The organism is Paenibacillus sp. JGP012, assembly GCF_014203995.1.
GTDB classification, from domain to species: Bacteria; Bacillota; Bacilli; order Paenibacillales; family Paenibacillaceae; genus Paenibacillus; species Paenibacillus silvae.
This window is the reverse complement of the sequence record NZ_JACHKG010000002.1, coordinates 1-57671: the sequence shown is the minus strand read 5'-3', so window position 1 is coordinate 57671 and position 57671 is coordinate 1. Positions and strand designations below refer to the sequence as shown.

Genomic DNA, 57671 nt, shown 5'->3' with positions numbered 1-57671 from the left:
TAGGACGGCAGCCAGAAGATCAGAATCTGCCAGAAGGTCGTGTTAACGATTTGAAAATCAAACAGCGCAAACAAAATCGGAGACAAAATAAAGATCAGCCGATTAAAAAACGACCACCAATATAAAAAGCTACTCACATACGTTACTCTCGTCCAGAAAGGCAGCTTTCTGGAGAACGGTGCACGTGTGTTCTGCAAACTTTGAATAATGCCCCTTGCCCAGCGAATGCGCTGCTTGATCATGCTCGGAATCGTGGTTGTCGTCTGACCCGCAGCCTGCACCTCCTGCGTGGCGTATGTAATGTAACCTTCCTGCTGCAGACGTATGCTTGTCTCAAAATCCTCCGTGATCGTATTCAGCGGGAAACCTCCGATATCCACCATGCCTTGCCGGGAGATCACCGTATTGCTGCCCGTATACGCTACCGCATTGGACGCATTGCGCAAAATGTTAACCTCACGCGAGAAGAAATCCTGCTCATTCGGAATCCCCTGCTCCGCATACAGATTAAACTGGAACAGGTCCGGATTATAGAAGCTTTGCGGTGTCTGCACCAGTCCAAGCTTGAAGGTTGGGTCCATCTCGTGCTCACGCCGAAGCCGCCATTCTCCATTTTCTTCGATAAACGTGGAGAGCAGGAAATAAGGGACGGTTTTCATCAGAAACGTGTGCTGCGGGATCATGTCCGCATCAAAGGTGGCAATCAGCGGAGAAGACGTCTTGCTCAGCGCATTATTCAGGTTGCCCGATTTGGCATGCTTGTTGCCAGGGAACCCCAGATATCCTACGCCAAACTGCTTCGCCAGCTCCTCCACTTCAGGTCTGGCACCATCATCACACAGGTAAATGTGTACCTTGGATTTGTCCGGGTAATCCATAAAGGTGCAGGCATTCACCGTTTTATATAAAAGATCGACAGGTTCGTTATGTGTGGCAATAAACACATCGACATGCGGATAATATTCATCCGGGATGACCGGGAAATCGAGCTGCGCCCGTTTCTTCTGCATCTTTTGAAAAAATAATTCAAATGTCGTGCCTACCGTGACCGTCTCTGCAATAATGAGCAGCATGCCAAAAATAACATTCAACACCCCTTCTCCCCAAGGGAGAGTGAAGAATGTACGCCAGATCAGATAGATCGTCATGAGAATCATCGTAATGATGAAAAAAACATTTTGCCTTTTCTCGTTTTGCACTACAGCTGCTTCCTCCTTGCTGCAAATACCCACCTCCGCTGCAGTTGAAAGCTTAACAGGAACAGAAGAGCATCACAGAAAAACTTCGCTGCTTTCTCGTCAACCTGGAATAGGGTATGGAATAAATATACACCTGTGCTCGAAAGTATAATAATGAGACCACACAGCGTTAGATAGCGCCATAGGCTGCCCCTGCTGTCTTCCTTGCGAAACACAAAATGTCTGTTCAGTACATAGTTCACAACGATGGATATCACACGTGCAATTACGGTAGCGAGCAGAATTCGTAAATAATGCTGATCGCCCATCATCGGACGCAGCGAATCAATCAGAAACCAGGCAATGCCCAAATCGACCACCGAGCTGGCCACTGAGGATGAGATGAAGCGAAAGAAATTCGAGAACAGCACTCCCATCACCCGTGCACTATCCTGAATGGCTTTGAAATGCGTGCCTGCGTTACCGTTCTCATAGATGACCTGAATGGGTACGGTATGAATGGCGATACCTGACTGAATGCAGGAGATCAGCATTTGCAGCTCATATTCAAACCGCTTGCCGTGCACGTCCAGCATAAAGGACAGCAGCCCTGTGCCAAAGGCGCGAAGTCCCGTCTGAGTATCGGACAGTTTCTTCCCATACAGCAGGGCAAAAATAAAGGAAGTCATCCGATTTCCAAACAACGACTTGGGCGGAATATCGCCTGCACTGAAATCCCGCACACCGAGCAGTAGATCATTCGGACGTCGTTTGGCTTCCTGTGCAATGCGATACACATCCTCCGCAGCATGCTGTCCATCGGAATCCGCCGTAACGACATAGTGAGCATCACCGTAGTGCTGGGCAATATAACGGAAACCCGTCTTGAGCGCCTCACCCTTTCCCAGATTCTCTTCATGATACAAGAGAGAGCATCCAATATGTTCTAAATTTTCGAAGATGTGCTTGTAATTTTCCCCAGATCCGTCATCCACGATAACCAATTTTGTAAAACCATATTTTTGCAACTGACGTACGTAGGATAAAAGTCTATCATCTGGTTCCAGAGATGGAATAAAGATGATCGTTTCGTCCTTTTCTTCCGCTATAATCATCCAAAATTAGCCCCAATTCGCCATATTTTGATCCAACATTTGCTACATTTTTGTATCGCTATCTTCTATGAATATAGGAGAGTATACCACTGAAAAGGTAGAGCGTAAACGAGCAATTTTGTAATCTACTGGTAAAAAGGTTATTGCATTTTTATACATATATTCTAGTCATAAAGGACTATGCTGTTCTATTAAATCAATCTTTGAGACGCAAGCATAAAAAACCACCTGTCAATTAAGCAGGTGGTTCGGATTTTCAGGGTACAACGTATGTTTTCTGTCCTCCATCAAGCCATCACATTAGGATGTTTAATTGTCTTGTCATCCCGACGTTTAACAGCCCATTTGTATACAAATGTAAGAATGAATCCGGTCAGTCCACAGATGGCCGCAATAACAAAAGCTCTCTGGTAACTGCCATCCGCACTGTATACATTTCTCATAATCGATGGTCCGAAGTATCCAGCAAGTGCAAAGCCGATAAACATAATACCGTAATTCACACTGTTGTTTTTGGCCCCGAACTGATCGGCGGTAAAGCCTTGGGAATACACCCATGAGTGCCCCAAAGCTTAAACCAATGATAGAAATCCCCATATAAAATGTGACTACACTATTCTCTCCGGATAAATATAGCAGAATTAACCCGGCTACAGATAACAGAGACGTAATGGCGAGCGTATTGATGCGACCAATTTTGTCTGAGACATACCCTGCCAGAATCCGTCCACCTGTATTAAACAACGCCAGAACAGAAACGACGGTTGTTGCAGCTGCAGCCGATAAACCCACCATCTTCTGTGCGATCGGCGAGGCTTGAGAGACACACATCAGTCCGGCAAACGCCCCGCTAATGAGCAGCAAAATCATTACGTAGAAGATCGGGCTTGCCAACATGCCTCTCCAGTTCTTATCTTCTCTAAGCGCTTGGCTGACATGAGCAGTTTTTGGTGTCCAGCCTGTTGGAACAAAATCAGCCGGGCATTTCTCAATAAAGAACGAGGCCACACAGATAATGATTAGAAAGGCAGTTCCAATAATAAAGAAGGCCGAGGTTACACCTGAACTGCTGATAAGCATATTAGCAATCGGAGGAATGATGACTGAGCTTAAACCATAAGCAGCTGTAGTCACGCCCCCAACCAATCCACGTTTGTCCGGGAAAAACTTGATAGAATTGCTGATGGTGCAGCCATAGATCATACCTGTTCCGAGTCCAAGCACGATTCCGTAAGCAAATACCAGAAAGCCTACAGACGTTGCGAAGCCGGATAGAATCATACCGCCCCCAAATAAAATTCCGCCAACGAGAATGACTTTTTTGGGCCCAAATCGGTCATTAATCCATCCACCCGAGATCATCGTAATTGGCCCGACTGAATTACAAATGGTGAACACAATTGCCAAATCCCCCGGTGTTAAGTTACGCCCGATAAGACCACTTAAATAAGCTGCCATTGGAGCAGCAAAGCGATTTTGGTAAGGGATAGACGTGCACAAGGCATAAAAAGTGTGTTTGTCCAACAACAAAAAACCTCTCCGCATTATGGAGAGGCTTCCTGTCGATGATATCATATTCTTCTCTATTTTCACCTTAGAATTAGTTGATTAATATTTTTGGCTGTTCATTGGCAGGCCCTACGATCGTGTTTCCGCCGAAACTGAGATGCTGTCCATTCTTCTCTACGATAAAGCTGTTAAACGATCCATCTGCATTCATTGTCGCTATGACTGTAGGAGCCCCTTTTTTGCTGAACGTCATTTGATCCTTATCCCATGCATTGGTTCCTCTTGCTCCCTTATATCCCTTCAAATCAAAATTGATCATCGCTTTTGCATCTTTCACTGCGTTCTTCATTAATGTATCTAACGTCAGCTTCTTGAGCTTTGCATCTTTTGCTTTTTCTTTCTTCTGGAATTCGTTATAATTATCTATTCCTTCACCATTACTTTGAACACTTGCCTGGAGTAGTTCCAGCGTTTGATCTTCAATGGAAAAGCTCACATTGATCGTTTTTGATTTATACTTATATTGATACACATTCGGTTTGCCATCAAGGACAAACACACGATCCAACTTTTCTCCTTTCTTGACCTTACCATTGGTAAGCTTGGATAATACCTGGACAGCCTGCTTCTGCACGCTTGCCGGGGCATCGTCAGGTGCATAATTTACGCCATGTACACTCCCATCATCTTCCGTATAAACTTGTTTATTTTGTTTGGCATTCGATGAGATTGTACCCACACGGTAGATAGACTCGGAGATACTCACGTATTTGGGTTCTTCCCCCGGGAACAACGTTTCCCATGTTTCCTTCAGTTTGCTTTGATATTTCCCACCGTTTAAATCTTCATAATTGATTGTGATACCGATATCATCTAGCTTTCCATTCTTTTTGTAGGAAATAGTATCGTATTTGAAATTCTCTCTTTTAAAACTCACAAAATCTTTCATGGCCTTTCCCTGAATTAACTTATAGGTATTACCTGTTAGCTCTTTCAGTTTATCCTGAGCCTGCTGCATAAGCTTCTGTTCCGCCGTAACATTCTGTGAAGCGTTGATATTTACCTTGTTAGCCGAATCTGCTTGAACAGGTGCCTGGCATCCCAGCAAACTTCCTGATAATAAAGCAACCCAGATCATAGGGAAAATTTTCTTTTTGTTTTTCATGGTTATAAACCCCTTTTCAGTCAATTAACAATTTGAGTTCTTCATTTGGGGGACCTTGGATGGTCATTCCGTAAAACTCGATTTCCTGATCATATTTATGAAGGGTAAAGCTGTTAAATGATCCGTCTTTGTTAAATCTGGCACTAACTGAAGGCGCCCCTTCTTTGGTGAACGTCATATAATCCTCATCCCATGCATTTGTGCTTCTTTCTCCCTTATATCCTTTCAAATCCAGATCCAGCATCGTTTTTGCGTCTTTCACTGCGTTCTTCATTAACGTGTCCAATGACAACTTCTTCATCTCTGCACTCTTTTCATTTTCTCGCTTCTGGAATTCTTCGTAACTGTCTACACCTTTACCATCCTTGTGATATACATCGGCTTGGAGCAGCTCCAGCGTCTGATCTTCAATGGCAAAGATGACATCCATCGTTTTGGATTTATACTTATATTGATACACATCCGGTTTACCATCGCGGACATACATCCGATCCAACTCAGCACCTTGCTTGACTTTTCCATCGGTGAGCTTGGAGAATACCTCAGCAGCCTTCTTCTGTACGCTTGCCGGGGCTTCGTCAGGGGCATAATTCACGCCATAAATATTTCCATTCTCCCGCATATAAATTTGCTTGTTTTGCGCAGCATTCGATGAGATTGTACCCTCATAGTAGATTGATTCTGAGATACTCACATATTTCGGCTCTTCCCCTGGGAACAACGTTTCCCATGTTTCCTTCAATTTGGTTTGATATTTCCCGCCATTTAAATCTTCATAATTGACTGCAACACCTATATTATCCAGTTCACCATTCTTTTTATAAGTAATGATGTCATATTTGAAATTCTCTCTTTTAAAACCCACAAAACCTTCCATGGCCGTTCCCTGAATTAATGTATACGTATTTCCTGTCAATTCTTTAAGCTTATCCTGAGCCTTTTGCATAGGGGTTTGCTCTGATTTAACACCCTGCTCAATGTTTGAAATTACGTTGTTATATGCATTAGATTGATTCGATGTATCAAATCCAAGCAAACTCCCTGATAATAAGGCTGCTCCGACGATAGGAAAAATTATTTTTTTGTTCATATGAATAAACTCCTTTATTTTTTTATTTACTTACCCACAGTTTTTAACGGAACGCTTCAGCCACATTGAAATAATTCTATGAAATCAGCAGTCATCACCCCCTCTCATTGCATGAATTAGTCCGTTCCTTTCTCAGATAACTGCCTTAGATCAATTTTAATAGAATAGATCGTTCCTTTAGAGGTGTACACCGCCGTCACGTCTGGAGAACCCGCTTTGGTGAACGTTAAGGTATCGAACCGGTATTCAAGTTTGGATACGTTATAATCAGCCAAGTCCAGATTCATCCACACTTTAGCTTGTTTCACGGCTTCTTCACGAATCTTGCTCAGCTCAATCGCTTTTGTTTTCCCAACCAAGTCACGATATTTATTTTTATTATCCTGCAATTTATTGAGTTGATCCGACAACGGAAAAGCTACAATGCTTGTGATCTGATTCGTATTTTTTTGTACATCAATGAGGATTGAACCCTTGTCGGTGTTGTACACGAACTTATATACCGGGTTTTGATTGGGTCTTAGGATCATTCGACTCACTGACCGTTTACTCTGTTTAAAATCTCCCATTTTATTGAAAATGTGATCCGCTGCATCTTTTGCAGCATCTGGAACCTCGTTCTCTCCAATCGGTTGTGCCGCATAATACCAGTTACCTTTGTCAAATTGGATGGATCGGTTTTCGTTTCGCGCCTCTATGTGAAATTTGTCCTTCTCATATTCGTACATAACCACATCATCAATTGCTTCTCCCTGGGGAAAAATCTCATTCCAAACCCTCTGCAGCTGGCTTTTGAACGCTTGATCCTCAATGTCATCAAAGCGAATCATCCCCGAATGGAATTTTTTATTCCCATCCAAGCCTTTTACATAAAGTGTATCCGCCTTCTCATTTGGATTTACTTTCATTTCTTTGGCAAACGGATTAATATATTCAAGCAAGGACAGCCGCTCTATGGCTTGAGCCATGACAGGAGTTAGAGACACACAAAACGCAATCGATGCCGCTGCGATGATACCCACTCTTCTTGTGAAGAATGGCTTTTGCCTTGACGCTCTTTTGGATTCAAGTTTTTCTACAATCTGTTGACTCATGCTTTGCTCTGGCGTCTCCGTATCTCGAATCATCTGCTCCAATTGGTGAACACTTAATTTTTTAGACGGATTTGGTGATCGACGCATTCACTGTCCCTCCTTCATTAACTTCCTTCGTCTGTATTTTCTTGCGAAGGCGTTCATACTTTTTGCGCACAGTAGCGGGTTTCATATTCATAATTTCGCTAATCTCGTTAAAGTTATATCGATGAATCGCACGGAGAACGATTATATGTCTCTCTTCGGTAGTCAGTAAGTTCAGAAAATCCTTCATTGTCGTTTGGCTATCTATTTGCTGAGGTGAAGGTTCAGGCTGATCATATTTATACCGATCGAGAAAACGAAACCACCTTTTTCTGCTCCTGATTTGATTCAGACTGTAATTGTAGGCAATTTTGTACAGCCAGGCCGAGAAAGTCATATTGGGGCGATACTTATGTATCTGTTCATACACTTTGATAAATATTTCTTGCAGCGCATCCTCGGCTTCTTCCTTGTTTTTGAGAATATGATAACAATAGATATACATTGGTTTTTCAAAGTTTCTTATAATTGAAGCAAAAGCTTCCTTATCACCAAGTTTAGTTCTTTCAACCAGCATCTCAATTTCTTCTGAGTTTGATTTATGTTCTCTATAGTCTCTTTCCAAAAATCTTACCCCCTCCCGCCTACACTCTTAAAACACCAAAGCAGCTTATTTTGTGACAACAGCGTTAAAAATAATATTTGGTAAAATCATCATCCTCGAAATGAGAAAACAAAAAAACACAACCTATAAAGAAAACAGCACTCTTCCAGATAAACCTTTCATAGCTCAAATAATGAGAGGTTTACATGAGTAGAGTGCTTATTCCCCATAAAGTTGTGTACCCTGTCTTACAATAAAATATAAGTACGTTCTAGATTATGAAGCTTTCGCTGCAACTGCTTTCTCAATTAACGCTTTAGCATCATTCGTAGAAAGACTTTGCTTAGGCTCCAGCATTTTTTTGTCTGTTGCCGTGAAGATGCCTTTATCAATCAGTTTAGCCATCGGTTTGACTGCATAGGAAGATACCGCTTTGTTATCTTCAAAAGCTGCCATAATCGTTGCCGCATTGGCCTCGGAAGCCGGGCTGTTCACCAATTTTGCCAAAATGGTAGCTGCCTCTTCCCGAGTGATATTACGCTCAGGATAGAAGTTGCCGCCGTACCCTTGAATAAATCCGGCTTTGGAAGCTTCTGCAATGGCATCGGCATATGCAGCATTAGCAGCAACATCTTTGAATGCAGGTGCTGTAGATACAGCGTCAAGCTTCAACATATCCACGAGTGCAGTTACAAATTCAGCACGAGAAATAGGCTCATTGTTTACTGGTGCTGGTGTTTCTGTTGGCTCTGTAGCTGCTGCGAGGTTTGTGATACGGCCTTCATTTTTGGCTTGAATCTCGCCGCCTTTAAATGTATCTACCATGTACTTGTAGAACACATCCAGATCAATCGGGCCTGCCAGGGATGACTTTGCATCCAGCAGCACTTTGTAGTTATCTCCACCTGCAGCCATAAAGTTGTTGACTACAGCCGTATATGATTTGTTCGGATCAACAGGAGTGCCATCTTCGAGGCTCAGGCTCGTTACACGTTCAGCCACCGGTTTGCTGAAATCAGCTGTATATTTCAAACCGGCAATTTGCAATGTTTTAGTGTTCGGTGTGCCGTCTGCATTCGTACCCCATTGCTGTTGCAGCAACGTTTTCACTTGTGCACCCGTCAGTTCCAGCTTCACCAGTGTGTTCCCGAAAGGCTGGATTTTAGCCAGGTCTGCAAAGGTCACATCCCCTTTTGGCAGGTCTGCACGGATACCGCCTGGATTCATAAAGGCAAAGTCAGCCTTGCCTGCTTGATCTCCAAAGTCCGCTTGACGCATCGCATCTGCAATCAGATTGCCCAGTGGAGCTTCGTTATTGTAAGCATCTGTTCGCAGTACAGAGCCATCTGTTGTACCTACTGGCTTGGTCAGCTCCGGATGCTTGTCCAAAGATTTTTTAATAATAGCGAGTGTCTCAGGATCTTCTTTAACACCCTCTTGGAAGGTTGTAGTCACGGTGGCCGATTTCTCGGTTACATCCCCGGTGGCAGGGTCAATCATCAGTTTGATATCTTCAAAGGCTGTACCATAGGAGTACGCTTGCACGATCAATTTTCCATTCACTTCACCGTTCGCCAGAGCGTGGTTATCACCAGCAACGATGACATCAACAGGAGAGTCTGCTGGCAAAGCTTTTGCCAGATCAGCAGCTTCCCCGGTCGTTACACCTTCTTTGGTGGAAGCTGGGTCATGCGCCAGAACGATGATCGTCTCTACACCTTGATCCTGCAATTCTTTTGCATATTTATTAACGGCAGCAACCTCTTCTTCAGCACTCAGGAAACGCACGCCTGCAGTACCTGATGGAGAAACTTTATTTGGCGTGGATTTGGTTACAAGTCCGATGAATCCGATTTTAACGCCGCCGACTTCTTTAATGACATACGGTTTGATCAGGGGTTTGCCTGTGGACGTTTCAATTACGTTTGCATTCACATAATCGAATTTAGCCCCGGCATGGGTTACTTTACCTTCTTTGGGATCAAGACCGCCGAAGATTTGTGCCTTCAATGCTGCGATCCCTTGGTCGAATTCGTGGTTACCCAGCGATCCCACATCAAAGCCCATCATATTCATCCATTCCATCGTAGGCTCATCGCGGTCAAGGGATGAGACTGGAGCAGATGCGCCAACAGAGTCTCCGTTGTGGAACAGGATAGAGTGCTCATATTTCGCACGAGCTTCTTTGAGATAGGTTGCTAGAATTGGAGCCGATCCTGCCTTTTTGTCACCAACGATAGACGTTGTATCCAGCTGGCCGTGAAAGTCATTGATTCCAATCAAGTGTACTTCTACATCTTTGCCTGCGGCAGAAACCGAACCTGCTCCGCCAAATATTTGTGTGAGTAATAATGCAGTAGCAGCCACACGAATGGTGCTTTTCCCCAGAACTTTTTTCCAAGACATGAGTAACATAACCCCTCTCCAATTTCGAATCCTGAGATATTTTACCATAGTTCAATTGCCAAAAGTCATAGATTCTATAAAATTGGTGTAAAAATTTCAAAAAAAATGATAGAGAACATTGTCCGCATTCTTTAGAAAGCTTTATGCTAAGAGAGTTTGTTATGTAAGCTCTGCCATGCACATGTAATAAGGCAATTAAAGACACCCTCAAAGGGTGCCTTTACCTAACAACTGTACAATTCTGATGGATACATCTCGTTTATTTGCTAATCTGGTCTGCCTGTCCCAGCATGTTCATTATTAAAACAATGACTTCTGCGCGAGTTGTCTGTGCACTCGGTTTAAATTCGTTTGCACCCATCCCTTTTACAATGCCTCGTTCCTTCAGGACCATTGCTGAAGCTTTTGCCCAAGAGGGAATCGTTGTCTCATCTGCAAAAGGCATAGCATCATGAATTTCTGTAGATACATCAAGGGCGTTTGCAACCATCTTGGCCATCTCGGCACGTGTTAGATATGCATTCGGCCGGAAGCTGCCGTCCTGATAACCGCTAATAATGCCTGATTGTACTGCTTGTGAAACAGCCGTTTTGGCCCGTGCTCCAATCTCTGTTGTATCGGTAAACGGCAGCTCGGCTCCGACTTGCTTTGATTTCAATGCGCTCATCAGCATGACCATGAATTCAGCACGCGTCACGTTTTTCTCCGGTCTGAACGTTCCATCTGGATAACCTGTGATGATGCCATACTCTGAGGCCTGTTTAATTTCTGTCTCCGCCCAATGCCCCTGAATATCATTGTAACTACGCTCTGCTGTCGGCGGAGTAGGCTTGCTTAGAACGGGTTCACCGCTAGTCTGATCTACCGCAAGGACTGCAAATTTCGTAAAATGACTAACCTCCACTGAAATTTGATCCCCTTTTACAATCCCACCGTTTACCTTGATCCAGGCCTTGTTCATCTCATCATAATAAAATACAGCAGTCATTTGGTCACTTTCAAGACCTGTCGATTGGAATGCAAATGTAATTTTTACAGGCTTAAGAAAGTTCTGTGGAGAGTTCTTCAAAAGCTCGAAAACCGGGCTGATCAGAATCTCACCATTCGCAAGCAACGTTTCAGTGCCGGGCACTTTATCAATGGATAGGGTCAGCTCTTGTGATGATACCCCTGCTGGAATCGAGATTTGAACCTCCTTGCCCAAGCTAACCCTTCCTGCCTTCCCAGGCGGAACGGTGATTTTACCCGTTGTAGAAATAACGGTATGATCTTCAGGCGAAGTTGAAATAGAAGGCACAGCTTGCGATCCCGTTGAAGGGTTCAGTTCGGATCCTGACTGTACTGTAAACACAGAATACGGATTGGAATTCGTTGTACCTTGTCCCGCATTACCATCCGCGTTGCTTACACCGTCATTTTGAAGAGTGATGTAGTTGACCGTTTTATTGACATTAACCTGTGGAGTTAGCATTGCTGTCCATGTCACACCATTATCAGCTGATTGAACAGAGCTCAGTGTGCCATTCGAAACCATCAAATCCCCATTGGTAAAACCCGTAACCGCCTCCGAGAATGTGATTATCACCAATGATGTTTTACCGATCGTAAGTGAGGTGTCGGCTACAACAATTGTTGCCGTTGGTCGAATCGTAGTGATTGCATACGTATTGGAAGATGTTGTGCCTATACCCGGATTGCCTGCAATATCACTGATGGCTGTATTATCAAGTGTGATGTAATTGTCCGCTTTTTTGATCCCTGCCGCCGGGGTCAGCGTTGCGATCCATGTAAGACCTCCATCGGACGAACGGACATCCGTCAATGTACCATTCGATACCGTCAGAGCTGTATTGGTCAGGCCTGTCACGGCTTCGGAAAACGTGATCGTAACCTGTGATGTTTCTCCTGCAGCAAGTGTCGTATCAGACACCAAAATGGATGCGGTTGGCGGGACTGTATCAATAGCATAGGTATTGGAAGGTGTTGTACCCATTCCTACATTGCCTGCACTATCCATCACACCTGTATTAACGAGCGTAACCACGTTCGTTGCAGCAGTTATGTTAGCAGCAGGAGTCAATGTGGCGGTATACGTAATGTTATCAGAGGTGACTAAATTGCTAAGCGTCCCATTCGAAACCAACAGATCTGCCAAGGTAAAACCCACTACAGCCTCGGAGAATGTAATGGTGACTTGTGAGGGTTTCCCTGCACCGATGACCCGATCGCTCACTGCAATCGTTGCCGTTGGCCGAACAGTGTCTATTGCATAGTTATTGGACGTAGTGGTGCCCATGCCTGGTTCTTGGGCCCCGTTCATTATGCCCGAGTTGTCAAGCGTAATGAGATTGATCGCGTCCTGTACACCTTCATTCGGTGTAAATGTTGCTTTCCAGGTAACGCCTCCATCAGAAGATACAGGTGAAGTCAAAGTACCATTTTCAACGGTTAAATCCCCAGTATCCAGCCCTTGTACCGCTTCGGAAAACGTGAATGTAACCTGTGATGTTGTCCCGATCTTCAGTGATGCATTATCCATGACAATGGTTGCGGTTGGAGCCGCTGCAGATACCTTATCCAAAGGCTTAAAAAGCAACAGTCCTGTAATAAGGGATATAAGAGACAACATTAAGACCATACTCCCTATCTTTTTTCCAGACATAAGATCCTCCTCTTAACTTTCTCCTGACTATCAAGCGCCATAAACCCTACAATGATTCCTCTCTTTTACTTCAAATTCAAACTAAATGAATTCATTCGACATAAATCTCCAATTTCCTATATCCACAAAAAATAAAAATCCGACCACTCCAGGCTATTGCTATATTGAAATAAAATGTTATATATTTTCATTGTAGTCACTTTTCTCTTCTGTTAAATGAACAAACCTCTATCAATATACCTTCCTGCAACTTCTACGGTGCATGTTGAAGCACACACCATTTATACTCTAGCATTCTATTTTTCTGCTGATTCTTGCCTTTGCCGTACCTGCAACAGCTTCCGCAGGTTATCTTGGTGATAAACTCCTGATCGGTCAGAGTATGCAAAGAGGAGACTATCTGCTGTCTCAGGATGGTCGATTTAAAGCCATTTTCAGGATGACGGAAATTTTGTAATCTATAAGAACGGTTCTGCGATCTGGAGCAGTAATACCAATAAGAACGGAATCACCACATTTACCTTTGAACAAGAGCGCGGGAAACCTGTGATCCATGGATATGGATCAAAATGGCAGACGGTATATCAGTACGGCTATCGCTGGGGGCTCAATCCGGCCAACGGTAAATACGAATACTATTGGGGATACGGTTTTGATAACGTTCTCGTATTTGACGTCACTAAACAGGTAGATGCCTGGATTGCCAATACAGAAGCATGGATTCCAGGCCATCACGGAAGCACGCTGCCCGTAAATACATCAGGTGATACTCTCGTCATGCAAAGTGATGGTAACCTGGTGCTCTATAACAACACCCTGACCAACGAATATTATCCGAATAGCGGAATTCCAGTCTGGGCTTCTAATACGAACGGACGTTAAGTTAAGCGGACTAGTTATAACCAGATAACTACATGTCAGGCGGCAATGAACAACACAAAACGAGCCTTGGAATAAGCTGATAGCTTCCAAGGCTCGTTACATACATCACACAGATCAGACCTGCCCCTATTTTCCTGCTTTCTGTGCATTAGTGCAAGGGTGTTTCTATTTGTTACCTGCTTGCCCGCGAAGCTTCAGAAATACTTGATAGCTGCGCTCGGCACAGGACGAGATGGAAACGGGGTCAAACCCGACCAGATCGGCATAGAGCGTGTCATGCAGCGGAGCAGTCCAGGACTCTGGCAGCTGTGCTGCACCGAGACGTGCGCCCATGATGGAACCTACTGTAGCTCCATTACAGTCCGTATCCATACCGCCATAAACAGAGGTAACGACTGCTTTCTCAAAATCATTGCCTGCATACACCAGCGATGCTGCAACCAGCGCCGCATTGTTGTTCGTGTGCACGGCATCATAATGGCTGAACGCATCCCAGATGCGGCTCACCAGTTCCCGCTCACTGCGGGCCTGAAGGCCAATCTCCACACCTTGCAGCACATCTGCTGCCAGTCGGCTTGTTTGTGGAATTTCGCTCAGTCCAATTTCCACAATACGCTCGCTGCTATTTTCAACAAACGACGCTGCGATCATTGCAGCATTCAGCATCTCGCCATAAATGCCGTTCTTCACATGGGAGAAGGAGGCGTCCCGCCAACCGAGTTCAGCAGCCAGCTCAGGCCGCCCGGCTACACCGTAGGCCAAGCCATCAGCGCGAATGGCAGCGCCAATCCACTCACGGTATGGATTAAGGTGCATGCGTACATGCTCCTGACGCTGCGCCCAATCGACAGGTTTATCCGATTTCAGATGCGAGGTCTCCTGGGCAAAATTCATATAGCTCTGTGTCTCAGCCGTACACACCTGACTGTATGTCAGGCGGCGATGCCACAGCTTGCCAATATCCCACGTGTCCCAGTCCAGCCCCTTTTCCTCCAGCAGAAGAAGGCCCAGAAGGGTATAACGGATATCATCGTCACTCTCCATAAAACGGATTTTCTCTCTTACACTCAAAGGTCCCAGCTCCGTCAAGCTCAATCCATATTCCTGCTCTGCGCTTGAATGCTCAGGAGTATAACCTTGAATCGGCCAAGCACCCGCTCCCTTGAACCACAGCTCAATATTTTCCCAGCCCGGACGACCGTCCTTGCCATACAGATAATCCGGGTGCTCCAGCGGTTTGCCGAGTGCACAACCGACACTTCGCCCGAGCCATGCTCCGTAGAACTTGTCCCGCCATACCTGCTCGCTCCAGTTCGCCTCAAGCACACGTGGCCCATCCGGGCGTAAACGCCGAATATCCTCAAGACTTGAAGGTTCTACATAAGGAAAATCAGCCGACACCGGAAGCTCCATGAGTTCTTGGTACAATAACATTAGCTTGCTCTCGTCATGCGCGGCTGCTTCCCACTTTTGCATAAAACCCTGCGTATCACAGCCCTCTTCGCCACGTTGGATTACCTCCAGGCGCACCGTCTCACGCAGGTCTGTCCAGCCAGCCATCCTAAGATTCTCCTTGAGACGCTTGTTGTACATATCGGGCGTCTAGAATCGCGAGCGCATCAAAGAGAAGACGAATAAAGGCCTCACGGTCAACATCCATAAGCACGTTCACGTTAGGCTGCCGATCGGTCTTCATCCGCAGGTCGCCCACCGTCATACCGCGTGTATACGTTCCCTGTGTCTCAACCGTGACATCCAGCATTTTGCACTGGAACAGCTGCGGCTGCAGCAACCAGGCAATTGCGCACGGATCGTGCAGCGCATTGCCGTGATATCCCATCTTTTTGCCGAAAATAGAATAGAAGTCCAGCAGCTCTCCCACCAGAACTGAGACCGGGCCGCGTGTTTTCAACGCCTCAATCTCATCATCGAAAATAGCCGCTTTATCCGTCACATCAAGCCCACTCATCGTGATTGGAATACCCGATTCAAACACGATCTGAGCCGCTTCCGGGTCCACATAGATGTTAAACTCCGCAGTACGGGTCACATTCCCGTAGGCAATGCCTCCACCCATCATTGAAATGCCAGCAATACGGGACTTCAGCTCGGGATAGGCACGAATTAATGTTGCAATATTGGTCAGCGGTCCAATCGGCACAAGGGTAACGGGCTCATCCGATGCGAGCAGAATCTCGCGAATAAACTCAACCGCTCCCGTCTCTATGGGACGAAACCGGCTTGGCGGCAGCGCAGGGCCATCCATTCCGGATTCCCCATGAGCCTCCTCACCCGTCACCAATGTGCCAAGCAACGGCCCCTTTGCTCCCTTCGCTACCGGGATATCCGCGTCTACAAAGCTGAGAATTTTAAGCGCATTATTCGTAATTTTCTCTAACGTCTGATTCCCGCCTACGGTAGTAATGCCTTTGATCTCCAGCTGCTCCGGGTGAGCGAGCGCCAGCAGTATAGCGATAGCGTCGTCATGACCCGGATCACAGTCAATAATAATAGGTATCGTCATAAGTCTCTCCTCAGTTCGTTTTTTGGGCAAGCTTGCGCCGTTTTTTGCGTGTCTCGGCAATCGCATATACGATCAGGCCGATAATCGTAGCAGTATATGGCAGGGTGCCGATAAGCTCCGCCGGAATTTTAAGCACCTGCAGTGCATTGGCCAGTGCCTCCGCTCCCCCGAAGAGCAGTGAGGTCAAGGCTGTGCCTACCGTTGTACTGCGTCCCATAGACTCCGCTGCGATCGCAATCCAGCCTCGCCCCGCGATCATATCTCTGGTGAATAGAGACAGATATCCCATCGACATGTATGCCCCTCCCAGGCTGGCAAAGAATCCACTCAGCAGCAGCGCAGAGTACTGGATTTTCACAACACTGACACCAACGGATTGTGCTGCGTGCGGATTCTCACCGACTGAGCGAATCTGCAATCCGAGCGGTGTACGTTTTAACAGGTAATACACAGCAATGACAGCCAGTATGGATACATAAGTCAAAATATGATGTCCCGACAGGATCGGACCAAGCACCGGAATGTCCTGCAGCAGCGGAATATCTATGCTTGGCAGCACCTTGCTCGGCAATGACGTAGATGATCCTTTGTCACCACTGAGCAGGTAGAGCAGGAATACCGTTCCGCCTGATGCAAACATATTGATCGCCACACCGCCGAGAATAATATGGGTTTTGAATTTTAAAGTGAAAAAAGCAAGCATCCCGGCAATCGCCGTACCCGATAACACTGCACCAAGCAATCCGATCCAGGCATTAGCCGTGTATGAGCTGACAACAACCCCCGCCAGTGCGGATACCAGCATAATGCCCTCCATACCGATGTTAATGATTCCTGCCCGATTGGAGATCAGGGCACCTAATGCCGCAAACAGGATTGGTGTCGTTACCCGCAGTACGGAGAATGCAAAGTCAGTCGTTAAAATAACGTTCAGCAGGCTATTCATGGAGCTTGGCCTCCTTCAGCAGCATGCGATTTTTCCAGAATTTCAGGAATTGCTCCGCAGAGATCAGCAAAATGATAACCGCTTGAATGATCGATATCATCTCTGACGGCACATCGGACAGACGCGCCATCAGATCGGCCCCGATACGGATGTAGGCCAGGAAGAGCGCTGCTCCGATCACGGATAACGGATTGTTCTTCGCCAGCATGGCAACCAGAGCACCGTCCAGTCCATAGCCCGGCAGTGCGGTCCATTGGAAGCGATTATACATGCCCAGCACCTCGACCGAGCCCCCCATACCCGCGATAAATCCTGCGATCAGATGCACCAGAACGATAACCTTCGCTGTCTTCATGCCGGAGTAACCTGCAAAATCACGGTTGGCTCCTGTCATTCGCAGCTCATATCCCCATTTGGTGTGATACATAAAATAATGAGCAGCAACAATCAATACCAGTACAATAATGAGTCCAGTATGCAGACGTGTTCCCGGCAGTATTTTCGCGAGCTGTGCGGTCTCGGCAAATTTATAGGACACATTGGAGAACGCCTTGGCATCTCTCAGATGATAATTGAGCAGGTACAGACCAATGCCAAAAAAGATGCTGTTAAACATCAATGAGGTAACGAGCTCATTGGCATTCCACTTGGCTTTCAAATAACCCGGGATCGCGGAGAGAAGCGCACCGACAATAGACCCCGCCCCGATTGCAACGATCGGATGCATGATTCCATTCATGCTTAGATGAATCGCCAGCACTGCCGCCACGATCCCTGAAATGTAGAAGATTCCTTCTGCACCCAGGTTAAACATGTTGGTTTTAAACAGAAGGGACACCGATAACCCTGTAAACATAAGCGGTATCGCCATTTCCACCACGTTACCCATACGGCTTAACGTTGACAGCGGCTCAAACAGGAAGATACGAATCGTCTCCACAGGCTGGCTGCTGACGAGCGAAATAATAATAAATGCAATGGCCAGCGATATAAGAATAACGGCTGCCGTACGGTATACTTCAAAATACTTTAATCGCATCATGGGGATGCCTCCTCCTCATACTGCTCCTGCTGACGGCGAATACCAAGCATGTAAAGGCCCAACTCCTCTTCACTAACGCTGGAGGGTGAGTCCAGCCGTGCTGCAATTTCGCCTTCATACAGCACGAGCAGTGTGTCACTCATCTCCAGAATTTCATTCAAGTCTGCGGAGACAAGCACGATTGCACATCCCGCATCACGCAGCTCCAGCAGCTTCTGATGTATAAACTGCGCCGCTCCAATATCTACCCCGCGCGTAGGTTGTTCTGCAATGAGCAGTAACGGCCCGGTGGAGCATTCACGTGCAACGACCACCTTCTGCATATTGCCACCAGATAACATGCCGATGGGCTGTGACGGGCCGGAGCACCGAACCTTGAATTCCTCGATCAGCGAACTCGCCAGCTTCTGAATGGATGACATACGCAGCAGCGGCCCTCTATTCAGCGACTTGGATCGATACTGGGTGGAGATCAGATTGTCCGCAATACTTGCCTCACCTGCCGCACCCTGCCGCATCCGATCCTCAGGAATATAAGAAACACCAAGACCGCGAATCTCACGGATACCTAGAGCCTGAATATCTCTGCCATTTACCTCGACCTTGCCGCCCGCCAAACGACTGTTCAGACCTCCGGTCAGTGCTTCCACAAGCTGGCTTTGCCCGTTGCCCTCTACACCCGCAATTCCGACGATTTCACCTGCGCGAACGTTGAAGCTGACGTTCGACAGCAGTGACTTGCCTTCCGCATCGACTGCGCCCAGCTGTTGTACCGACAGGACAGGCTCTCCATAATTGTTCTGCGTTTTGTCATACTTGAGCACAACATCCCGTCCAACCATCAGCCTTGAGATTTCCTGCTCCGACACATCTGCAATGTTGAATACACCTTCCGTGCGTCCACCCCGCAAAATTGTAATGCGATCGCAGATTTCCTTCACTTCCTTCAGCTTGTGCGAGATAAAAACAATCGTATGTCCCTTCTGCTTGAGCAGCTTCAGTTCCCGGAACAGCTCCTCCGTCTCCTGTGGAGTCAGCACAGCCGTAGGTTCATCCAGAATGAGTATTTCTGCACCGCGCAATAGCGCCTTCAGAATCTCGACCTTTTGCTTCATGCCAACGCTTAAATCCTCTACCTTGGCGCGGGGATTAACGCTCAGGTTATACTTGCGGGCCGTTTCCTCCGTCATACGAACCGCTTCTGCGTAATGAATGCCGACTCCACGTCTTGGCTCCATGCCAAGCACCATATTCTCGGCAACGGTGAAGGAGGGAACGAGCATAAAGTGCTGATGCACCATACCAATTCCAAGCGCAATCGCTTCTTGCGGATTTCCCAGCTTGATCTGTTTTCCTTTTAACAAAATCTCGCCTTCACTCGGCTCCTCCATGCCAAACATCATCTTCATCAGCGTAGATTTGCCCGCACCGTTCTCTCCCGCAATGGCATGAATCTCTCCCTCCTGCAAGGAGAACTGTACATTTTGGTTAGCGACCACCCCATTGGGGTATACCTTCGTAATATTGCGCATTTCCAACAGCGCGCCGGACATGGACAGACAACTCCTCTCTACTGGCAATTTGCACAAAAAATGTACAGCGGAGAATGCAGCATATTACATCACTACATCTCCCGGCTGTACAGCATTAATGTCAAATATCTCTCATTTATGAAAATGGAAAGCTTATGGCTTCACACTATTACGAATCGCTTCAATCTCGGACGTCTCCATACCCATTGCATTGGATACGTTAATCTCTTTGTTTTCAAGCTTCTTCTTGATCTCTTCAACTTTAGCCTGCAGATCAGCAGGGAATACACTCTTATAGATGTCATTCTCTGCAATGCCTACTCCGTTCTCGACAAAGCCCATTACCTGACGTTTTCCTGTCTCCAGCTTGCCGTCCTTAGCCTTGGTTACTGCTTCGAGAATGGCTGTGTCAATCTTTTTAATCGCGGAAGTAAGGATCAGGTTAGCTTTTTCAGGGTCTGTATCTTTCAACAAGGCAGCTTGGTCAGAGTCTACACCGATGGCATATCTGGATTTTTCCTTCGCGGCATCAAAGATACCCAGTCCCGTACCCCCTGCTACGTTGAAGATCACGTCGACTCCCGAGTTGTATTGGATAAGCGAAAGCTCTTTACCTTTAGCCGGATTGACGAAATCTCCCGCATAGGACACCGCAACCTTGATATCAGGGTCTACGTATTTTGCACCTTCAATGTAACCTACGAGGAAAGCGTTGATGCCCGGAATGTCCATGCCCCCCAGAAAACCGATGACGTTGTCCTTATTTGCATTAGGCATGTCCGATTGGGTAGCAAGTGCGGCAACTGCACCTGCCAGGAAGGATACTTCGTTGGTAGAATAGGACATATTATAAACATTGGCTGGAGCTTCTTCGATATCGGTATCATAGTTAATGAACGTTTTGTCAGGGTACTGCTCAGCAGTCGCATTGAACATCTCTGTAATCTCCGAGCCGCCAGATATAACAATGTTCCAGTCCTCGGCAGCAATATCGTTAAACGTTGGCTCCCACTTTGTTTTGTCTGTACCCATCTCAATGACCTTTGTCTGGGCACCAAGCTCCGACTTGACCATCTCCAGTCCATGATTGGCAGCGTCAAAGAAAGATTTATCACCCAAGGTACCTGGAATCAACAGCACAACCTTCAGTTGATCAGTCTGTTCGCCGCCTGAGCCAGCTGTACCCGTTTCTCCTGTTGTTCCTTTCGTACTACCACATGCAGACAGAAGCAGTAACATGGCGACCATACAAATTACGAATGCATTCTTTTCATCTTCTTTACTCACACCCCTGTTTGTTGTTAAAATCATTGATAATCTGTAGTGCTTACAGCCTAGCTTTAATAAATTGGGAAATTCACAACCTGATTTTGAATTGTAATGCGTTTTCTTTACTGCAATAACCGAACGTATAAACGTTTAATTTCGTTTAACATTCGTTTATGAGTATGATCATAACAAAATTCAGCGTTGATATTTATCTGATTTCGGTCACTTTTTTGTACGATTCGGCTAAATGTCGAAATTAGGGGGAAAGCAATAATGGATCAAGTTCTATATGTTGTCAGAGCCGAACATGCCAGGTTCACGCATATCATCCCTCATCACCATGAATGTTATGAGCTGATCTACTATTTTAAGGGAAATGGAACGTCCATGATTGGAGAGCACAGCTACCATTTTCAGGCTGGTACGTATGCGCTCATCTCTCCCCATCAGCAGCATGATGAGGATCACCGCGGGGATGCGGAGGTGCTTTTTGTTGGCTTCCAGACCGATCTGTCTGAGATTGGAGAGCTTCAAGGTATGCATCAGGATGACCGGGAGCACAGCATCCACAACTACATGCTGCAGCTGAACACCGAATATACGAGACGTGGTGAGGGTGCACAGGATTACCTGAACGACCGCCTGCATCATATGCTGCTGCACCTGCTGCATCGGGGCGGTAACAGTATGTATCCACTGTTCTCCGGGGACAGGCTCCAGCATGTGCTCGCTTATATGAACGAGCATTTTACACAGCGGCTCTCCATTGAAATGCTGGCAGATATGTCGGGCTACAGCTACGATCGCTTCCGGCACCTGTTCAAAGAGAAATATGGAGCCTCTCCTTCCCGCTATATGCTAATCAAACGCCTGGATTACTCCAAGCACCTGTTAGCCAGCACACAGATGTCCATCTCAGACGTCTCCGCCGAGTCCGGCTTTGTGAATGATGCCCAGTTCTGCAACATGTTCAAACGAGAAACCGGCATAACGCCGCGCTCTTATCGCAAAAGCTTGCAGCTTAAAAGCAATTAAGCGCCACCGGAAGGCAAAAAGCCGAATGCCCCCGCCAAGGGAACATTCGGCTTCAACATCGGCACCATCTTACCTAAGAATAACTCGTGGCAGGCTGTAAACTGTTCCATGTCCAATTGATCAGCACTAAACCCATTCGGCGTAATACACACTTTTTCTGAAAGTGTTGATCTAATGATACTGTCCTTTAATTATTCTATCTTTGGATAACGGGTATCCAAATCTCACTCCTGAATTTGGGAGATGACACATCCTTGCCTTCATTCCATAAGATTTCGGGCCCCCTCGCTACTTCGTAATTTGCAGAAGGAAACCACTCCGAATAGATTTGGCTCCAGACCTGTTGTAACGTTTCGGGAAACGGTCCTACAGCTTCAAAGACGGCCCATGTCAGTGCGGGGACCTCTAATTTGGAAAAACCCTTGGGGCATTCCTTGGATGTAGCTACACCTATATAGTGATCGAGTTCTCCCTGCTCCTCCATTCGCCCTTCAGAAAAATTAACCGAAGCAGAGATTAACCCCTGCGGTTCAACATTAGAGAGCTGTTTCAATCGGTCGATATCCTCGCTGGTCAAGCTTTTCCACATGGAGGCGATCTCTGGGTTTACACCCTCAAATTGAATAGGTACTCTTTTCATAAAACCTGCAATACTGAACGCTTCCTTCTCAACAATACGATAGTTCATTGCATTTCCTCCCTGAATAGTTAATTGGAAGGTCATTCGCGGATAGGCTACTAAAGACGGCGCATGAGATCTTACTGATGAGGGAGTTATCCCGTGCAATGCCTGAAAGGCTCTGGAAAAAGCGTCTGCAGATGTATAACCGTATTTCACTGCCACATCCACAATTCTTAAGTCACCGGCCTGAAGCTCAAATGCCGCGAGAGTCAGGCGCCTCCTCCGGATATACTCCGACAGCGAGATACCTGCAAGGAAGGAGAACATTCTTGAGAAATGATAGTCCGAACACTGGGCTAATCGCGCAGCTTCTTTCACATCGATGTCTTCCTCAAGATGGTCTTCAATATACTGTAAGGCCCTATTCAGATTAGCCAGGGAATCCATTGAAATGACCTCCTTTCAGGTATAGAATATCAAGAGCGGAACGTTCACATCCGACATTTGATGCACAGATTTGTAGGGTTAAATCTAACGGAGAAACTTGCTACGTCCAACTTAACGAACAAAAAACGCCCTGTCTACTGATTTATTGAAAACCGTAGCAAGACGTGAGCTGATTTTTAGGCGTATATTTACGGGTCAATGTCTCTGATTAAATCTTTGGATCGCTTCTTCGGTTACCGGTTCAAAGAAGTTCACCAGGTTGCCATCCGGATCACGAAACAGCATTGAGCGGTTTCCCCACGGCATTGTAGTTGGTTGCTGCACCCAATAATGAATATATGCGTTCAGGCGCTCATATTCCGCTTCAATATCGGCAACATGGAACTCCAAAATGACCGGATGATTCGTGGCTCCGGCTGCATTTGCAGAGTCGGTTCCAAATAATGCTGTGGTCTGGGTGTGCCCGATGGCAAGCGTGCATGATGGTAAAACAAATTGTGCAAATACAGGTGCAGGGCGCTCCGCTGAAACCCCAAGAACGTGCTCATAGAAAGCCACCAGGCCATCTACATTGTCAGTAATGATACGTACAGAAGCAAAATTCACAACAGATCATCCTTCCTAATCTTCTTCATTATTTCCCCTAAATCTTGTTACTTGCCTGTCTCCTTGCTGTACTGATCTGATTATAAAAAAACGCCACTGACAACGTTATGTCAGTAGCGTTTATAGGTACTCTCTGGATTTACGTTCACTCTTCCTTTATCACTTACGATTTTCGTCTATTTCGCTTAAGAAATTCGTCTATTTTGCTTAAGAAAACTGACAGAAACCGGCTACAGGGTGTTGTATTTCTGTACCCATTTTGGCGAAAATATATAGCGAACCAAAACCAAATGGATAATCTCCATCCTCTCGAATCAATGTATCGGGATAACCATCTTCTTCGACTTGGAAAAAGAATGATAGTGACTCTTTCTTGAGCGTTGCGAAATAATAGTCTTCATCCTGAATCAGTCTCGGATTACCACCCACCTTAATCAGGAAAGGCTGCTCCATTGATATTTCGTCCTTGCTTCGTTCTCCGTTTGAGATAGAGTGTTTTATCAGATCCTTATGAGTAAAGGATTCCTGCGTACTTTCCGGTGAAACAGGATGTTCAATCACCTTGATTGGGCAATGAGGATAGATGTTATTTTCCAAATAGGTTTCACGGTCTTCAGGGATAAAGATCGAAATCATGCGCTCTGGTTTGAAGGGGTGGTTAAGGCTCAGATAAAAAGCATACTTTTGGTTACCTTCGTGGATGAGCTCTGATTGGTCGTCGAAAAACTCTGGTGCATTTCCGCCGATCCAGCCTGCTCTATGTTCACTGGTTAAGAACGGTTTGGCATAATAAAGAATAGATTCTACTCTAGTCGTCAAAATATCCGCTTGATTCTCTATCGTCACTTTACAACTCCCTCTCCAGAATCTGATATTCACTTGTTTTATTCGTATATAGCACTCATCTCCATTATAAAGAAGACTTGGCTTTAATCTACCTACATTCAACCTTATCCCTGGAACTTCATTAAAAGTCAGGAGACAAAAAAATCGCGTCCTCTAAAGAGAGCACGCGAGATGAAATTAATTCATTTCGTGTTTTGGCATCGACCTTAACGCTTTCTAGCAACTACCGCTAGCCGGCCATTTTCAGTCGAATATTCACATGTGGACAGTACAACAAGTTTATCACCATACCGAGCTGTGACACCTGTGTCATAAAGAGCGAGTTTTTTGATATTCTGAACATATGCATCGAACTCGGCAGACGTCTTTACATTCTCAATCTGATAGTATTTAAACACGTCATCTGATTTACGATACACTTTGGATAGAATTACAGCAACAATCTCATACTTCTCCTGTTCGTAAAGCGTGCTGAACTCAAATGCAGCGTGCTCTTTATAAAAGCTTTCGCTCTTGTATTTCATTAGATCTTTAAACATCCAGCCACTTTTCATGTGATGTCCGTGAATCAGCAAAATATCTGAACCATTGATCCGGCTATGCTTGTCCAAAAAAGGAAGGCCGCCTTGGGTTTGCTTCTTATCGAAGTCATGATTGAGATAATACTCCGCATCCTGTGGGTTTTGCATGACCGGGTACTCAATTCGCGTGCCGTTAATCTTCAGCCAGCCCACAATGTCCGAGTTCCGCTCGTAAAGGGCTCGAAATTCAGGGAGCATAACTGGATTATTCTTCTTCCTATTTAACAAAAAAGAGGGGATTTCATCCCCTCCGTTTTTATTCGACCCTTCCTCCCACATGCTCGCCAACTCATCTATTTTCTGTTGCTCAGCATAATCTCGCAGCAGCGTTCTCGAAATCGCGATGAGGGAAAATACCAGCACAAGGGAGGAAATGGCGATAAGAATTTTTTTCGTTTTACTCATGTTCTTACCGCCTTTCCGGTCATTAGATATGCTTTTTCTTCTTGTTACCGAGCAGACAGAACGTGATCGTGATCAAGGACATCAGTGCCAAAATCATATAGAACATTGGCGATATACTGTTGTCTCCTGTTTTCGGAGCATCGTCCAACTCGCTGCTGGCGTTATCAGTAACATGGTCACCGTTGTCGGTTCCACTGTTGCCAGTGTTGGTTCCGTTGTTACCATTGTTCGTTCCTGGGGTACCGTTATTGGTTCCACTGTTGCCGTTGTTCGTTCCTGGAGTACCGTTGTTGGCTTCTGGAATACCATTATCGGTTCCACTGCTGCCATTGTTCGTTCCTGGAGTACCGGTGTTGGTTCCTGGGATACCGTTATCGGTTCCACTGTTGCCATTGTTCGTTCCTGGAGTACCGGTGTTGGTTCCTGGAATACCATTATCGGTTCCACTATTGCCATTGTTCGTTCCTGGAGTACCATTGTTGGTTCCTGGGATACCGTTATCAGTTCCACTATTGCCATTGTTCGTTCCTGGAGTACCGGTGTCGGTTCCACTGTTGCCTCCGTTGTTGCCGCCGGAGCCACCACCTGAACGGATCGGTTTCATTGGCACGTCGTATTTGACAATGTCAAAATCTACAGAAATCGTACCGCTTGTGTGCGTTTCGTATCCGTCCTTCGTTACGACCAGATAGTAATCCGCTTCTGGAAACACCATGTACGCGTAGAGTCCATTGGCATCGCTATCCTGCTCTGGACTCTTGTTGTCGTGCGGCGGGAAATTGGGAACCGCTGGAAGGGTTACTTTTGTTCCCGGAATGCGGCCTTTATCTCTATTCCGCTGTGTATCCGCATAATACAGTGTAACTTTTGCTCCTTCAATCTTCTTGCCCGTGCTCGCATTACCTGTGGTTTCATCATAGACCGTACCGTAAGGGTCAACTAATTCCTCAGAGATATTCAGCTCTCCGTTAGCTTTCACATCAAGCTGCGTCACTTTGAGGAGCAGCTCCTCACCAGTCTCCACTTGATATCGAACTTCCATTGTGTACTTCTGTTCACTTAACCCTTCTACTGAGAAAGTTCCGTTCGAAGCCATTGGAAAAGCCTTAGGACTACCATTCTCCGTAATGTAATTACCGTCCCTGTCCTTCAAGTAGATATACATATGGCTGGTATACAAGTTGTTAAATAGCTCTGTTGTTCCATCCATTTGTTTGAGCAGAATGATACCTACAGCCGTAATATCCGCTGGAATGGTCTCGTCTGTAACACTGCTGTTCACATTCGCTTTTTGTGTAAACTTGACAGGTACATCTTTGCCGCCTACCCGATACACCTTCGTATATGTGATCGTGTAGTCCGTGTCAGCTACGGCTGGGACCGCATATTCACCCTTCTCGTTCGTCTTAATCTGAAGCTCTTCGCCTGTCTTCAGATCGGTCACTGTGATGGATGCATTCGGAATGATTTCCCCTGTATTGTTGTCACGCAGTACACCTTCCAGATAAGGGCGAGTATTTTTAAATTTAGCTTCAGCCACTTTTTTCTCCAGAATCACACCCGTGTGAACAAAACGTTCAGGATCCGTTACATAACCATCTTTCGTATAATCGTCCTGGGTTACCGTATACTCGAGAGATGCTGGCAGTCCTTGCACAACAAGTGTCTGACCATCGGTAAGCTCGAAGTGATCGCCGTTCTTGATCATGCCCTTGCTGCCATCTGACTTCTCATAGGCGTAGGACTCATCTGATCCCTCACCTGTGAAGGTGACTGTATACTTAAACAGCTTGCTCTTATCTTCGTCTTTGCCTTTTACTGTGTTGCTGATGAGTAGTCCGCCCTTCAAGACGCGCACGTTCGTGAATGGAGCTTCTTGATCTATGCCCTTCATCACTTCAGTATAGTACCGTTCATCAGGAGTAGTCATATACTCATCGGTTGTGTAATCTTTTTGGCTAACTGTGTATTTCAGATGTTTAGGCAAACCTGAAATATTCAGTGTCTCTCCGTCCTTGAGGCGGAAGGTGTCGCCAGACTTGATCGTACCTGCACTACCATCCGACTTCATATATGAGTAACTTTCATCTTTGCCTGTATTCTCAAAGTGAATGGTGTACTCAAACTCCTTCGTCTTATCACCACCGTTGCCCATAACCGTATTACTGATGGTCAGCTTGTTGACGATTCGTTCGTTGATGAAGTCCGCTTTATGATCACCTTTGTTCACAATGGAGCCGGACAGCTCTCTCGTATCAGGTGTGGTCGTATAGCCATCAACAGTCGTATAATCGTCCTCAGTTACGGTATAGACCAGATTCGCAGGCAAAGCGGGAAGAACTACAGATTGCCCATGCTTGAGGAAAATCTTGTCTCCACTTTTAATTGTGCCAGATGTGTTATCCGACTTCTTATATGAATATTCTTGGTCATGACCTTCACCCGTTAGGGTCACGGTGTATACAAACTCTTTGTTCGGATCACTGCCGTTGCCTTCTACCTTATTGGTAATGGTCAGCTTGCCTTGGGCAGGTGTAGGCACAATCAGCGGTTGATCCGAGGTTACTTTTACTCCGTCTACCCATAGAGGTTTCCCCGGTGTATTTCCTACGTATACTTGGTAAACTCTTGTCGTTGGTAACCAAGTCGTCGTATCAATATACGTTTCCTTCAGCTCATAGTAGCCTGGGTCAGGGAATAGCAGATTAAGTTTCCCTCCACTATCGGTTTTCCCTTTGGTAACTGTAGTTCCGTTGTCTTTTTTATAGAGTGTAAATTCTACGTCTTTCAGCGGATTTCCATTCGGATCTACTTTTCTCAGAGGCAACAAGGCATTCGAGCTTGAACTACCTGCTACGTCTGAGCTGTCCAGTGTACTTTCGCTTCTGGCACTGACAGCACTCAGACTGTCATCGCCCTCCAGTTTTACCTCGTTGCCCATTTTGTCTCCGGCTTTCGCTGTAGAGGGATCAACTTCTGTCTGGTACACAAACTGGTAAAACTTATTAGGATCATTCATTTTGAATTTCAGAACCGTAGTTCTTCCTGCACCTGGTGCAACCTCTACTTGAACTTCGCTATTAGGGTCGCTCAGGTCAAGAGCTTCACCTCGTTCCAGAGTACCACTGGCCGTTAGTTTAGCAGGATAGACGGCCATACTAGGTGATGTCAGCACAAGCTTTCCGTTTTCTTCATAACGCAGGTTCATGCCTGCACCCAGAGTATCCTCCAGATAAACGCCCTGCTTCATGTTAAATGGCGGAGTATAATTTACCGTCCATTCCAACACACCTGGAACAGGTTTAGTTACCGACTTGCCCAAAGTCTGGATCGGTACGATAATCTTACGCTGTTCGGAGAGAATCTTTTCTACTCCACCCCAAGACATATGAAGGTCAGCTTTGTTATATAGCACCTGCTTGTCCGTGCCACTCGTCGTATATTCGTCCAAATATTCCTCTAGAGCTGCGTTAGAGGGTCTTGCCTTCACCAAGATAACATAAGGACTTTCCAATTTAGAAAAATTGAACGTTCCTACGTTGCCATTATGGGTGAAGGAGCTTATAACATGAGCATCTGTGCCTGGTTCAATTATCGATTTGGCGTCGTTTCTAACACCATACTCTGTACCTGAACCGTTGTCGGAAAATCCTTTCCAAAGCTCATAATCTTTACCTTCAGAAAAAGGAACAAACTCCCATCCTTCAGGCAATGTGTCCACTAGCTTCACATTACTAATGACTCGATTACCGCCGTCTTTAGCCATTTCTTCTGTGTTATACCCAGGCATATTTACCCCTAAACGGAAGGTAACCGTCTTGGTTGTCCGGTCATAGGCAGAAATCGTCCATGCATCATTACTATCGTTTCTAATGTAACTGTTAACATTATTTGGGCTAACATTTTCAAATGTGCCATCTACTTTCAATGGCCTCGAAGCAAAGAGCATATCCTTGTTCAGCATACGCAGGTGTAGATTGGCGCTGTTTTGCGCTTGTCTTACACTTTCGCCATCAATGAGCAAAGCACGATTCGAACTTGTTTTCCCTACGTTGATGTCCTGTCTAAAAAGGATGTCCGGGTTGGTCTCCAGTGCACGGAAGCTGAAGGATGCGGAATTTTCCGTATATCCAGTCACCTTAATCAAGTCCGCCACCACTTTACCGTCCACCGTTAAAGGAATCGCCTTCATGGTCAGATTGGCTGCACTCGTCTTCAGCGTTCCTGCCTTATACTGCTTCCAAAGCTGCGCGGAAGTTACATTTGCTTTGATCTTCGCAATGGTTTCTGCACTCACTTCACCAGTTACATCTACGGCGTTGTCCAAGACGTCCAAATTACCACCATGCACCAGCACATCATATACTGCCGCATTCGGCAGAGCATATTGTGGAGCAAGGTTGACCGTCCACGTGATGCTGCCTTGATTATAATCCTCTATTGAAACAGCACCTGACTTGGTGAAATCATGCGCACCGATGTTGACGATGGCCTCGTCCGTTACTGCTGCAGGTCTTACACCCGCCTTCACATCGTTGTTCTGTATACCAGCCGGTGTATCCAAATTCCAGTTGGCACGAGGGTCAATTCTGAAGCTGGAGCCACTTATTACTTTACTTTTAATAAATAAATCCACTTTACCGTTAATATCCCCAAAAGAATACACGCCGTTTGCGTCTGGTGTAATGGGTGTTAAACCAGATTCGGTGCCATCCTCTTGCCATTCAGCCGATAAGAAATTCAGCCCGGCAGGTAATACATTGGTAATCGTAACGTCCTTCAACCCATTTTTGTTATACCGGTTAACCGTGACTTTCCAGGTAATCGTTTCACTTGCATGATCATAAGAGGCACTGGATTGAATCCAGTCGGGGGCAAAGGACATCTCCAGCCCGGCCTGTACCAGCATGCTATCGTCTTGTCTCAGTTCCACTTTACCAGTCATATCCCGGTGGCTGCGTCCCAGATTGCTTGGTGGATTCCGATACTCGTAATAATACGATTCCTTAGGAATCCAGGTTTTATATTCCACTTTCGGTTCGGGACCTGTTCCCTGTGGAAAAATATAAGTCAACGATCCATCTGCTCCAACGACTGGGGATACGTTCTGATCATTAACTTTGAACGAGCCTTCCATATAAATACCGCGTGAATTTCCAAAGCCCGTATTATAGGTTGAGGGATTTGTATAGAATGTCTTCCCGTCTAATGGCAATTTGATCGTTTTATCAAACTGATCGGAAGCAGATACGGTTGACTGCCAAGTAATCGCACCTTCAATGAATTGAGCCGGCTGAAGCCCGCGATAACTATACTGATCCCATCGGATCATTCCAGGCGAGGTTAACGTGATACCGTACTCTGCTGTAACATTTGGATTCTCTAGCTGATATGTACTACCAAAGATGTTGATAGGCTTCTTATCGCCATAATCCAATCCCGTTACATCTGCATCAGCTGTCGTTTCGAAACTGAAGGTAATACCTCGTCCTACACCATTGAAAAAGTTATCATCACCGTCAAAGACAACTCGAATGCTATTTGGAGTAAAATAGGCAGTACCTAACTGTTTGGTGCCTGAGTCAGTCTGTGCATACAGGGGTCTCGTCGCTGTCGGAAGCACGACTTCCTTGAAGTAATCCTCTCTTTTCAGCTCAATCCAGTCACCCTTTTGAATGTATTTCTCAGGATCTGCATTCGTTGGATTGGAATCATCCCCATTGACGGGTACCTTGAGCCCTTCCGATTTGAGCGTAAATGGTTGTCGTCCCTGAATAATACCGTTCAGATCAATAACCACATTCCCTTGCTTCAATTCCAGCGGAAAAGATGCATTAGATTCCATAAATACAGATGTTTTATCCATTGGAACTGCTTCCATCATGATGGAATTGTCTGGTACATCTTGTACTTCCTCAGATACTGAGGACGGTTCATCCACAATCGGTGAGTCGGGCTCACTAACCGTTTCCTCAGACGGTTCGTCCACAATCGGCGAGTTGGGCTCGCTAACCGCTTCTACTTCAGTATCGTTAGGTACACTCTCTGCATATGCAGCAGTGGAGAACATCACTGTCTGCATAACAAGCATAATTGCCAGAAATAAAGACAATAACGGTTTACCTACATTGCGTCTTTGCTTCAATACGAGAATCTCCTCCTTTTTAAAATATTTGGCGGAACCAAGAGACTTTTTCTTTCCCTCTGCCCGCTCTTCTCCTTACAACAGGAAATTGATAAAAAATTACATCCCATTTGTAGGGCATACCTGTCCATTATAAATTAGAGGTCTAACCAAATTCTGACCACCAGTATATAAGCCCGTTTAACATGATTCGCACTGAGTTGCCTCCATCAGCTATGTGCCGCATTTTTAGCGTTGAATATTTGGTTACGAATCTTACATCAACGCAAAAAAGCGCCCTGTTTACTGATTCATAATCAGTAAACAAAGCGCAATTCATGGAGAGCCTCACTTCAACTTCACATGCACATTCTCTGTGCGATGCCGAAGTTTGGACTATAGATTAAATTTATTCGGGTATATACGGAAGATCGAGTATCTTCGGAACGTTGATCACATGCTTCTCTGTATACGTGAGGATACCCTCCGCGCCATATTCGCGGCCAATACCCGATTGCTTGAAGCCACCAAAAGGGAAGCGAACATCAAGCCCCTGCACAGCAGCTGTATTGATCATGGTCGTTCCAGCTTCGAGTTGACGTGCAACGGAGATGGCATCTTCTTCTTTCCCCCACACAGAACTCGTCAATCCATATATGCTTTCATTGTGTAATTTAACGACCTGCTCTTCATCGTCATATGGCAGAATCGGAACGGTAGGACCAAACTGTTCTTCCACCACAATCGGATCATTATAATCGCAATCTAATACAAGCGTAGGTTGCAGGTAGTAACCTTGCTCAAACCGCTTTTGATCAAGGATTTGGCCGAGCGGGATGACCTTAGCTCCGCGCTTCTGCACATCTTCAACCAAACCACGCACGTAATCTCTCTGCTTCAGGTTATTAACGGGACCCACCGTCGTATTTGAATCAAATGGATCACCTATTCGAATCCAGCGATTTGCTGCCTCTATATATTTTTCCACAAATTCATCATAAATAGAACGGTGTACATACACGCGTTTAGCAATCATACAGATTTGGCCTGTTGTCAGGAAATTAGAGATGACAATCCGGCGCATTGCTCGCTCATCATGAACATCAAAGCTTTCCAAGAAGATCGCCGCATCATTCCCGCCAAGCTCAAGCGTCATATCCTTAATCGTTTCAGAAGCAGCTTTGATAATATGCTTCGCTGTTGCCGTTCCACCTGTAAAGGCGATTTTAGTCACAAACGGATGGCTTGTCAGTTCAACACCCACATCCGCATCACCATAAACGACATTGATTACACCAGCCGGGAACTCACTCGCAATGATCTCTGCCACCTTCGCCGCCGCCAGTGGTGCATATGGACTTGGTTTGAGCACAATCGTGTTGCCCGCAAGCAAGGCAGGTGCGATTTTAATCGTAGATAAGGCAATAGGATAGTTCCATGGACTAATCGCTGCCACCACACCGATTGGATCATAGGATATAATGGTTTTACCATGGTCATGCTCGTGAATCTCTTCCGCCAGAACTGACTTGGCCTCATTACAAGCAAACTCCATCCACATTAATGAAACAAAAATTTCACCATGTGCATCATACACAGGCTTACCATGCTCTCTAGACAGCAAATGCACAATTTCATTCTCCGCTGCTTTAATTTTCTCTATCGCCTTGCGCATCCGAATAATGCGTTCATCAACCGAGGTCTGCTTCCATGTTTTAAAAGCTCCTGCTGCCGCTTCGATCGCCTCAACTGCTTGTTCTTTCGTCGTGACAGGGAAATAACCTACAATTTCAGATGGGTTTGCCGGATTCTCTTTTGCTAACTGCGAAAGGGATTTTACATGCTGACCATTAATGAAGGCTTCAACGATAACGGTCTCTTGGTCTGCTTGAATCGACATTTGAAATCCCCTCCGTTATTTAGATAAGTTGAACTAAAAATTTTACACAATCCACTCCGATGACAGAATAACCCTCCAATCGCTGTTATCCCCAGATTTTTCTATTCCTTTTTCTAAAGGGGATAATCCGGTGATAAAGGCGACCGCTCCGCTTTTTCAGGTTTTTTCTGTCCTCTCCGTTAACGTGTAAATGACTCGTTCAACTGATGTAGATCTGTTAATTCCAAACTTCCTCTGCAATTTCCCTAACATAACGAAGTTTCCGCCATTGCTGTTCTTCTGTTAAAATATTGCCTTCTTCCGTGGAAGAAAAGCCGCATTGTGGACTCAAGCAAAGTTGCTCAAGAGGAACGTAGGTAGCCGCTTCTGCAATCCGATCTTTAATCTGCTCTTTATTTTCTAACTCGCCAGTTTTCGATGTGATTAGACCAAGCACGATTTTCAAATCTGTTCGATTCACATATTTTAATGGCTCGAAACCACCTGAGCGCTCATCGTCAAATTCTAAAAATAAGCCATCTACATTTAAGCCTCCAAAAATAACCTCAGAGGCATAATCGTAACCACCCGTTGAGAAATAGTTGGATTTATAGTTACCCCGACAAATATGCATCGTCACAACTAAATCTGCCGGTTTATGAGCCAAAGTTTCATTAATCATACGCTGCATCGTTTTCAACTCTTCTGCCGGTTCCAAACCTTTAGCGCGCAGTTTATCATGGCCAGCCTCTGAAAACAGATCCGCCCAAGCTGTATCATCTAATTGCAGGTAACGACATCCTGCATCATAGAAGGCTTGAATGGCTTTTTGATAGGCCGCAACTGTATCCTGAAGGAATTGCTCTCGGTCCGTATAGCTGTTAGCGCCGTTTTCCAATCGATAAAGAAGCATATTTGGACTTGGGATGGTTTGTTTTGCTACGGCATCACCTGCATGCTTTTTCAAAAATTTAAAATGCTCCACAAAGGGATGCGTAGAGAAGCCGACTTTACCTACAACTCGAATTCCACCCTTGCGAGTCTGCATGTTATGGAATTGAGGTCCATCAATTTCCTCATACAGCTCTACACCGTCCAAGCCGCCCAGAAAATCAAAATGCCACCAGCTTCTGCGGAACTCACCATCCGTAATAGCGAGTACGCCATTTTCTTTTTGTTTTCCAATCAATCGGATAATCTCTTGATCTTCTACTTCTCTTAGTTCCTCATATGTAATGTTGCCTGATTTATATTGTTCACGTGCCTGACTTAAGTTTGCAGGACGCAGGAAGCTTCCAACATGATCATTACGAAATGGTATCATAGAAAAATCTCCTTCTAACTTTTAGTTTCCTGAGTATAGCATGATCAAAATGGTTACATGTTATATGAAAAAAGCATGACTGGTCATAGTTTTTAGCAATAACAAAAAGACCTCAACAAGCAAAAAATCCACAACCTTATAGGGTAGTGGATTTATAGGGTGGAGCGAAATGCTGTGATCATCATTATCATGACCATCTCATGTGCGCTGGAGAACAAACGTAATCATTTTGAATTGGATATAATCGAGATACGGAGCTTGGTCTACTTGCTGAGCACCAGCTATATGATTATAGCTGCTTGATGATCCCTTCCAGCTCATCAACCAAGCCTTTTGCGCGTTCAAAATCGGTATCTTTCAATGCCAACTCGATTTGCATTTCAACTGCCTTTTTCTTTTGTTCATTTTCCAAATAATCTTTATTGAAATGGCTGGCGTAAATCATCTGTCTGAACTTGCGCATACTCATTTTTCTGATCGTCTTATTCTCAATGATGAGTACATAATCCATACCGTTGACAACGGAATAGAAATCATGCGAAACCATGAGAATCGCACCTTGATATTCTTCGATGGCTCTCTCCAGTGCAATCTGCGAATAGATATCCAGATGGCTTGTTGGTTCGTCAAGCAGCAGCAAATCCGCATGGCTCGCGGCAGCTTTAGCCAATTGAAGCATATTCTTTTCGCCGCCAGATAATGATTCGATCTTTTGATCCAGAATCTCACCTTCAAAGCCGTAGTTCATAAGATAAGCTCTGATCTCATCATACGTTTCAAACCCGGCATCGATAAATTCATGGAGGATCGTATTCGTATCTTTTAGCGTTTCACCTTGAAGCTGTGATAAATAAGCCACTTTGATATCATCATTGATTTCAATGGTTTCCTGATTGTTTTTGAAAATATCTCGAAGCAATGTCGTTTTCCCTGTACCATTTGGCCCAATAATAGCCACTTTATCTGTCGATTTCATTTCGAAGTTCACATCTTGCAAAAGCAGTTCGTCAAAGGAAACATTATAGTTATTTACCTTTACAGCGATACTCTCTTCTACTTTATGATCCAGACCAAATCGAATATTCGGCTGTTTAATATCGACAAACGGTGCTTTGATTCTGCGCGCTTCCAATCGTTCTTGAAATTTCACTCTCGCTTTTAACGCTCTTCCTCTGGAAGCTTCCGAATTAATCGTTGCGATTGCTCTAAGATTTTCGATGACACCGTCGTATCTCTCGATCTCTTCCGCTTCAGCGACTGCGATCTCTTGCAGTTCAATCTTCGTCTGAAGCAAGGAGAAATTGTACTCGATATATCGTCCGTCGAACTCCTGGAGTTCCATGTTTTCAAGGTGGATAATTTTGTTGAAACAATGATTCAACAGATAGCGGTTATGCGTAACGACCAGCAGCATTCCTTTATGGGAATTGATCAGTTTTTTAAGTGCATTGAGGTTTTCAAAGTCTAAAAATACATCGGGTTCATCCATGATCATCAAATCCGGACTGTGGAGCATTTCCTTCATCACTTGAATAAGCTTGAATTCCCCGCCGCTTAAAGAGGATATGCTTGCATCCTTTAGCTTTAAAAGGTTGGCTAGGTTCAACTGTTTATGAATGGTACTTTCATAATCATCTCCACCCATAGCCTCCAGTGCATCCAAAGCCGATTGCACTTTTTCCAGCAGCGAATCCATATCCGACGCAGATTCCATATCCGCATAGATCGCTGTGATTTCATCCTGAAGCTTGATAAACTCTTCTCCGATATATTCGAATACAGTCATATCTCTCGTGGGATCTACCTGCGAAAACTGACTCACATATCCGATGTTGCAATCAGAATCGATCTCCAGCTTCCCCTCGAACAAATGTCTTTCCGGGTCCATCAGAATCTCGATTAGCGTACTTTTGCCACTACCGCTTGTGCCGATAAAAGCACAGTGTTGGCCCTCTTCGAGCGTAAATGAAATGTTTTTATAAAGTTCTTTTTGCGGGAAAGAAAAAGATAGATGTTCAACGTTAATCATGGTGTTACCTTTCTTGGTATCTGAAATGGTGATTATTGTTTGGAAGTGTTGCAGAACATAAGTTTGAGGATTCGATTCTCAGCGTAACACCGATTGAGGGTGAGTACAATTGGTTTGTATTTCTAAGGCATTCTATTGTCAAAATAATCATCTGACAAATCTAACTCTTTCAAATGACTTTCCAGCTCTCCGGCTTGTTAGGGCAATTGCGTGTAGCATAGATTGCAGCAGCTTGTATATTCGAGTCGGTGTGGCACAGAAAAGGTGCAAAGTTTTGGAGTGTAATCGCGCCAGAGGATTCCAAAACATACCCCACATGACGCAACGTCTCCGCTTCGTGAACTCGGTCAAGACTTTGCAATATCACTTGTATAAATTCCGTTAAATCGACAGATTTACCATACCAGTTCAAAATGTTTAAAGCTTGTAAAAATTCTTCGTTTCTTTCTGAACGCAACATCTCGAGGAGAAATCTTCTTCCCGCGTCAACAGAAGTTTTGCAGATTAACTGAATGGCTGTAGTGCGATCATTTTGTCTTTGCTCCGCAACGCTGGTTAAGAAATCGATGGTTGGCTGCGAGATTTTTCTAAACTTGAACATTCCCTCAAGAGCTTTAGTTTTAATCTCTTCATCTGTAGCGTTTTGATAAACCTGTATCAACGCCTGTTCATTACCCGGCATTCGACTGCCAAACCACGTGATATCATAATCCAGAATAATTTCGTCCAGCCAGCGCTCATACCAGTCCAGAAAGTGTTCTTCATATACAAAGAAAAAGGGATGATCCGGATGAAAATCTGAAGTGTAAACGACTTTCCCTCTATTCGTGCCTTCAAGTATGAGATACATATCGTATTCGCAGCCTTGTGTGCCAATGCACAACATACCGCCCAGCATCCGATCACGGGCCGCTTCATATTCCAGGTCAGAGATGTCCTCATCACTAATCAAGGGCTCGATAAGATGATTCCATTCTTGTTTTGTCATCTTGGGTTGCAAAACACATTTTGTAGTAAGTGCATGACTAGCCGTATAGGAAGTTGCCTTCTCAATCGAATATATCCCGTAATACGGTCCGGCACCTCCATTTCCTACTTCCGTCAGAAACTGCGCATAAGGCTCCGGGAGTGTAACCTGATTTTTCGCTTGCCACTGTGCAAGCTCTTTTGTGCTAAGCTTTTTATCAACCTTATACTGGTGCGAGGATGATCCAAACACCAAAAAAGCCGCATCTTTTCGCATGGCTTGTTCGAGCTTGTATTTTATTCGATCCAGTTGCGTTTCTTTCTTCCAAAACAACATATTGAATTCCCCCAATTGGTTATAGCAGGGCTTCCTTCGTATGCTTATCCAGCAATTTCAGCAGATGTGGAAATCGGTATTCCCCATACATACTCTGTATGTGCTGGGCAGCGACGGCTAGCTCCATGCCAATGGAAGTGATATACAAAGGCTTGGCACTTTTGCCACGATAAACCTTTTGAACAAAAGCCTCATTATCGTGTTGGACAACAGCCTTATTATCTTGAAAAGCATTTTTTGCGACACCAATCACTGGAATGTTCTCTGAAAAATCTGTATAAACAAAATGTCCGAGTCCAGGCCTTTTCACATTGTTTAAGTACACATAACCATCCACTACAATGGTGTGTATCTGGTTGATATCCGTATGTTTCATCAGTTCCCGTATGCAAGGAAGCTCTCGTTTATAGAAAAAACCTGGTTCGTATTCGTGAGGATTTTCCGTATAAGACGTGATGATGTCGAGTGGTTTGGAATCTTCCCAGTTTTCAAAAATAACCCCCACTGATTTCGCTTGATTTTCCTCATAATACACATCAACAGCAATGATCATGAATTGCGATTCCTTCCCTATAACTCGTTTTAAACTGTAGATTGTTTCCATTATATCACATCGGATATTTTGCACTGCGAGCTTACCTTATGAAGAAGGGATACATTCACTCGACTTCCAGTTGTTCCTACGTAGTGTTAAACTTAAACGAGAATTGCCTATATATCCTAAAGGATACTAAACAACACGCTGTAAGCAGTTTATACTCCATACATAGTTAGAAAGGAACCGCCATGAATCGTTCTCTGAAGCAACGGATGAAGTCATTCTTAGTACCCGTGATTCCCGGTGGAATCATGACGATTCTTATCTTTTATTTGGATTACTTCCCATTCAAGCTTGTGGAAAAATTTATACTGTTTGCGGCTTTCGTCATTGTACCTCTAGTAATCTTGCTTTTGAAGTATGACGCAAAGAATAAACAGCAACGAATAGTCTATGCAGCTATGAACTGGCTTCAATTTCCCGCAGCGCTTCTTACGCTAATTTCGGTAATGAGCAGTACGATGTGGGGATTCGAAGGCACGGCCATCCCGGGCATGCTCTCCATAGGTTGGCTGCTGTTCACACTACTGCTTGGCATCTATGGCTTGACCTCGATTGTGATTGCTAAAAGAAAAGCTGCGGAAATAGCCGTTGGTGCAGGGCTTGTTTATTTTTTTATCGGGGGGGTCTGGTTTACCTTATATCAATATCAACTGGATCTATTTAATGCTAGTGTTGCAACTCACGCGTTAAGCTCGGTCCACTTTCATTTTTCATCTGCGATCGTTCCGATTTTTATTGGTGCACTGGGACGGATCATGACGAAAAAAAGCTGGTATCCGTGGATCGTTGCCATTGATATCATCGGACCCCTATTGATTGCCATTGGTATGATTTTCTCCAAGCCGATCGAGTACGTTGGTGTCGCTTTGTTCGCTTGTAATATTGTGGTTTATACGGCTTATCTCCTGGCTTACTTGAGGAAAAACGCTTTGAATATGAAGGCATCCTTCTTCCTAGCCCTTTCTTGTCTAGCCTTTTACACGGTTGTTGTCATTTCCATCTTCTATCCGTTACTGAAAAATATGTACTCCTTAACTATACTCGACTTTATTCCTATTTACGGAGCTCTACACGCATTTGGTTTTGTCTTATGTGGACTGATTGGATGGGTGTTCATGGTAAACACTATGACTAACCAATCGGCTTCATAGGAGTAGTTTAGTCAGGTTCGTGCTATAATAGTGATCACATAAATAACATTCATCATTTGCCGAGATGGCGATGATTAAGGAGATTGAATTTTGACGAACAACCATGATATTGGAGCAGTTAATGAACTACCAGAGAACTTTGAAGAGCTCAAACGGGCGGCTAATCGGACGTCAAGCTGGAGAGATAGACTGAATGCGGTGAACGAATTGGGGAACTGGGATACAGCACCTACCATTAAGTTGCTACATTATGTTTTGAAAAATGATCAAGTGTTTCAAGTGCGCGAAGCCGCGTATCTCAAGCTCAAGCAGTTGCATGAAGATGTACAGATGCCTGCCAAAAACAAAGGTGAGCTGTTTAAAGGTACCAACAAAATTTTGCTGCGGATCAAAAAAAGCCTTCCCGAAGGTCACACATTTGAGGAATTTAAGGAAAAATTGCAAAAGACACGTCTGGATATCTATGATACTTATGAGGGCGACAAAGATGCTGAGTTCGACTCTTGGCTCCATGGAATTTGGGAGACACTAGGCAGAAGATAAGATGGTTGCCGTTCACCATATGAATAGCCGAATGCAAAATAATAGCCAAGTAAGAAGGCACTCCAAAGATTGGAGTGGCTTCTCTATTTCTTCAGGGTCATCTCCATCAGATCAATGTCACCAGAGCACCTGTTCATAAAACATCCACCTTCCTATCTCTCCCAATACATTTATTTTCTAGTATAATAATGGAAACCAACAATAATTTTAAAATGAGTCTGCCTTTAGCTTGTAAGGAACGCTTACAAGTTATATAAGGTAGGAAGAAGGAGAGCTGTTATGGAATATCATGTATCCATACATGGGAGTGATCAAGGAAAAGGAACAGCAGATCACCCCCTTCGTACCATATCACGCGCTGCGGCTCATGCCATGGCTGGTGATACCGTTATTGTTCATGCGGGAGTATACAGGGAATGGGTGAACCCGGCTAATGGAGGAACAGAAGAGCATCGAATCATATATCGATCCGCAGGAGACGGGGAAGTCGTCATTACAGGAGCTGAACGGATTACCAACTGGAAGTCTGAAGGGGACCATGTCTGGAGCACAGAAGTGCTTAATTCCCTTTTTTCCGTTCGCAATCCCTATGAGGTAGAGCTGAGTGGAGACTGGTTGTTTGACGGGCCCTTCCCGATTCATCTCGGCGATGTATATCTGGATGGCAAATCATTGTATGAGTGCAATAGTGTTGAAAGCGTTCGCAATCCTGAGGTTTGGTCCGAAGCCAAGTATCCCAAGGATTCATTGTTGAAATGGTATGCAGAAGTGGGTTCTACAACAACAAAAATCTGGGCTAATTTTGGCGGGAGAGATCCTCGAAAAGAAAATGTTGAAATTAATGTCCGTCCTTATTGCTTCTGGCCTGAGAAACCGGGACTCAATTATATAACCGTAAGTGGCTTCACACTTCGTCAAGCTTCTCCTCAATGGGCACCGCCTACGGACTACCAGGAAGGTTTGATCGGACCTCACTGGAGCAAGGGCTGGATTATTGAAAACAATATAATTAGTGAATCCAAATGCGTTGGTATTAGTCTGGGTACCGAAATGGGTACAGGTCACACCAATTCTTTGGAGAAGCATAGTAAAGGCGGAACTCAACGGGAGCAGGAGGTTATTTTACGAGCGTTACGCTCCGGTTGGCATAAGGATAACGTTGGCAGTCACATCGTTCGAGGTAATGTGATTCATGATTGTGAACAGGCAGGCATTGTGGGTCATATGGGCGCAGCCTTCAGCCGTATTTATCAGAACCGTATTTACAACATTCACCACAAACGGCTCAGACACGGTGCCGAAGTAGCGGGAATCAAGCTGCATGCTTCCCTGGATACTCAAATTAGCGAAAATATAATGTATAGCTGTTACCGTGCGCTTTGGCTTGACTGGCAAGCACAGGGCACCCGTATCAGCCGTAATGTATTTTTTGACAACCTTTCTGAAGACCTCTTCGTTGAGGTTTGCCACGGTCCTTATATGGTCGATCATAATCTATTTCTCTCTCCTATGAATTTCAGAAATATGGCCCAGGGGGGGGCATTTGCTCATAATTTATTTGCAGGCCGATTTGTCGTTCGTTCCGAGATTACCCGTATTACGCCATATCACTTCCCTCACGAGACGGCCATGGCCGGATACTCCAATATTACTGGAGGCGATGACAGGTATTACAACAATATCTTTTTGGGTGATAACGATGCGCATAAGGAACCTGTTCCTATCACCTTCTTTGAGCATCTTCCACTTAAACCAAGGGATGAGGTTGGAGAGGACGGGAAGACGGTCATGGATGGTGTACCGGACAATTCCATTTGTTATCTGCATGCTGTGGGACTTGGCGGCTACGATCAACATCCTGATGTAAAAGATAAAAAATGGTGGGAATACACCAAAGAGGAGCTTATTGAGCTTGGCGATGCCGCAAAGGATTTCTTTATAGGAAATGCCGTTCTTCCGGTAGCTACGGGTGGAAATGTATATCTCAACCATGCGGTTCCAAGTTGTCACGAATCAGATGCCAAGATATATACACATAAGGGTATAAACATTGAGATTGATCCTGCGATAGGTAAGGTTCACATTCAGATCAATGAGCCCGAATTACTCCGGGAAATCCCTACAATGTTGGTGACCACGGATCTGCTTGGAAAAACGTATCACGCCAATATGAAGTATGAGGAACCAGACAGCACTCCATATCACTTTGACTCCGACTTTTTCGGAAAAAAGAGACCCGATGCGAATGTCACACCTGGTCCGTTTGAATTAACCGAAAAGGGTAGGATTGATTTTGAAATTTAGTTATTATCGAGGGTCCAGTCACTTTAGGTGATTGGATCTTTATTTGTGTGTAAAGCCTGTTGTCTGTCAATTGGGATAGAAGCTAAGTTGTCTCAGAATCTCAACTCCCCAGTGACAAAGAAAACACCGAAACCTCCAACCATTTCAGCCCCAAATTAATCCTAATAATACGTGCTCTGGTTTCCTAAGAGGAATACGATTCTAAACCTTATTTCTCTCCAATTCTTTTGACAAATAATGTGAGCGAGTGATAGATTCTAATTATACTAACTGTTTAATTTTTGGGGGGCCAATGAGAAAAAAACTACAAATTTACATATCGTCTACTTACTATGATCTTATTGAGGAAAGACATACTGCTGTTGAAGCCATACTTCAAGCCGGCCATATCCCTGCGGGAATCGAGCAATCTTTCAAGGAAAGTCCAATGAAAATTAGAAAGAGATGGATCGACGAATCCGATGTATATGTCCTGATTCTCGGGGGATTCTATGGTTTAACACTTCCTGATGAATCCAAGAGCTATATCCATTGGGAGTATGAGTATGCCGGAGAAGCAGGCAAACCTAGATTTGCTTTTGTTGTCACAGATGAAGCATTAAGACAAAAGCCATACGACTTCGCAGCAATTGAATACTATCAGGAGTTTCAAGAGTTTAAGCAATCTGTCATGGAACAAATCCCGATCTATTATGTTGAGGATGTACGGCACATTAAAATGGTACTTCATGATCAATTGCCGGCATATGCAGCAAGAGACGATTTGTATGGCTGGCTTTCTGGTAAGGACGTTCCAGACGCTCAAAAGCTGTTGGAAGAGAATGCAAGATTAAAGGCGGAGTTGGAGAAAAAGAAATGAAAGAGGGGCAAGTTTCAGTTCAGGATGACTCCCTGTTCGCTAATTGCTCCTGAGCGAGACGAACCAATTCCCTAACCATGGAACCGCCAATTTTGCCACCGACATGGCCTGCTGATTCGGTTGTCAGTTGACCATTGTTTCCTGGGTACAGAGGCACGCCAAGCTCCTTAGCCACTTCGTATTTTACATCGTCTGGTTGATTCGGATTTACAATATATCCTTCGCGCTTCATTACATCTGCTTTGAACGCTTGCATTCCCTGTTCGACCCCTGGCACCGCATATTTTCTCCTTCTTCTTGCCATCATACAGCACTCCCTCGATGTTATTTCATAACATGCCCGGAAGCACAAAATTTCATCCCTATCCCCTTAAATGTATGAGTTGAATCATCATCACCTCTTAATCTCCCGATCAAATTACTTTATTTGTCTGTCGCTATTGACATTAAGCCACTGATAATTCCTACAACCGTCCCACACTTCCCTGCAATAAAATTCGCCCTGCTGATGATATAGTTCAGCTTAACGGGGCTATCGGCGAAAAATAAGAAAGGAACTGCTGCTGCGCGGTGATCTGCTGGTTCCGTTCAACTATCATACCTGTTAGTTGCTTACCCCATATTGAAATGCATGTCGACTTGAAGATACTTACAGCGGACAACCATATAGTGGTAAAATATAGATACGAAGTGTTGGGGGTGAAGTTACGTATGGCTAAGGACAAAGATAACAGGAAGTTAAGCTTTCTATTACGACACCTAGAATATCATAACACCTACAAAAAAACGTTCAATAATGAGGAAGAAAAAAGGAAGAAACTCCTCCATTTTATAGTTGATCGTCCCGGTCGCGTCGAGGGGATTTCCCCTCCGCCGCTCATTGTACGAGTATCTTACTCGGGAGGGCGATGTTGATGAGGGATGCTGCGGTGGGTCAGCAAAAGCACGGGCAGCAAGAGCAAATTGTGATGCTGCCATTGTTCTCCACCACGGACAGGAACGGACGGATGACTACGCTTCAGCCGGGACGTCGCATAGGACGAGTGGCTCCACTGCTGCCATGGCTGCTCGCATCCGCTGTACTGTGGGCACTAACAGGCTCCGTACCGTTCGGCGCCCTGCTCGGCCTAGCACCGACACCGGCGATCAGCATTTTCCTCGGTCATCCGGTCACTGTGATCGTCGCCGTGGTGCTGCTCTTCATCTCGATTACTGTGACAAGCGGATTGTACTCAAGTGCAGTCGAGCAGTTTGGACAGATCAGGATAGCTGGTCTGTTCGGAACGCTAGGAGTCACAGGAGGACTCACCGTAATCGCGGGAGCCCTCCTGCTCTGGACTCTAACGAGCAATCCATCGCGCCCCTTCGATCTCGAGGCAATAGCGACATCGCCGACGATCCCGAAAGAGGTCGGCGCCGTCGTTGGAGCTGCCCTCGCTCTCTGCGCCGCCATCGCTCTCCTGCGGTTGCCCGGCTCTATCACCCACGCCCGGCAGCGCCAGGCAGACATTGAACGACTCCGCGCGGAGGGTTCGTCATGCACCGGGACGTTGACCGCCGTAAATTTTACTAACACTTGGCTCTTTAGTTTCCCGATGTTCACGGTTGAGGTAAATTATATCGTAGACGGTGCTCCTCGTGTCGTCTCAGCATACATGCGCACCAGCACCGACCGCGTTCCCGTCGTCGGGTCGCGCATGATTGTGCTGACCGACGAACGCGGAACCACCCACGTAGAGCTGGACCTGGCGAGTGGAGCGGCATTTGAGCCGGACGTGGGTAAGTACGCCCCGTCGGACGGTTGATTTTGGGACCCTGATGGTAACATGGTTATACGGAATCAAGGCAACACGGAGCTAAAGCTTCGCTCAACCATTTTTAACGCAGGATAAATTGTGCGCTCGCTCGGTATTCCTATGCGCAGCAAGTAGCAAGAGAGGTTCACCTTAGCGATCATAATCGCGAAAATCGAGTAGGGGACTGCCCATTGGTTGGACAGCCAACCTCCCACACCACCGTACGTACCGTTCGGCATACGGTGGCGGTTCAACCGTTTAAGTGCTTTGACGTAATCGCTCGTATTGTGCAGGGAAATCATAATACCCTGCCTGTGCGAGCCTTTTCTTTGTTACAAGCGATTCAACACTGCATTTCTCCCCTGATTCTGCTTCGTGGATTCCTTCAGCTTCTTCTTTGCCTTGGTCAGAGATTCGCGGTGTACAAGTATATATACATCGTTTTTGTCCTTCCCTAAAGCGAACCCCAGAAATTTGAAAATGTTTCTGTGCCATAATGCTGACGACTTTGCTTTTCCTCATATTCATTTCGAGCTTGAGCTTTTGTTCCAGAACCTTTCGACTGGATTCCAGCAGCCTGTTCGCTGCTCGCTTGCTCTTCGCTAGAATCGCGATATCATCTGCGTACCGAATCACCTTTACCCCCACGTTGCTCCATCTCCTGATCAATCTGTTTTCGTTTTGTACTTTATACTTCTTTATCTATGTTTGAGTTTATTTTTTTGTAATATTTAGTCATAAAAAACTATATTATGCAAGAAAAATCTTGACTGTTGTATACAACTCCTATAAACTGATTTCCAGGCAGTAATTGAAATTTTTTAACTATAGTACTATTATAAGTAAATTTCAAGCTGCTAGAATGTAAAAAAAAGAGAGAAATTACACAGGAAGGAGATGGAATGAAATGAGACAACTTTCTTTAGGAAAATCAGGACCTCAGGTGAGCGCACTATGTCTTGGTTGTCTAAACTTCGGTACGAAGACCGACAAAAGCTTATCGTATCAACTACTTGATCAATATGTGGAGGCAGGAGGTAACTTTCTCGATACTTCCAACAACTATGCCTTTTGGAATGGAGCTGGAGTAGGCGGGCAAAGCGAGACCTTGCTGGGAGAATGGATGAAGGAGAAAGGAAACCGCGATCGCATCTTCCTGGCAACCAAAGTTGGAGCGAACCCAACCATCCCCGGTGGCGGTTTTCCTGCTAAAGAAGGGCTATCCAAAAAGGCCATTCATAAAGCGGTCGATGAAAGCCTCAAACGGCTGCAAACCGATTATATTGATTTATATTATGCCCATATCGACGATATGGATGTCCCTCTAGAAGAAACGCTCGATGCCTTCAATCAATTAGTACAATCCGGCAAAGTACGGACTATCGGATGCAGTAACCATTACACCTGGCGGCTTGAAGAAGCCAGAAGTATTAGTCAATCCCGCGGTTTTGCTTCCTATCAATGTATTCAGCAGAGATATACCTATTTGCGACCTAGACCAGGCGCCGACTTCGATGTGCAGATCAGCGTTTCAGAGGAAATGCTCAAGTATATTGAGACCCATGAGGAAATCGCTTTGCTTGCCTATTCACCTCTGTTGAGCGGTGCTTACAGTCGCCAGGATCGTCCAATTCCTGTGCAATACGCTGGCCTAGACGCTGAGAAAAGAATTGCCGTTTTACAAGAGATCTCCAAAGAAACGGGCGCAACGCATAATCAGGTAATCCTCGCCTGGATGCTGAGTAACTCCCCGGTTGCCCTGCCGTTAATTGCAGCAAGCTCAACGGAACAGCTTCAAGAGAACCTGCATGCACTCGATGTAACGCTTACTCAGGAGCAGATTAAAAGGTTAAATGAAGCGACCTATTAAAATATTAGCTGATTAAATTTGATTGTGAGAGGTGTCCCCTATGAACAGGGAAAAAATAATCCACTCCGTTCCCATTTTGGGATCAGCTAGTTCTCCTTTGCGGAAGTCCAAGGGGATTAAGCCTCTTTTACGTTTATTGAGAGTTCACCATTGGACTAAGAATGCATTTGTTTTCTCAGGCTTACTGTTATCTTTCAACCATCTATCCATCCAAATGGTCCAATTGACGCTGGTACAATTTCTGCTATTTTGCGGCATCTCCAGTTCTGTTTATATTCTGAATGATATGGTAGATATCGAGAAAGATCGACAGCACCCGGTTAAGAAGTTCCGTCCTTTACCCTCAGGTGATATAAAAGTCTCTCATGCCTTAATGATTTTAATTCTATTATGTCCTTGCATTTTAGTTCTCTCTTTCCTTGTAAACAGTACCTTTGGAGCTATTATCCTTATCTATTTCATTCTCAACGTTAGTTATTCATTTAAGTTGAAAGAGTTTGTCATCATTGATGTGCTGGTCATCTCCTTAGGATTCGTGCTTAGATCTTTATCTGGTTGTTTGACCACTGGCGACGAAATCCCGATCTGGTTTTTATTAAGCGTAGCGTTTCTCACTTTATTTCTTGGGTTTAACAAGCGTAAGAAGGAAATCCTTAACGTATCAGGTCAGACACAACGTACACGCAAAATTCTTAGCGAATATTCCATTGGTCTGATTGACGAGATGATCCCCATGCTAACCTCATGTACAGTTGTAGCCTACGCTTGTTTTTCTATTTTTGAAGCCGACTCTAAATACATGATTGCAACGCTCCCTATCGCTGTATACGGCATATTTCGATATCAGTATTTGTTGAGTAAAACAGATCTCGGAGAACGCCCTGAGATGATTGTGCTCAGAGACCGACCCATTCGTCTTGCCGTACTTCTGTGGATTATTGTCTACCTCTCTTTGGCAAGCAATCTATTTATTTAAACGTTAGGCCAAATTGATTGTGAATAGGATAAATCAAATGAATAAAATCCTAACTTTCCGAAAACGTATTCGTAAAAGGTCCTCGGATATTATGAACAACCGCAATATAACAAATTTCCTAGGCAACTTGGGGACTGTATTTATATTTAGAATGTTATCGGCTGTATTAAATGTGGTTGGTTTGGTCTTGGCCGCCAGGAAACTGGGTGTCGTTGCTCTTGGAGATATTTCCATGATCCAGAGTATTGCTTACTTTCTTATTATCCCTATGGTGTTCGGAGTTCACATTTCTATCATTAAGTACCTTCCAGAAAGCGATAAAGAACAGGAACGGCAAATTATCGCATCAGCTGTTATTTGTAATGGGGTTCTGGCGGGCTTGTTTGTTATCGTCTTTCTAAAACTCAGTGAAGCCTTTTCCGTTATTGCTCATATATCCGAGACGCAATGGGTTCTTAGCATCGCTTTAGCTGTGGTCATTAACTTTGCCACCATTTCCGAATCCATTCTTAGGGCAAAAAACAAATTTTTTCTGCTCAGCATTGGCAAATTGATTGGAACAGCCGTGTTTTTTGTGATCGTACTGGCAAGTTATTTTAGATCGGATAGTTTTAATTTTTTCATCCTTGCCCTTATCGTCAATTTCATTATATTCACTCTGATCGCCTGGATCTTTTCTCGGGATTTCAAGCTATCCTTTTCCCTGAAAACCGCCAAATACCTCTATCGTTACGGCGGGATTACGATGATCAGCGTGTCTTTTTCCACATTACTGTTTTCCAGTGATTTATTTATTGTAAACTACTTTTGCTCCAGCTATGACGTGGGTATGTACTCCGTATATCAAGTGAATGTAAGAAACTTTTTTAATCTACTGTTCCATGAGGTATTTGCCATTGTGTTTCTACCCGCAATTGTCCTATTGGAGAAAAGCAAGGTGTATACTCGCATTCTCAGTATGCTTACCTGGCTGCTGCCTTTAGCTATCGTTGGAAATGCCGTCTTATGTATTACTCTAATTCTCTTGTATGGTAAAGACTATCCGCTGAATTGGCTATATGTAGCCATTGTCTCAATCAGTACTGGCTTCCACTTTATTTATTGGATATTCCATTCCGTATTTTCGGTGGAAGGTAAAAGAGGAGCCATATTGTGTCTGATCACACTAGGTATTCCCCTACCGGTTCTAATCCTCATCTCTGTACTCCTCACCAAGTTCTATGGAATACTTGGAACCATGCTCGCGACTCTGGTTATTCAATTGGTATTAATCGGCACTTTCACTTTTATTATCAAAACCCAGTATCTAAACCGAAAAATCAAATCAGTTGCAGTGGTGGAATCCTGACCTCAGGCTCATCATTTCAGATGAAGGAGGATGGCGGCCTATGAAAGCAAGCATCATCATTCCTACCAAGGACAAGCTAACCAGGCTGAGGTTAACCTTGCAAGGGTTAGAGGGCCAAATTGGTAACCAGGTGGAAGTTATTATCATATTTGATGGATGCCACCCGGATATGATTGCTGAGTTTCAACGAATTCATTTCTCATATGTCCCAATTCCCATAATATGCGAAAAAAATGTTGGAAGAGCTGTAGCCAGGAATCTTGGAATTAAGAAAGCAACAGGAGAACTGGTCATCTTCCTCGATGATGATCGGGTTCCTGGCCCTGATTTTGTGCAAAGACATATAGATGGGCATAACATCCCTTGTGTTGTATTAGGTGAACGCAAAGATTCACTTGTCACTGAAGAGGAAATTGCACAGTTGTTTGATACCGGAACCCCTGCTGACAAACTATCATTTTTAAAGTCCAAAGTAGTGGAACAGGGGCTGGAGAAGCAGTTGCCCATCAAACCAGCAGGTAAATTCAACTGGCTTACCTTCTTTACCGGCAATGTTTCCGTTCCTAGACAAGCACTGCAAGACGCTGGACTCTTTGATGAAAATTTTAAGGGATGGGGCCATGAGGATTTGGATTTAGGCATTCGCTTATCCCGAGAAGGACTTGTCTTTAAAAAGGACACCAGCATTGTCAGTTATCATCTACTTCACGACAGCAACTTTAATGTTGAAGAAAGAACTAGGCAATCCTTAGTGAATTTAAGATATATGCTGAATAAATATAAATACAGCCTGCCCTTTTGGCTATTATTGATCTTTTATATTAAACAGAAGCTATTAGGATTAAGTGTCCATCGGCAAGTAGTTAGAAGTAAACCGACCAACGAACATGTGAAAGGATGATCTTACTTGGATACCTTACCTTTAGTTTCTGTGGTAATCCCTAACTACAACTATTCCAAAACGCTGCCCAGATGTCTTGATTCACTAATGAACCAATCCTATAAATCTATTGAAATCATTTTTGTTGATGATGGCAGTACGGACAACTCGGTGGAAATTGCCTCGGCCTATCCGTGCCGCATCATTCAAACGAAGAACAATGGGGTTTCCGCAGCCAGGAACACCGGAGTAGCCAATGCACTGGGCGAAATTATTTTTTTTCTGGACAGTGATGTAGCCCTATTTCCCGATGCCATTGAAAATACCGTTCTGGAGTTCCAAAAAGATCCCTCGCTCGGTTCTGTCTGCGGTATTTACGCCAAAGAAGCTCTTTTCAACGACAGTCTGGTAGAGGAATACCGCACGCTTCAAGGATATTACTGGAGAATCAGCTCTGAAGGCTATGTGACCGCTGGGTTTTTCTCGCTGGGAGCCGTGAAGAAATCTGTCTTTAATGAGCTGGGCGGATTCTATGAGAATCTGAACAATTCCGAAGATATCGAATTCGGGCACCGTTTGAACCTGAAATATAAACTGCTGCTCACTCGCAAGGTGATGGGCAACCACGATGATGAACATGAGTTGCGCCAGTTGGCCAGAAAAATGCATGAACGAGCAAGACAGCGGGTTCCTTTTTACTTTCACCGGAAGAAGTTTACCAAAGGTTTTGAAACGCCGCTAAGAGGGATCGGGATGTTATTTGTGGGAATGAGCAATATACTATTGCCCTTCTCCGTCTTCAGTCCATCATTTTTCTTACTATTCCTTGGTTGTCTGCTATTTTTTATTATTTCTGATTTTGGACAATATACTTTCGTGCTGAAAGAAAAAGGTTTCTTCTTCACTCTTTTTTTTATAGGTACCCATTGGATCATTACAAGTGTATGCTTCTGGGGTTTTGTGAGGGGCTTTCTGGAATTCTTTACGAGCAGAAAATTCCGGCTCAAATACAAGTATGGAGAGTGATCCTGTGAAACAAAAAGTGCTAATTACGGGAAACAGCGGTGTACTGGGAATCAATCTGGTAGATTATCTTCACAAACATTACAGCCAAAATTATGAACTGGTTCTATTTGATATTCAGCACCCTGCTGAGCATGTTGCTGCTTTCACAACGATCACCGGAGACATCCGTGATAAAAACAAGGTACAAGAGATCATCAAAGATATAGATATTGTGCTTCATTGCGCTTCAGCCTCTCCCAGCTTCGAGGATGAGGAAATTCTCGATATTATTGTTAACGGCACCGATAATCTATTAGAAAATTCTTTTAAAGTGGGCAACGTACAACGATTTGTCTATATCTCTTCTACTTCTGTCTATGGAGTGGCTGACAAATCACCCATTCTGGAGACAGATAAGGTGAACCCTTATGACCCCTACAATAAAGGTAAAATCATTGCAGAACAGCATTGCGCAAGCTGGCGCGACCAGGGTAAATGCGTCCCGATCCTGCGTCCCAGATCATTTTTGGGTCCTCATCGTCTGGGAACCTTTGCCATTCTGTATGAGTGGGCCAGTGAAGGAAGGAACTTTCCTATGCTCGGGAATGGGAAGAACCGTTATCAATTATTGGATGTTGAAGACCTCTGCCAGGCCATATACATGGCTATGTCTGGCGATAGGGACAAAGTAAATGACCTCTTCAATATTGGAGCTGCGGAGTTCTCCTCCATTAGAGAGGACTACCAGTCTGTATTAACGGAAGCTGGCTATGGCAAACGTATTATTTGCCTCCCCGCACTCCCTATGACCATTGCCCTATCCATTCTGGAAAAACTTAAGGTGTCCCCATTTTACAAGCGGCTGTATAAGAAACTAAACAAGCCCTATTACGTTTCTATAGATAAAGCCATCAACCAGTTAGGGTATCAACCGAAATTCTCTAACAAAGATTCCCTCATACGGAATTATTACTGGTATTTAGAGGATCGGAAGAAAAACCCGGATGCAGCCACGGGGCTTGGCAACAATACACTGTGGAAACAGGGTGCCATTAAATATGCGAAGTATTTTTTCTGAGTTTCGATGGAAACATATTGTAGCTTTTAGCTCCATTCTCGTTGTACTTATCTGCGATAGGTTTATAGCGGGGCAGCTCCCATGGTGGAATGTAGCTGCTAGCATTCCACCATTTTCCATATTACTGCTTCCCTGCTGTATTGCACTGCTAGCCATAAAAGCTAAGCGTAAGCTAATCATCATCGGCTGTTCTCTGATTGTTATGCTCTTGCTGATCCCCCGGGCGGACATTAACTTCCATGCCTTGAGGTTATCCGAAACAGCCCTTGGATCAGACCAATCTGCAATTCAAATTATGAATTGGAATACTGAATTCTGGGATCAATCCGAGCCGCCAGGTCAGATGTATCGTTTTTTACAGGAGAGTAATCAGGACATTTATATTCTTGAAGAATATGAATATTTACAGGAAAAGCCCGTTTGGAAACCTTATTTAATTGATAAAAATCAGGAGCTTCAGGCACAATTCCCCGATTATCACGTGGTAACGGAGGATCAATTCGCCATTGTTAGCAAATATCCAGTGATCCAGCAAACGTTATCCCCGACCAAGCAGGTGCTTTGGCTGACCTTCTTGATTGATAACAAACCTTTTCATGTGGTGAGCGTTCATCTGGAGCCCCAGGTCGATCTGGGACACAGCATTCTCTCACGAGAATTCTGGAACTTCGTCAACTTACGACACCATTCCCGGAACGAAGGGTTAGATGAAATCGAAGACTTTATCAGGCAAGCGGGAGATGAACCACTGATCGTTACTGGCGATTTCAACACGACTCTGTTGATGGGCAGCCTTGATCCGTTAAGAGATCAATTAGAGGATGCCGTCAGATATTCCAAACAGCTGTTTCCTACCACCTGGGAGACCAAGGGGTATTTCGGCTGGCGTATCGACCATTTCTTACACAACAAACACGTGGAAATCCAGTCCTACCAGGCCGTTGCCCAATTGGAGCTATCTGACCATAAGGCCCTGAAAGTAAAGCTGCGGATAAAGTAAGAAGTAGCTGCAGAAGCAGTAATAAGGGGGCTCGAACAAGATTACTGCCGTGCTTCAGTTCTTGTCTGAAAATTACCAGAAATGATTCTAGCGATCGGATGGCTTTCGCTTTCCCATAATCTGCTGAATCAAGCTGCCATGGACCGAAGTACAAAGGAGCGAATCTCCACTAACCGGAGATTCGCTCCTTTGTTACATGCCTTACTCACATCAAGCCTTCCGAACACTCCACAAGTAAGCTTGCGATACTCTATCATAACCTTGAGCCTACGCCCCTTCCACACAAACGGTGATAGGGCTTTTGCTTTTTCCAACCAAAAGTCCAATACCCCCATACAACATCGTCATCTGATGCCAAATCGGAATAAGTCAAGGACAACTCCATGCCCTCAAATCACAGCATATCGCATCTGTATCAGGCTTTCTCACAGAAAGTGATTTAGGGTAAACCCTCTCCATGCTAATCCTTTTCTATGCCTTATAAGCAATTCCCCACCAAAAAATATGCCGTTACTTGTGGTATAGTTCACCGCGCTGTCTGTAGCAGCATGTTTTAGGATCATCCCTTGCGGGATCGCCCTTTCTTTGATGGCACTTGTTCAACTAACGCTAGCGTACTGAATTGAGGAACCGCCAAAGCGATCTTCCGATGAGATTAGGAAATTACCTTTGCCGGTTTTAGATTCTCCCCTTCGAACCTTTTTGTTTAAACGGGCTCCTACCGCACCGATGACCCAACGAAGCGACTCCAAAAATAAAGCTACTCCCACAAGGATAGTAAAAAAGGACTCATCAAAAACCGTACGATCGGCCTCTAGCGATATAACATCTTCCCAACCACTGAGCCCGCTATAAGAGCCTCGACAGGTATGCTGAGCCTATGAACCCCACTTGCAACGGACTTGACCTTCAACCATTTGAAGTCGTTAAGTTACTATATACTGAACGCCTAACTGTCCTAACAGACCGACTAAAGCTGTAATAAACCTGGTAGTAAATAGAGATATTTTGAAGAGCGACAGGTCAAGTAGCGGGTTGGTACTTCTGGTTGACGACGAATAAATCACTTTTCATTTGCAATGCTGCTTTTGCCTTGAATTTTCTTTTCGTGTAATCAAAATGGAAATCGGATTCTCGGTTGATTCGCTGGGGACATTAATATTTAAGATTAATAGGTCGCCCATTGGGAGAGTCGGCGTCGTGATCCTAAGTGTCATGCCGAGTGAGCGCACATGATAAGGACTACATGGAACCGCCCTCCCGTCATGGAACGTCAAAACGATATACTAATAAACTACAATTCCATCCATTTAATACATGTTGGACGAGTTTTCGTCATGAAAAATTCTGTGCACGCATCAGTCATTTGTTTAACTGTAATAACCATTGTACTTGCTAAAACTACTTCTGCGCCATGAACATTCTCGTAAAAGGTAACCGTTTCGTCCCTAATATTGTCATCACCGTAAGAAGCAAAAGTTCCCTTTTGTTCAGAATCTAAAAAATACAATACACAATAATCATCCCGAACAAAAGCACATAATTGAGGGACACCACTTTCTTCAAAGGTAAAAATAAACTGATTGGCATTAAATGCTGGACGATTTCGAATAAACTCAACTACCTGCGATTCTGTATTTATTACAATTTCTCCATTAAAATCATTAGCATACATTTGTAAGACCTACTTTCAGTAACATAAAAAGGGATTTTCTCACCTATACAGTTCTTGAGGCACTTAAGCTTAAGTTAAAAAGTATCTGAGAGCCCTCCTTATTTTTCCTCATGTCCAATTTTTTGCCCTATTTGTGGTAGGGTTCACCCCTATTAATCTTCACCGCGCGATAAATCTGCTCCACCAGCACCAGCCTCATGAGCTGATGCGGCAGGGTCATGCGCCCGAAGCTCAAACGCTGCTTCGCGCGGCGCAACACCTCATCGGAGAGCCCATGGCTCCCTCCGATGATAAACACGACATGGCTCGTCCCATACGTGCCGAGCTTGTCGATCTCCATAGCCAGCTCCTCGGAACTCCAGAGCTGGCCATCCAGTGCGAGCGCGACAACATGCGCCTCGCTCTTCACATGCGCGAGGATGCGTTCGCCCTCGCGCTCTTTTACCGCCCGTACCTCAGCTTCGCTCAGGGTATCGGGCGCTTTCTCGTCTGCGACCTCGATCATCTGAAACTTGATGTACGGGGCGAGACGCTTGGCATATTCCTGAATGCCCAGCGTTAAATATTTTTCCTTCAATTTGCCTACGCCTATAATTTGAATCAACATATGATCATTCCTCCTGAGTCGTCGTTCTTGCACACAAGCTGTCTATACTCCAGATGCTTCAATCGCATCATTCATTTCTAGCACGCGGTGCCCTGTTTCATGACAAGGTGGTCAGCCCACACAAAAGTCCCTCCAAATGCATGCTCTGTATTTCCTCGTACGATATATGTATGGGATGTATATGGTTCATGAGAAACACCTATTCCGCATCCCGTTTTCTGCCATCACACGTTCCCACCCATTATGACAAGAATGCTCAACCACAACATTTTACATTAGCGTATCTTCTTTCGCAGCCCCCTGGAGCATCTCCCATACTTACTTGCAACGAGCAGCTCCGCTTCCTCAAACTCCAATCTCCTTCATTAGCTACTCTCTTTTCCGCGACACTTCCTACTCCCTATCCTTCATCAACCGCTCTCCCAAGCAGCCCCGCCAAATTTTCGCTCCAGCTCTAGACTTCCAGATTCTAACGATTCCCACAAACCTTATTCAGCCCAAATCGCCCACGTTTAAAATCTAACGATCCCAGCTGACGCTATTTCCCCCAAATGCAGCTTCTTCTAGTCCATTCCAAACGAATTCTTCAAAATAACGTCTCTACGATTCGTTAGATTTTCAAACACACTCATTTCACCCTAATAAGGCTTCTCAGAATCGTTACAATCCACGCCGCTCACGGCCACAACGAATCTTCCCAAGCCACTTACACTTATGCCCACATCTGCACCCGCCAACTCCTGCACCCGCATCTCACCTACACCTTATGCGTCAACTCGCACTTCCTCAACCTAGCATGCTCTCTTCGCTACCTATACTCCAGCCCTTTCACTCGCCAGCATACACATACTCCCCCTGCCACAGCCGCTCGCTCCCCACAAATGCAAAAAGAGCGCTCAACACGCTCTCTCTGCACCTTGCTGTGATGTTCATACCGGATCGAACCAAGTCTAACGCCAGAAGCACTACCGCTGCTACACCATACACAACAACATCTTAATAGCAGCATCGGATAGCACTCCCCGGCGGCCTGTTCTACAGTACGCTAAACGACCAGGAATTCCGCATGCTGATCGCACTCGGCGCATTTGGCAGGCGGGTCCCAATCGGCAAATTCCGTCTCCTTCAGATCCACGATATCTGGAGCGTCCTCATATTCATCTACAAACATGTCGATGGCAATGTCCACGTGTTCTTTGCATACAACGTACATCCGTTAAGCATCCTTTCTGTCACCAGCTATGTTCCCGATTCACAACCGCTTATCCTACAGGATAGCCACTTCTCAGTTCTATCACACCTGTCGCGGAAAAGAAACCCCCTCATCGCATATCCTCGCAAAAACTTGCTACTCATGCACCGAAAAAGCCTTCCTCCTAGCATAAGCAGTTATTCGTACCCTCTCCTGTATTACCAAACAAAAAAATCTGAAATAATACTTACTAGCACCTAACATACCAACGCACACTAACACTAACTTACAAATATCACTCCCTAACCCATCACTTAGCACCTTCACTCTGCCCTCTTCAATTTCACCATTCTAGCTCTACTTCACCCACGTTCGCCCCTTGCTTCTAGCATAGCCTCTAACTAAATCCTGCTCGCCCCTTTTAGCACTCCACCATGGCACACCAACGCAATCGAGTAGGAGGCTACCCATTAGTTGAGTAGCCGACCTCTCACACCACCGTACGTACCGTTCGGTATACGGCGGTTCAACCGCTTGCGTGCA

Annotated in this window: 44 protein-coding genes (1 of these 44 running past the window's edge); 14 read left to right on the top strand and 30 right to left on the bottom strand. The window is 44.9% G+C overall.

Annotated elements, in window-relative coordinates:
* The 9 genes from HNR77_RS02780 to HNR77_RS02740 all read right to left on the bottom strand — a co-directional run.
* Nucleotides 1–1199 carry the 5' portion of a glycosyltransferase family 2 protein gene (locus tag HNR77_RS02780; RefSeq protein WP_184180564.1) on the bottom strand. 1093 nt of this gene lie to the left of the window's left edge, so only the first 1199 of its 2292 coding nucleotides appear in the window; the start codon lies at nt 1197–1199; its stop codon lies beyond the left edge, outside the window.
* Nucleotides 1199–2293, bottom strand: coding sequence for a GtrA family protein (locus tag HNR77_RS02775; protein ID WP_184180563.1), 1095 nt, complete (start codon nt 2291–2293; stop codon nt 1199–1201). The genes HNR77_RS02780 and HNR77_RS02775 overlap by 1 nt, the downstream gene beginning before the upstream one ends.
* A gap of 333 nt (nt 2294–2626) precedes the next feature.
* Complete coding sequence (locus HNR77_RS02770; protein ID WP_260410258.1) at nt 2627–3820, bottom strand: L-lactate MFS transporter; 1194 nt, start codon at nt 3818–3820, stop codon at nt 2627–2629.
* Between the two features lie 73 nt (nt 3821–3893).
* The gene (locus tag HNR77_RS02765) at nt 3894–4967 is read right to left on the bottom strand and encodes a hypothetical protein (RefSeq protein WP_184180561.1); all 1074 of its coding nucleotides are present in this window, start codon (nt 4965–4967) and stop codon (nt 3894–3896) included.
* Nucleotides 4968–4983: 16 nt separating this feature from the next.
* Nucleotides 4984–6057, bottom strand: a complete 1074-nt coding sequence (locus HNR77_RS02760; protein ID WP_184180559.1) for a hypothetical protein — start codon at nt 6055–6057, stop codon at nt 4984–4986.
* Between the two features lie 116 nt (nt 6058–6173).
* The gene (locus HNR77_RS02755) at nt 6174–7238 is read right to left on the bottom strand and encodes a hypothetical protein (RefSeq protein ID WP_184180557.1); all 1065 of its coding nucleotides are present in this window, start codon (nt 7236–7238) and stop codon (nt 6174–6176) included.
* Nucleotides 7213–7800 (bottom strand): RNA polymerase sigma factor, encoded by a 588-nt coding sequence (locus HNR77_RS02750; RefSeq protein WP_184180555.1) that lies wholly within the window; start codon nt 7798–7800, stop codon nt 7213–7215. The genes HNR77_RS02755 and HNR77_RS02750 overlap by 26 nt, the downstream gene beginning before the upstream one ends.
* 255 nt (nt 7801–8055) lie before the next feature.
* Nucleotides 8056–10185: a 5'-nucleotidase C-terminal domain-containing protein gene (locus tag HNR77_RS02745; protein ID WP_184180553.1), complete on the bottom strand. Its 2130-nt coding sequence runs from the start codon at nt 10183–10185 to the stop codon at nt 8056–8058.
* A 259-nt stretch (nt 10186–10444) separates the two neighbouring features.
* A complete protein-coding gene (locus tag HNR77_RS02740) occupies nt 10445–12766 on the bottom strand; it encodes an Ig-like domain-containing protein (RefSeq protein WP_184180551.1) in 2322 nt (773 codons plus the stop codon).
* A gap of 627 nt (nt 12767–13393) precedes the next feature.
* On the opposite strand from HNR77_RS02740, the gene HNR77_RS02735 reads away from it, so the two are divergent.
* The gene (locus HNR77_RS02735; RefSeq protein ID WP_184180549.1) at nt 13394–13729 is read left to right on the top strand and encodes a hypothetical protein; all 336 of its coding nucleotides are present in this window, start codon (nt 13394–13396) and stop codon (nt 13727–13729) included.
* 165 nt (nt 13730–13894) lie between these two features.
* Here the strand turns inward: HNR77_RS02735 and HNR77_RS02730 are convergent, their stop codons facing one another.
* The 6 genes from HNR77_RS02730 to HNR77_RS02705 form a co-directional block, all read right to left on the bottom strand.
* On the bottom strand, nt 13895–15289 hold the full coding sequence (locus tag HNR77_RS02730) for an ADP-ribosylglycohydrolase family protein (RefSeq protein WP_184180547.1): 1395 nt from the start codon (nt 15287–15289) through the stop codon (nt 13895–13897).
* 1 nt (nt 15290) lies between these two features.
* Complete coding sequence (locus HNR77_RS02725) at nt 15291–16253, bottom strand: nucleoside hydrolase (protein ID WP_184180545.1); 963 nt, start codon at nt 16251–16253, stop codon at nt 15291–15293.
* Between the two features lie 10 nt (nt 16254–16263).
* The gene (locus tag HNR77_RS02720) at nt 16264–17199 is read right to left on the bottom strand and encodes an ABC transporter permease (RefSeq protein WP_184180543.1); all 936 of its coding nucleotides are present in this window, start codon (nt 17197–17199) and stop codon (nt 16264–16266) included.
* Complete coding sequence (locus HNR77_RS02715; RefSeq protein WP_184180541.1) at nt 17192–18241, bottom strand: ABC transporter permease; 1050 nt, start codon at nt 18239–18241, stop codon at nt 17192–17194. The genes HNR77_RS02720 and HNR77_RS02715 overlap by 8 nt, the downstream gene beginning before the upstream one ends.
* Complete coding sequence (locus HNR77_RS02710; RefSeq protein WP_184180539.1) at nt 18238–19794, bottom strand: ABC transporter ATP-binding protein; 1557 nt, start codon at nt 19792–19794, stop codon at nt 18238–18240. Before HNR77_RS02710 ends, HNR77_RS02715 begins: the two co-directional genes overlap by 4 nt.
* Before the next feature lie 132 nt (nt 19795–19926).
* Nucleotides 19927–21012, bottom strand: coding sequence for a BMP family ABC transporter substrate-binding protein (locus tag HNR77_RS02705; RefSeq protein ID WP_260410257.1), 1086 nt, complete (start codon nt 21010–21012; stop codon nt 19927–19929).
* 303 nt (nt 21013–21315) lie between these two features.
* Between HNR77_RS02705 and HNR77_RS02700 the strand changes: the two genes are divergently transcribed.
* On the top strand, nt 21316–22077 hold the full coding sequence (locus HNR77_RS02700; RefSeq protein ID WP_111269790.1) for an AraC family transcriptional regulator: 762 nt from the start codon (nt 21316–21318) through the stop codon (nt 22075–22077).
* A 196-nt stretch (nt 22078–22273) separates the two neighbouring features.
* Here HNR77_RS02700 and HNR77_RS02695 read toward each other — a convergent pair whose 3' ends face one another.
* The 10 genes from HNR77_RS02695 to HNR77_RS02650 form a co-directional block, all read right to left on the bottom strand.
* The gene (locus HNR77_RS02695) at nt 22274–23146 is read right to left on the bottom strand and encodes an AraC family transcriptional regulator (RefSeq protein ID WP_184180535.1); all 873 of its coding nucleotides are present in this window, start codon (nt 23144–23146) and stop codon (nt 22274–22276) included.
* 195 nt (nt 23147–23341) lie between these two features.
* A complete protein-coding gene (locus HNR77_RS02690) occupies nt 23342–23752 on the bottom strand; it encodes a VOC family protein (protein WP_184180532.1) in 411 nt (136 codons plus the stop codon).
* A 207-nt stretch (nt 23753–23959) separates the two neighbouring features.
* Nucleotides 23960–24598, bottom strand: a complete 639-nt coding sequence (locus HNR77_RS02685) for a hypothetical protein (protein WP_184180530.1) — start codon at nt 24596–24598, stop codon at nt 23960–23962.
* A 206-nt stretch (nt 24599–24804) separates the two neighbouring features.
* Nucleotides 24805–25584 carry a class B sortase gene (locus HNR77_RS02680; RefSeq protein WP_184180528.1) on the bottom strand — a complete coding sequence of 260 codons (780 nt, stop codon included), beginning with the start codon at nt 25582–25584 and terminating at the stop codon, nt 24805–24807.
* A 22-nt stretch (nt 25585–25606) separates the two neighbouring features.
* Nucleotides 25607–31729: a DUF7601 domain-containing protein gene (locus HNR77_RS02675; RefSeq protein WP_184180526.1), complete on the bottom strand. Its 6123-nt coding sequence runs from the start codon at nt 31727–31729 to the stop codon at nt 25607–25609.
* Nucleotides 31730–32117: 388 nt separating this feature from the next.
* Nucleotides 32118–33608, bottom strand: coding sequence for an aldehyde dehydrogenase family protein (locus HNR77_RS02670; RefSeq protein WP_184180524.1), 1491 nt, complete (start codon nt 33606–33608; stop codon nt 32118–32120).
* Between the two features lie 217 nt (nt 33609–33825).
* Nucleotides 33826–34911 (bottom strand): 5-methyltetrahydropteroyltriglutamate--homocysteine S-methyltransferase, encoded by a 1086-nt coding sequence (locus HNR77_RS02665; protein WP_184180522.1) that lies wholly within the window; start codon nt 34909–34911, stop codon nt 33826–33828.
* Nucleotides 34912–35200: 289 nt separating this feature from the next.
* Nucleotides 35201–36940 (bottom strand): ABC-F family ATP-binding cassette domain-containing protein, encoded by a 1740-nt coding sequence (locus tag HNR77_RS02660; protein WP_184180520.1) that lies wholly within the window; start codon nt 36938–36940, stop codon nt 35201–35203.
* 169 nt (nt 36941–37109) lie between these two features.
* Nucleotides 37110–38243 (bottom strand): SMI1/KNR4 family protein, encoded by a 1134-nt coding sequence (locus tag HNR77_RS02655; protein ID WP_260410256.1) that lies wholly within the window; start codon nt 38241–38243, stop codon nt 37110–37112.
* A 19-nt stretch (nt 38244–38262) separates the two neighbouring features.
* Nucleotides 38263–38796: an endonuclease V gene (locus tag HNR77_RS02650; protein WP_184180518.1), complete on the bottom strand. Its 534-nt coding sequence runs from the start codon at nt 38794–38796 to the stop codon at nt 38263–38265.
* 233 nt (nt 38797–39029) lie between these two features.
* On the opposite strand from HNR77_RS02650, the gene HNR77_RS02645 reads away from it, so the two are divergent.
* From HNR77_RS02645 to HNR77_RS02630, 4 genes are all read left to right on the top strand, one after another.
* Nucleotides 39030–39995 carry a YndJ family transporter gene (locus tag HNR77_RS02645; protein ID WP_184180516.1) on the top strand — a complete coding sequence of 322 codons (966 nt, stop codon included), beginning with the start codon at nt 39030–39032 and terminating at the stop codon, nt 39993–39995.
* A 90-nt stretch (nt 39996–40085) separates the two neighbouring features.
* Complete coding sequence (locus HNR77_RS02640) at nt 40086–40538, top strand: HEAT repeat domain-containing protein (RefSeq protein WP_184180514.1); 453 nt, start codon at nt 40086–40088, stop codon at nt 40536–40538.
* A 279-nt stretch (nt 40539–40817) separates the two neighbouring features.
* On the top strand, nt 40818–42842 hold the full coding sequence (locus HNR77_RS02635) for a right-handed parallel beta-helix repeat-containing protein (RefSeq protein ID WP_184180512.1): 2025 nt from the start codon (nt 40818–40820) through the stop codon (nt 42840–42842).
* A gap of 292 nt (nt 42843–43134) precedes the next feature.
* On the top strand, nt 43135–43701 hold the full coding sequence (locus HNR77_RS02630) for a DUF4062 domain-containing protein (RefSeq protein ID WP_184180510.1): 567 nt from the start codon (nt 43135–43137) through the stop codon (nt 43699–43701).
* 19 nt (nt 43702–43720) lie between these two features.
* Here HNR77_RS02630 and HNR77_RS02625 read toward each other — a convergent pair whose 3' ends face one another.
* Entirely contained in the window at nt 43721–44008 is a 288-nt protein-coding gene (locus HNR77_RS02625) for an alpha/beta-type small acid-soluble spore protein (RefSeq protein WP_397365988.1), read from the bottom strand.
* A gap of 607 nt (nt 44009–44615) precedes the next feature.
* Here HNR77_RS02625 and HNR77_RS02620 point away from each other — a divergent pair.
* The gene (locus HNR77_RS02620; protein ID WP_184180507.1) at nt 44616–45506 is read left to right on the top strand and encodes a hypothetical protein; all 891 of its coding nucleotides are present in this window, start codon (nt 44616–44618) and stop codon (nt 45504–45506) included.
* A 249-nt stretch (nt 45507–45755) separates the two neighbouring features.
* On the opposite strand, the gene HNR77_RS02615 is transcribed toward HNR77_RS02620, so the two are convergent.
* Nucleotides 45756–46145 carry a reverse transcriptase domain-containing protein gene (locus HNR77_RS02615; RefSeq protein ID WP_221443666.1) on the bottom strand — a complete coding sequence of 130 codons (390 nt, stop codon included), beginning with the start codon at nt 46143–46145 and terminating at the stop codon, nt 45756–45758.
* Nucleotides 46146–46404: 259 nt separating this feature from the next.
* Here HNR77_RS02615 and HNR77_RS02610 point away from each other — a divergent pair, with 259 nt between their 5' ends.
* From HNR77_RS02610 to HNR77_RS02580, 7 genes are all read left to right on the top strand, one after another.
* Nucleotides 46405–47367: an aldo/keto reductase gene (locus HNR77_RS02610; protein ID WP_184180505.1), complete on the top strand. Its 963-nt coding sequence runs from the start codon at nt 46405–46407 to the stop codon at nt 47365–47367.
* 40 nt (nt 47368–47407) lie between these two features.
* The gene (locus HNR77_RS02605) at nt 47408–48343 is read left to right on the top strand and encodes a decaprenyl-phosphate phosphoribosyltransferase (RefSeq protein WP_184180503.1); all 936 of its coding nucleotides are present in this window, start codon (nt 47408–47410) and stop codon (nt 48341–48343) included.
* 91 nt (nt 48344–48434) lie between these two features.
* Nucleotides 48435–49691: an oligosaccharide flippase family protein gene (locus HNR77_RS02600; RefSeq protein ID WP_184180501.1), complete on the top strand. Its 1257-nt coding sequence runs from the start codon at nt 48435–48437 to the stop codon at nt 49689–49691.
* Nucleotides 49692–49731: 40 nt separating this feature from the next.
* A complete protein-coding gene (locus tag HNR77_RS02595) occupies nt 49732–50592 on the top strand; it encodes a glycosyltransferase family 2 protein (protein WP_184180498.1) in 861 nt (286 codons plus the stop codon).
* A 6-nt stretch (nt 50593–50598) separates the two neighbouring features.
* Nucleotides 50599–51597 (top strand): glycosyltransferase family 2 protein, encoded by a 999-nt coding sequence (locus tag HNR77_RS02590; protein ID WP_184180496.1) that lies wholly within the window; start codon nt 50599–50601, stop codon nt 51595–51597.
* 4 nt (nt 51598–51601) lie between these two features.
* Nucleotides 51602–52654 (top strand): NAD-dependent epimerase/dehydratase family protein, encoded by a 1053-nt coding sequence (locus tag HNR77_RS02585; RefSeq protein ID WP_184180494.1) that lies wholly within the window; start codon nt 51602–51604, stop codon nt 52652–52654.
* A complete protein-coding gene (locus tag HNR77_RS02580; RefSeq protein WP_184180492.1) occupies nt 52635–53654 on the top strand; it encodes an endonuclease/exonuclease/phosphatase family protein in 1020 nt (339 codons plus the stop codon). Before HNR77_RS02585 ends, HNR77_RS02580 begins: the two co-directional genes overlap by 20 nt.
* Before the next feature lie 1294 nt (nt 53655–54948).
* Here HNR77_RS02580 and HNR77_RS02575 read toward each other — a convergent pair.
* From HNR77_RS02575 to HNR77_RS02565, 3 genes are all read right to left on the bottom strand, one after another.
* A complete protein-coding gene (locus HNR77_RS02575) occupies nt 54949–55329 on the bottom strand; it encodes an Imm1 family immunity protein (RefSeq protein WP_184180490.1) in 381 nt (126 codons plus the stop codon).
* Between the two features lie 127 nt (nt 55330–55456).
* On the bottom strand, nt 55457–55936 hold the full coding sequence (gene rlmH, locus HNR77_RS02570; RefSeq protein ID WP_184180488.1) for a 23S rRNA (pseudouridine(1915)-N(3))-methyltransferase RlmH: 480 nt from the start codon (nt 55934–55936) through the stop codon (nt 55457–55459).
* Nucleotides 55937–56981: 1045 nt separating this feature from the next.
* Nucleotides 56982–57149 (bottom strand): CxxH/CxxC protein, encoded by a 168-nt coding sequence (locus tag HNR77_RS02565; RefSeq protein ID WP_090923561.1) that lies wholly within the window; start codon nt 57147–57149, stop codon nt 56982–56984.
* Between the last annotated feature and the right edge of the window lie 522 nt (nt 57150–57671).

Bases quoted from the DNA above. Each gene is read 5' to 3' on its own strand.
- HNR77_RS02715 (WP_184180541.1), bottom strand. From the start codon at position 18,241: ATGATGCGATTAAAGTATTTTGAAGTATACCGTACGGCAGCCGTTATT.
- HNR77_RS02635 (WP_184180512.1), top strand. From the start codon at position 40,818: ATGGAATATCATGTATCCATACATGGGAGTGATCAAGGAAAAGGAACA.
- HNR77_RS02600 (WP_184180501.1), top strand. From the start codon at position 48,435: ATGAACAACCGCAATATAACAAATTTCCTAGGCAACTTGGGGACTGTA.
- HNR77_RS02580 (WP_184180492.1), top strand. From the start codon at position 52,635: ATGCGAAGTATTTTTTCTGAGTTTCGATGGAAACATATTGTAGCTTTT.
- HNR77_RS02725 (WP_184180545.1), bottom strand. From the start codon at position 16,253: ATGACGATACCTATTATTATTGACTGTGATCCGGGTCATGACGACGCT.
- HNR77_RS02630 (WP_184180510.1), top strand. From the start codon at position 43,135: ATGAGAAAAAAACTACAAATTTACATATCGTCTACTTACTATGATCTT.
- HNR77_RS02660 (WP_184180520.1), bottom strand. From the start codon at position 36,940: ATGATTAACGTTGAACATCTATCTTTTTCTTTCCCGCAAAAAGAACTT.
- HNR77_RS02765 (WP_184180561.1), bottom strand. From the start codon at position 4,967: ATGAAAAACAAAAAGAAAATTTTCCCTATGATCTGGGTTGCTTTATTA.
- HNR77_RS02595 (WP_184180498.1), top strand. From the start codon at position 49,732: ATGAAAGCAAGCATCATCATTCCTACCAAGGACAAGCTAACCAGGCTG.
- HNR77_RS02745 (WP_184180553.1), bottom strand. From the start codon at position 10,185: ATGTCTTGGAAAAAAGTTCTGGGGAAAAGCACCATTCGTGTGGCTGCT.
- HNR77_RS02650 (WP_184180518.1), bottom strand. From the start codon at position 38,796: ATGATCATTGCTGTTGATGTGTATTATGAGGAAAATCAAGCGAAATCA.
- HNR77_RS02695 (WP_184180535.1), bottom strand. From the start codon at position 23,146: ATGGATTCCCTGGCTAATCTGAATAGGGCCTTACAGTATATTGAAGAC.
- HNR77_RS02665 (WP_184180522.1), bottom strand. From the start codon at position 34,911: ATGATACCATTTCGTAATGATCATGTTGGAAGCTTCCTGCGTCCTGCA.
- HNR77_RS02700 (WP_111269790.1), top strand. From the start codon at position 21,316: ATGGATCAAGTTCTATATGTTGTCAGAGCCGAACATGCCAGGTTCACG.
- HNR77_RS02605 (WP_184180503.1), top strand. From the start codon at position 47,408: ATGAACAGGGAAAAAATAATCCACTCCGTTCCCATTTTGGGATCAGCT.
- HNR77_RS02620 (WP_184180507.1), top strand. From the start codon at position 44,616: ATGAGGGATGCTGCGGTGGGTCAGCAAAAGCACGGGCAGCAAGAGCAA.
- HNR77_RS02755 (WP_184180557.1), bottom strand. From the start codon at position 7,238: ATGCGTCGATCACCAAATCCGTCTAAAAAATTAAGTGTTCACCAATTG.
- HNR77_RS02655 (WP_260410256.1), bottom strand. From the start codon at position 38,243: ATGTTGTTTTGGAAGAAAGAAACGCAACTGGATCGAATAAAATACAAG.
- rlmH (WP_184180488.1), bottom strand. From the start codon at position 55,936: ATGTTGATTCAAATTATAGGCGTAGGCAAATTGAAGGAAAAATATTTA.
- HNR77_RS02625 (WP_397365988.1), bottom strand. From the start codon at position 44,008: ATGATGGCAAGAAGAAGGAGAAAATATGCGGTGCCAGGGGTCGAACAG.
- HNR77_RS02670 (WP_184180524.1), bottom strand. From the start codon at position 33,608: ATGTCGATTCAAGCAGACCAAGAGACCGTTATCGTTGAAGCCTTCATT.
- HNR77_RS02610 (WP_184180505.1), top strand. From the start codon at position 46,405: ATGAGACAACTTTCTTTAGGAAAATCAGGACCTCAGGTGAGCGCACTA.
- HNR77_RS02705 (WP_260410257.1), bottom strand. From the start codon at position 21,012: ATGTTACTGCTTCTGTCTGCATGTGGTAGTACGAAAGGAACAACAGGA.
- HNR77_RS02760 (WP_184180559.1), bottom strand. From the start codon at position 6,057: ATGAACAAAAAAATAATTTTTCCTATCGTCGGAGCAGCCTTATTATCA.
- HNR77_RS02775 (WP_184180563.1), bottom strand. From the start codon at position 2,293: ATGATTATAGCGGAAGAAAAGGACGAAACGATCATCTTTATTCCATCT.
- HNR77_RS02720 (WP_184180543.1), bottom strand. From the start codon at position 17,199: ATGAATAGCCTGCTGAACGTTATTTTAACGACTGACTTTGCATTCTCC.
- HNR77_RS02575 (WP_184180490.1), bottom strand. From the start codon at position 55,329: ATGTATGCTAATGATTTTAATGGAGAAATTGTAATAAATACAGAATCG.
- HNR77_RS02710 (WP_184180539.1), bottom strand. From the start codon at position 19,794: ATGTCCGGCGCGCTGTTGGAAATGCGCAATATTACGAAGGTATACCCC.
- HNR77_RS02680 (WP_184180528.1), bottom strand. From the start codon at position 25,584: ATGAGTAAAACGAAAAAAATTCTTATCGCCATTTCCTCCCTTGTGCTG.
- HNR77_RS02565 (WP_090923561.1), bottom strand. From the start codon at position 57,149: ATGTACGTTGTATGCAAAGAACACGTGGACATTGCCATCGACATGTTT.
- HNR77_RS02730 (WP_184180547.1), bottom strand. From the start codon at position 15,289: ATGGCTGGCTGGACAGACCTGCGTGAGACGGTGCGCCTGGAGGTAATC.
- HNR77_RS02645 (WP_184180516.1), top strand. From the start codon at position 39,030: ATGAATCGTTCTCTGAAGCAACGGATGAAGTCATTCTTAGTACCCGTG.